Genomic DNA, 55,559 nt, shown 5'->3' with positions numbered 1-55,559 from the left:
CGAGATTGACCACGCCGTTCGGCGGCAGCTCGAAGGCGGCCCGGCGGGCGATGATCTTGCGCTCGTTGAGCGGCATCCGCTTGATGCCGGTGACGGGGACGCGGATCTCGCCGGCCAAAGCGGCATCGTGCATGACGCCGTAATTCATGCGGTGCATCTCGGGCTCGGCGACTACCACGCAGTCCACTAGGATGCCGGGGACCCGCACGTCCTTGGGCAGCAGGTAGCCGTCATCGACGATGCGCTCGACCTGGGCGATGACGATGCCGCCGTTGTTGCGGGCCGCCATGGCCTGGGCCAGGCAATCGAGGGTCAGCGCCTCCTTCTCGTAGGAGAGGTTGCCCGACGGGTCGGCCGAGGTGGCACGGATGAAGGCCACGTCGATCTTTGTGGCGGTGTAGAACAGCCACTCCTCGCCATCGACCTCGACCAGTTTGACGATGTCCTCCGTGGTCAGGGTGTTGACCTTGGCGCCCCCGTGGCGCGGATCGACATAGGTCTGCAGCCCGACCTTCGAGAACAGACCGGGTTGGCCGGCGGCGCAGGCCCGGTAGAGCTGCGAGATCACCCCCTGGGGCAGGTTGTAGCCGCGGATCAGGTTGTCCTGGGCGGCCTGCGCGACCTTCGGCATCCGGCCGAAATTGGCGGCGATGACCCGGGAGAGCAGGCCGGCATGGTGCAGGCGGCCGGTGCCGAGCCCTTTGCTGTCGCCCGCGCCCGCAGTCATGATCAGCGTGAGGCCGCGGGGCGAGCCGGTCTCGACGAAGCGCTTCTCCAGGGCGGCGTGCAGCGCCTCGGGAATGCAGCTCTGGACGAAGCCCGTGGTGGTCACGACGTCGTTCACGCGGATCAGCGCGATCGCCTCGTCCGCCGTGATGACCTTGTTCTTCCTCATGAAGCCCACGATCCTCCCTCCGGTCGGATATCCGGCCGGACTCGGTGCCGGCCGTCTCCGAACCTGTTATCGACCTGCTGCCCGGCGCTGGTATAATTTCGACCGCACGATCAGCGAAGTTTCGCCTGTCATCGCGGGTGCACTGCAGCAAAGATTTGCGGCATTGCAGTCAATGCAGGTCGGCTACATCATGCTAACGCATAATCCGCCGACAATGCTGCTGAAAAAGTCTTTGGCGTGGGGTCAGAAAAATTGCGCGGCCTCGCTGGAAGGGCCTCGGCGCAGCCGCCGCCGTCACGCGCTGTCGAAACTGTGACAGCTGGTCCCGCTGATCGGTGTGAACCTCGGCCAGGACCATCCGTTGATCGCCGGCCGCCGATCCCCGCATGCCCGCCGGGTGGCGGCCCGAGGAGATCGAAGACGATCCATGGGTTGGCCCCGCCGCATCCTCGTCACCGCCGGCCTCGCGACCGTCGCGGCCGGTGCCACGCTCGGCCTCGGCCGGTTCAGCTATGCGCCGATGCCGGACCGGGCGGACCTGCTCAACCCGGACCGTTACCCGATCCAGACCGCCTTCGACGTCCTCGGGCGCCGGGTCTCGCGCGCCGAGGCGGACCGGCTGAACGGCACCGAGGCGGGACGCAAGGAGCTTTCGGCGGCCAGCGGCGCCGTGGCGATCGATCCCGCCATGGTCGAGCGCGGGCGGCAGGCCTTCTATCAGGAGACGTTCGGCAACGAGGTCTTCCTCACCGACGTGATGGGCATGCTCGACGGTGGGCTGACTCCCACCCAGGTGGCGCTGGCGGTGGCCAAGCTCGGCGGGCAGGGCACCACCAACCTCCAGGTCGCCATGGCCCGCGACGTCCGGATCGGCGATCGGACCTACCGCAAGGGCGAGCTGGTCCCGACCGGTCTCGACGTGCCGAAGGGCGGCGCCTTCATCATCGGGATCAAGACCTTCTCCGACCGGGGGCACCTGCGCATGGGCATCACTTGCGCCCTGTGCCACGCCGCGGTCGATCCCGGCACCGGCAAGGTCGTGGAGGGGGCGCCCAACACCGATCTCAATGCCGGGCTGCTGATGGCGCTCGCCAAGAATTCCTCCGCCTATTTCATGCATGCCAGCGTGCCGGAGGCCGATGCCAAGCCCGCCGCCGAGCCCGAGCATACCGGCTCCACCGGGACCGGGCTGGCCCTGCCGGACGCTGAGGCGGTCGAGGCCGCCACCAAGGTTCAGGTGGCGAGCTGGCCGCCGGGCAGCTTCGATTCCTCCGCCGATCGGGTGACCAACCCGACCTCGATCCCGTCGAGTTTTTCGGCCCACGGCGAGCCCTATAGCTGGAGCGGGCGCGAGGCTGTCGGGCCGTTCGCGGGCCTGTCCTCGCTGAACAACAACGTCCACGCCGCCAATTCCGACACGACCCAGCTCGCCGCCGCCGCGCCCTGGCTGTTCGGCATGGAGCCGGAGCGGTATCTCGGCATCGTCCTGCGCGGCGCAGCCACCGACGCGTTCCGGTACAAGCCGGATGGGACTGTGGCGCCCTCCGAAGTGCTCCGCCGGGTCGACCCGACGCCGGCCTCCCCGGGGCTCAACAGCTACGCGGTGCTGCCGACCTATCCGGCGACCAACTACGTCACCGACAACGGCCTGTTCACCTCCGTCTCCGGAGAGCCGGTCAACCACGCCAACAACGCCATGTCGGCGTTCCAGAACTTGCTGCACCCGCCGGCCGCCAAACGGGATTCCGCCACGGTGCAGGCCGGGCGCGCGGTATTCGAGAAGGCCGGCTGCGGCGGCTGCCATGCCGGGCCGGCGCTCACCAACCACCGGATCATCCCGGCCGCCGAGATCGGCACCGAGCCGACCCGGGCGAAGGCCGGCGCCAAGATGGAGGCGCGGCTCTCGCCCCCCACCCTGTTCGCCACCGACACGCCATTCCCGCAGCCGGCCAACCCGGTGATCGTGCCGGTGCCGCTGGAGGGTGACAAGCTCGCCCAGGTCCAGCTCGCCTGGGGGCAGGGCGGGACCGAAGGCGGCTACAAGGTGCCGAACCTTGTGGGCCTCGCCTGGACGGCGCCCTACCTGCACGATTCGGGCATCGCGGTCGGTCCCGATTCGGCGAATCAGCTCGGCGTTCCGGGCACCCTCTATCGCGGCATCGCCCCCGATCCGTCGAATAGCCTTCGCAGTCTGGTCGACCGGGATCAGCGAGCGAAGGTGATCGCTTCGAATAAATCGTCGGATACGGCGCGCACCGCGCGCGTTACCGGCGAAGGGCACGCCTACTGGGCGGATGCCGGCACCGGCGTCTCGCGCCAGGACCAGGATGCGCTGATTGCCTACCTGCTGTCGATCGATACGCTGACCGAGCCGGCGGCGACGCCCTGATCACGACGGAACGACTCACCATGCCCAACACCCAACCGGTCTGGTTCATCACCGGCTGCTCCACCGGCTTCGGCCGGGAGCTTGCCAAGCTGGTCATTGCCCGCGGCTGGCGCGCGGTGGTGACCGCCCGCGACCGGGCCAAGGTCGCCGACTTGGCGGATGGCGCGGCCGATCGAGTCCTGGCGCTCTCGCTGGATGTCACCGAGGCGAGCCAGATCGCCCAGGCGGTCACCGAGACGACCCAAAAATTCGGGCGGATCGACGTGCTGGTGAACAATGCCGGCTACGGCTACCAATCCTCCATCGAGGAGGGCGAGGACGACAAGATCCGCGCCCAGTTCGACGCCAACGTGTTCGGCCTGTTCGCCCTGACCCGGGCGGTGCTGCCAACCATGCGGGCGCAGCGCGCCGGGCATATCCTCAACATCACCTCGGTGGCCGGCTTCGTCGGCTTCCCGGGCTCGGGCTACTACGCCGCCACCAAGCACGCCGTCGAGGGTTTCTCCGACGCGCTTGCTGCCGAAGCCGGGCCGCTCGGCATCAAGGTCACCTGCATCGAGCCGGGGCCGTTCCGCACCGACTGGGCCGGTCGCTCCCTGATCCAGACGCCCAGCACGATTCCCGACTACGCCGAGACCGCGGGCGCCCGCCTCAAGGCCACGGCGGAGAAGAGCGGTACCCAGGCCGGCGATCCGGTCCGCGCCGGCGAGGCGATGATCCGGGTGACCGAGATCGACGAACCGCCGCGCCACCTCGTGCTCGGCGCTTGGGGCTACGAGGCGGTTACGAGCCGGCTGAAGCAGCGCCTCGCCGAGATCGAGGCGTGGCGCGAGACGAGCCTGGGGGCGGACTACCCGGAGGGGTGAAGCCGAACGGACCGGCGACCGCCATCCGCGGTCGCATCAGGCCGACGGATGGCGGTCGCTGAGGGATAGAACCAGGGCGGCGGCACCGAAGAGAGCGCCGACCGCGCAAACACCGGCCCATCCGGCCTGGACCCAGGCGAGGCCCGAAAGGCCCGATCCCAAAGCCGCACCGAGGAAGAACAGGCCGGTGAACAGCCCATTGAGCCGGCCTCTGGCTTCCGGCTGGAGCATGTTGATCGCCCGCCGGCCGAGCGTCTGATCGCCGATGACGCCGAGATCGAGCAGAACGGCCGCGAGCACCATGGCTCCGAGGGCGAGCGGGGCGGGCATGATCGCTGTCGGTTCCGCGCCGCCGCAGGCCGCCAGAGCCATGGCGCCGAGAATCGCGAGATGCGCCAGGATCGTGGCGGGGCGCGTCAGACCTCTGTCACCGGCACGGCCGGCGACGGGTGCCACCACGGCGCCGGCTGCCCCCGCCAGGGCGAAGAGGGCGATACCGGTCTGGCTCAGGTTGAACGGCGGCTCGGCCAAGCGCAAGGCCACGGAGGTCCAGAACACGCCGAAGGCGCCCATGCACAAGCCCTGTGAGGCGGCGCGCCGCCGAAGCACCGGCTCCCGCCTGAGCAGGGCAAGCAGCGATGCGATGAGCCGAGGATAGGACGCTACCTGGGCCGGTCGCCGCTCGGGCACGACTTGACCGAGGACGATCGTCAGCAGAGCGACGAGCGCGGCCAGGATGCCGTAGAACCAGCGCCAGCCCGCATATTCGGCGACGAGGCTTGCGGCCGGGCGCGACAGCAGGATCCCGAGCATCAGGCCGCTCATCACAGTCCCGACGACACGTCCGCGCTCGGTAACCGGCGCCAGGGCGGCGGCAGTGGGCACCAGCATCTGGATTGCGCTCGCGGTCACGCCGACGAGGAATGAGGCCACGAGGAAGAGCGGTGCCGACGGCGCCGCGGCGGCACCGGCCAGTGCGATTACAGCGGCACCGAGCGTCCGCGTGATCAAGGCGCGGTTCTCGACCAGATCGGTCAGCGGCACGACGAGAAACAGCCCGCCCGCATAGCCCAGCAACGTGATCGTCGTGACGAGTCCGGTCTCGGTCGTCCCGAGGCCGAGCGATGGGCCGATGATCCCCGCGAGTGGCTGCGATGCGTAGAGGCTCAGGACGATCACGCCCGCGGCGACGGAGAACAGCAGAGTCAATCCCCGCGATAGTCGTGCAGGTTCAGGAGCGGCCATCGCGTCGGCGGGCACGGACGTCGTCATCGCGGAGGTCCATCGTCTGTTGTGGGGTAGGCTCAGAAGGCTAATTCTCTCGCCGAACAGCGACAATCATCGTGCCTGAGAAGAATTTGTTGCGCGAAGCGTGAGAATGATGGCGAGCCTGGAGCGCTACCGAGCCTTCATCGAGATCATCGATCGCGGCAGCCTGACCGCGGCCGCCCGGCACCTCGATGTCTCGCTGCAATCGATCAGCCGCGCGCTGTCCACGTTGGAGCAGGAATTCGGAGTCGAACTGATCCGCCGTACGACGCGTCGGCTCCAGCCGACGCCCGCCGGCCTCGCCTTCCACGCCCGGGTGAAGGCGGCGCTGGCCGAGATCGAACTCGCTCGCGCGGAGATCGGACGCGAGAGCGCCCGGGTCGCCGGGACGTTGCGGATCGGCGCCTCGGTCCTGTTCGCACCCAAGCACGTCGTCCCGGCCGCGTCGGCGTTCCTGGCCCGCCATCCCCAGGTCGAGATCGAACTCGTCCTGTCCGACGCGATCGCCGATCTCGTCGAGGACAGGCTCGATCTGGCGATCCGGATCGGCGAGCCCGGCCCGCCCCATCTGAAGATGCGTCCGCTGGCGCGGCTTCGGCGGGTCGTGGTCGCGTCGCCGGCCTATCTCGCCCGCCGCGGGCTGCCGCAGGCGCCCGAAGACCTAGCCGATCATGATTGTGTGGTGCGAACCTTCGGACCGGAAAGCGATGCCTGGCCTCTGACGATCGACGGCACGGCCGCGCGCGTTCCGGTGCGCGGTGCCTTCCGGTGCAACGACGCCGCCTCCGCCAACGCGGCGGTGGTCGCGGGGGTGGGTCTCGGCCTGGCTCCCCTCTGGCAGATCCAAGAGGATCTTGATCAGGCTCGCCTCAACGTCGTCCTATCGGCCTTCGAACCGCCGCCCATTCCGGTCCAGGCGGTCTGGCCTGCAACCGTCGGTACGCCGGTGCGGACGCGCCTTTTCGTGGAGACCCTCGCGCTTCGGCTTGCATCCGAAGGGGGGCGCCTTTGAGCCTGGACCGTCATTGCGAGCGCAGCGAAGCCACCCAGAGCAGTGCGCGATCCTCGAAGCTGGGGCGCCCCTCGGTTGCTTCGCTGCGCTCGCAATGACGGGGGCGGTCGAGGAAGCGACGGGTCTACCGCTCGCTTACCGCGTTCAGATCACCGCCTCGATCAGCCCCCGCGACCGCGCTTCCTCCGCCTCGAGATACCAATTCGCGGGCGCCTTCTCCAAAACCTCGGCGAGGGTCACGTCCGAGCCCTGGATGAGGTTCGCAAAACCCTCGTTCTGGATCACGATCGAGCATTCGATCTCGTGCAGCGTCGCCTTCACGGCGGCGATGCAGGTGGTCAGCGGGCCCTGGACCTGTAGCTGCTTGTTCATCTTGCGCTCGTGAATCATCAGCCGCGTGCCCCGTGTCAGGTAGCGGTTCGGCCGGGCGAAGAAGCTCATGAAGGTGGTGCCGGCCGAGTAGATCGCGGCCTTGCCGAGGAAAACGAAGCGGCGCTCCGGGCTCATCTCGCTGTGGTAGCGGATGTCCTCGCCCATCATCCGGGCGACCTCCGGGTCGCCGCCGAGCGTCGAGAGCTCGACCACGACGATGTCGCGCTCCGCGGCCTCGGCGAACTGGCGGCGGAACTCCTTGTACATGTCGTAATCGACTGGGCCCGACAGCAGCACGGCGGGGCTTCGGAAGGCGGTCGGGTCGAGGGGCGTCGTGTCCATGGGTGTCCTGGGCGTTGCGCCGGCCCGGCCCCGGGGGCGGGATCGGGCCGGGTAATCTCAGCGGACCGGGTCGGGCGCGCCCTGGCCCTTGCCGACGAACGGGATGCCCTCGATCGGGCATTCCTCGGTGCCGACGCTCTGGCGGGTAATGGCGCGAACGGCGTCGCGGGTTCCGTCGGGATCCTCGATCCAGCGGCGGTAGAACTCGTAGGGGCATTCCGATAGCCCGTGCCGGTTCTCCTTCGAGTTGATCATGCCCGTGTAGCCGCGGTGCAGCAGCTTGAAGAGGTGGTTTTCCGACTGGCCGTGGGCACGGAAATCCCGGATCAGGAACTTCGACAGGGCCGCGTACTGGATGCCCATCTCCTCCTCGCCACACTCGCCGAGCGTCCGGCCGTCGAAGCCGATGATCGCGGAATGGCCGAAATAGGTGTAGACGCCGTCGAATCCGGCGGCGTTCGACACCGCCACGTAGACATTGTTGGCGAACGCCATCGCCTTCGAGATGACGATCTGCTGTTCTTTGGCCGGGTACATGTAGCCCTGGCAGCGGATGATCAGCTCGGCGCCCCGCATGGCGCAGTCGCGCCAGATCTCCGGGTAATTGCCATCGTCGCAGATGATCAGGCTGATCTTCAGCCCCTTCGGCCCGTCCGACACGTAGGTGCGGTCGCCCGGATACCAGCCCTCGATCGGCGTCCAGGGCATGATCTTGCGGTACTTCTGCACGATCTCGCCCTGGTCGTTCATCAGGATCAGGGTGTTGTAGGGCGCCTTGTTGGGGTGCTCCTCGTGGCGCTCGCCGGTCAGCGAGAACACGCCCCAGACCTTGGCCTCCCGGCAGGCGGCGGCGAACACCTCGGTCTCGGCGCCCGGCACCGAGGAGGCGGTGTCGTACATCTCGGCGGCGTCGTACATGATGCCGTGGGTCGAGTATTCGGGAAAAATCACCAGGTCGAGACCGGGCAGGCCGGTCTTCATGCCGATGATCATCTTGCCGATCGCCTTGGCGTTCTCCAGCACCTCGGCGCGGGTATGGAGGCGCGGCATCTTGTAGTTGACGACGGCGACGCCGACGCTGTCCTGGCTGGACGAGATGTCTCCGTGCATCATGGCGTGGATTCCTCCTGTTTCGAGGGCGCACGAGGCGCCGTTTCCCTCCCCCCTCTGCGGGGGAGGGTGGCCCCCGGAGGGGGTCGGGAGAGGGGAGCGCCGCGTCCGGAAAGGGCGTGCCGGGCGTGACATCCTGAATCGTCGCGCTGCCCCTCTCCCGCCCCGCATGCGCGGGGCACCCTCCCCCGCAGAGGGGGGAGGGTGGTTGGCGGTTCAGTGGCTGATCATCCAGGGCCGTGCGCTCGGAAAACTCTTGGCCGCGGCGGGGGCCGCGGTCGTCTTCTTCGGCGAGCAGCAGCCGCAGCCGGCCCCGTGGCCCGAGGAGCGCCGCGGCGCGTGGCGGCTGCGCTCGTTGGTGGCGTGGGCGGCCTTGAGCTCGGCATCCATGCCGGAGATCCGCGGCGCGGTGAGGAAGGCCCGCTGGCAGGCCTCCCCGCAATCCGGGCAGGCCTGCGGATCCTTGAACTCCGCCATCGGCCGCATGGCGGTGAACGGCCCGCAGGCCGCGCAGGCGTAATCGTAGACGGGCATCACGATGCTCCCGGTGAAAATCAGAGCGAGGCGGACGCTATTGGAAGGGCGCGGGTCCCCTCTCCCGCACGGGAGAGGGGGCCTGTCGCGTCAGCCGCGACCGCTAGGGAAACGAACCCTCACAGGTCCGGCGAGAGCGGCATCTGGATCGAGCCGTCCAAAAACTTGGTCGGCCCATCGGCGCCGGGATTGATGTCGAACTCGAAGATCTTGGTGGGAATCCACAGGGTCGCGCAGGCGTTCGGGATGTCGACCACCCCCGAGATGTGCCCCTGGACCGGCGCTGTGCCGAGGATCGAGTAGGCCTGCGCGCCCGAATAGCCGAACTTCTTCAGGTATTCGATCGCGTTGAGGCAGGCCTGCCGGTAGGCGATGTGAACGTCGAGGTAATGCTGGCCGCCGTGCTCATCGACCGAGATACCCTCGAAGATCAGGTGGTCGTCGAATTTCGGTGTGATCGGCGACGGCTTGAAGATCGGATTCTTGATCCCGTACTTCGCCATGCCGTCCTTGATCAGCTCGACCTTGAGATGGACCCAGCCGGCCATCTCGATGGCGCCGCAGAAGGTGATCTCGCCATCGCCCTGGCTGAAATGCAGGTCGCCCATCGAGAGCCCGGCCCCGGGGACGTAGACCGGGAAGTAGATCTTCGAGCCGCGCGACAGATCCTTGATGTCGCAATTGCCGCCATGCTCCCGGGGCGGGACCGTACGGGCGCCCGTGGCGGCGGCCGCGTCCTTCGCCTCGCCCGTCAGCCGGCCCATATGGGCGGTCGGCCCGAAGGGCAGGGTGGCGAGCGCCGGCACGCGCTCGGGATTGGTGTCGTAGAGCGCCTTCTCGCGGGTGTTCCAAGTCTCCAGCATCTTCGGATCGGGCAGGCAGCCGATCAGGCCGGGATGGATCAGGCCGGGGAAGCGCACGCCCGGCACGTGGCGGGACTTGGTGAACATCCCCTCGAAGTCCCAGATCGACTTTTGGGCCTGCGGAAAATGCTCGTCGAGGAAGCCGCCGCCGTTCTTCTTGGAGAAGAAGCCGTTGAAGCCCCACTGGCTCTCGGGCTTGGCGCCGATGTCGAGCAGGTCCACCACCAGCAGGTCGCCCGGCTCGGCACCCTCGACGCCGATCGGACCGGACAGGAAGTGGACGATCGACAGGTCGATGTCGCGCACATCGTCGGCGGAATCGTTGTTCTTGATGAAGCCGCCGGTCCAGTCGTAGGTTTCGACGATGAAGTCGGCGCCTGGCTTCACAGTGGCGACCATCGGGATGTCCGGGTGCCAGCGGTTGTGCACCATGTCGTTGTCGTAGGCCGATTGCGTCAGATCGACCTTGATCAGCGTCTCGGGCATGTTCTGTCTCCAGCTCCCTAGAACCTTGGGGCGGACCCCATCCGCGCGCCGTTGCGCGAACCTCACCCGCTCGCGAGCAGCTCTTTCAGCGCGTCGTCGAGGATCTTGATGTCGTCCGGACTGGTGCCGGGGCCGCCGGCGAAATGGCCCCACCACGTGTCGATCACGCGCAGCTCCGCGTTCGGCATGGCGGCCGCCTCGATGGCGTTGTCCTCGGGCGGGAAGTACAGGTCGGTGGAGGCGGGCATCAGGATCGCCTTGGCGCGGATCGCGCCCAGCGCGGCCTTGAAATCGCCCTTGAACGTGTCGTTGGCGCTGATGTCGCCGTGCTGCCAGGTCCACAGCATGGCGAGAAGGTTGTTGGCGTCGCGCGCGTAGAACAGCCCCTCCCAGAACCCGATGAGGAAGTCCTCCAGGGAGGCGTAGCCCATGTGGGTGATGTCGGCCTCGAGCCGGTAGAAGGTCTGCGACAGGCCCCAGCCCGCATAGACCCGGCCGAAGGCGCGCAGGCCCCGGGTCGGCGGGCTCGTGTACCAGCCCTCCGCCCAGGCGGCGTCGGCCTGGAGCGCCGCCTTGGCGCCTTCCAGGAAGACGTAATTGTGCCGGGAGCACTTGGCCGAGCCCTGAAACGGCAGGATCCGCGGAACCATGTCGGGGTACATCGCCGCCCAGTGGTAGGTCTGGAGCGCGCCCATCGACCAGCCGGTGACGAGGACGAGTGTCTCGATCCCAAAATGCTCGGTGACGAGGCGGTGCTGGGCGCGGACGTTGTCGTAGGCCGTGACGTTGGGGAAGCGCGGGCCGTTCCACGGCGCCGGCGTGTTGCTCGGCGAGGACGAAAGCCCATTGCCGAACATATTCGGGATGATGATGAAGTATTTGTCCGGATCGAGGGCCTTGCCGGGGCCGATCAGCCATTCGTTCTCGGTGTGCTGGCCCGAATACCAGGTCGGGTAGACGATGGCGTTGTCCTTGGCGGGGCTCAGGGTCCCGAAGGTCTTGTAGGCGAGCTTGGCCGCACGCAGCGTCTTGCCGCATTGGAGCACGAAGTCGCCGAGTTCGAAGATCGCGTGATCGGCCATGTGGGCGCCCCTAGACCGACAGGAACCGAGCGACGGCCGCCTCGTCGATGCCGTCCCGCGGCGCCTCGTGGACGATGGCGCCGTTCTCCATCACGATCACCCGGTCGGCGACGTCGAGGGCGAAGCTCAAAACCTGCTCGGACACGACGATCGACAGGCCGCGATCGTCGCGGATCTTCTTCAGGGTCCGGCCCATCTCGCGGATGATCGAGGGCTGGATGCCCTCCGTGGGCTCGTCCAGAAGCAGTACCTTCGGGCGGCTGGCGAGCGCCCGGGCGATGGCGAGCTGCTGCTGCTGCCCGCCGGACAGGTTGCCGCCGCGCCGCCCCTTCATCTCCAGCAGGACCGGGAACATCTCGTAGAGGTCCTGCGGCACCTTGCGGGCGCCCGTGACCGTCAGGCCGGTCTCGATGTTCTCCTGGACCGTCATGGTCGAGAAGATCATGCGGCCCTGCGGCACGTAGGCGAGGCCCTTGGCGACCCGGGCATGACTCTTGAGCCCGGCCACCTCCTCGCCCTCGACGCGGATCGCCCCGGACTTGACGGGCACGAGGCCCATCAGGGTCTTCATCAGGGTGGTCTTGCCCATGCCGTTGCGGCCCATCACGGCGACGATCTCGCCGGGCGCCACCGAGAAGGTCAGCCCGTGCAGGACCTCGCTCTGGCCGTAGGCGGCGTGCAGGTCGTGGACGTCGAGAGCCGGGGTCACGTCCGGGATCGCGGCGCGTGGGGGCGCCTTGGCGAGGGGCGGGTGCGCGGTCTGGAGCGACGCCATCGTCAATGTCCCAGGTAAACTTCGATGACCTTCGGGTCGGTCTTGACCCGCTCCATCGACCCTTCGGAGAGGACCTTGCCCTGGTGGAGCACGGTCACCCGGTGGGCGATGTCCTCGACGAATTTCATGTCGTGCTCGATCACCAGCACCGAGCGGCCCTTGATGATCTGGTTGAGCAGCTCGGCGGTCTTGATCCGCTCACCGACGCTCATCCCGGCCACCGGCTCGTCGAGCATCAGCAGCTCCGGGTCCTGGATCAGCAGCATGCCGATCTCGAGCCACTGCTTCTGGCCGTGGCTCAGGAACTCGGCCCGCTCCTTGAGCTGGTCCTTCAAAAAAATCGTCTGGGCGATCTCGTGGATGCGGTCGCGGACCTCCGCGTCGCGCTTGAAGGTCAGGGCGCCGAACACCGATCGCCCACGGGGGAACGAGATCTCCAGGTTCTCGAACACCGTGAGGTCGTCGTAGATCGACGGCGTCTGGAACTTGCGGCCGACGCCGGCCTGCACGATCGCGCTCTCGGAGAGCTTGGTCAGCTCCTGGCCCTTGTACTTGATCGAGCCGGTGCTGGCCTTGGTGCGCCCGCAGATCAGGTCGAGCACCGTGGTCTTGCCGGCGCCGTTCGGGCCGATGATCACCCGGATCTCGTCCGGGTCGACGTAGAACGACACGTCGTTGACCGCCTTGAAGCCGTCGAACGAGACCGTCAGCGCCTCGACGGCGAGGAGGTAATCCGCCGGCATCGCTTCGGCGCCGACCACGGGGGAGGAGAGGAGCGCGGCGTTCATGGGTTCCTCACTCGGCCGGAGCGCCAACGGGCGCCTTTTGGGACGGGGCGATGGCGGGCGGGGGCGCGCGCAGGCCCTTCACCCGGCGGGTCAGGCGGGGCTCGATCTGCTCGCGCCAGATGCCGGCGAGACCGTTCGGGAAGGCGAGCACGACGGCGATGAACAGCGCGCCGAGGCCGAACAGCCAGAGGTCGGGAAAGCTCTCGGAGAAGCTGGTCTTGGCCCAGTTCACCAGCAGCGTGCCCCAGACCGCGCCGAACAGGGACAGGCGCCCACCGACCGCGGCGTAGATCACCATCTCGATGGAGGGCACGATGCCTACGAAGGACGGGGACATGAACCCGACCTGGAGGGTGAACATCGCCCCGCCGATCGCCGCGAAGCCGGCCGCCAGGCAGAAGGCGAAGACCTTGAAGCCCGCCACCGAGTAGCCCGAGAAACGGACCCGGTCCTCCTTGTCGCGCATGGCGACCAGGATGCGGCCGAGCTTCGACTTCTTCACGTATTGCGCCGCCAGGATGCAGGCGATGAGCAGGCCGCCGTTGACGAAGTACAGGATCACCTTGGCGTGGTCGGTGCGGATGTCCCAGCCGTGGAGGGTGCGCAGATCCGTGATGCCGTTGATGCCGCCGGTGTAGCCCTGCTGGCCGACGATCAGGATCGTCAGGATCGCGGCGATCGCCTGGGTGATGATCGCGAAATAGGTGCCGCCGACCCGGCGCTTGAACATCGCATAGGAGATGATCAGCGCGAACAGGACCGGGACCGCGACCACCAGGATCAGGGTCAGCGGCAGGCTTTTGAACGGCTGCCAGAACCACGGCAACGCGGTGATCTGGTTCCAGTCCATGAAGTCCGGGATGCCCGGGGTGGACTGGATTTTTGTATTTTCGACACTCGAAGCTTCGAGCTTCAAGTACATCGCCATGCAGTAGCCGCCGAGCCCGAAGAACACCCCCTGGCCTAAGGACAAAATACCGGCATAGCCCCAGCAGATCACCAGCCCGAGGGCCACGAAGGCGTAGGTGAGGTACTTGCCGACGAGGTTCAGGCGGAAGCCGTCGAGGGCCAGCGGCAGGACCACCAGGATCACCCCGGCGAGGAGAGCCAAGCTCAGCCACTCCACCGGCTTCATGAACGGGTTGTCGTTGACGGTGACCGACTTGGTCAGGGTCTGGACCGGATTGGTCATCGAAAAATCCTCAGCGCCGGACCTTGAGGGTGAAGAGGCCCTGCGGCCGCAACATCAGGATGCCGACCACCGCGAGCAGGGTGATCACCTTGGCCATCGAGCCGGAGAGGAAGAACTCCAGGGTCGATTGCGTCTGGGAGATCGAGAAGGCCGACGCGATGGTGCCGAGCAGGCTCGCGGCGCCGCCGAACACGACGATCAGGAAGGTGTCGACGATGTAGAGTTGGCCGGAGGTCGGCCCCGTCGAGCCGATCATCGTGAAGGCCGAGCCGGCGACGCCCGCGATGCCGCAGCCGAGGCCGAACGTGTAGCGGTCGACCTTCTCGGTATCGATGCCGACGGCGCCGGCCATGGCGCGGTTGGCCATCACGGCCCGGACCTGCTGGCCAAAGCGCGAGCGGAAGATCAGCAGCGCCACGCTCACGGTGATCAGGATGGTCACCGCCATCACGAACAGGCCGTTGACCGGGATCTCGATCGTGTCGGTGACCTGCACCGAGCCGATCAGCCAGGACGGCAATTCGACGCCGACCTCGCGGGCCCCGAAGATCGACCGGTAGGCCTGCTGCAGGATCAGCGACAGGCCCCAGGTGGCGAGCAGGGTGTCGAGCGGGCGCTTGTAGAGGAACCGGATCAGGCTCCACTCCACCAGCATACCGAGCGCCCCGGACGCGAGGAACGCCAGCCCCATCGCGACGAAGAAGTATACCGGGAACAGGGCCGGCAGGTAGCTCTGGCAGAGCGACGAGCAGAGATAGGTCACGTAGGCCCCGAGGATCATGAATTCCCCGTGGGCCATGTTGATCACGCCCATCTGCCCGAAGATGATCGCCAGCCCCAGCGCCATCAGCAGGTAGACCGAGAACAGGATCAGGCCGGCAAAGCCCTGCATGGCGAAGATCGCGCCGAGGTCGCCGAGGGAATACTCGCCCAACATTTTCTCGTGTCTCCGATCCGACATGCGTCTCGCCGCTGGCGAGCGCCCGTGATCTCATCCAACCACCTCATCCTGAGGCGCCGCAGCGCAGCGGAGGCCTCGAAGGAGGGCTCCAGAAGTCTCAGTGGGTGCTGGAGGGCTCCTTCGAGGCAGGGCGATCGATGATCGCCCTGCACCTCAGGATGAGGTTGCGTCTTGGAGGCGCCTGACCGGCGGCGACTACTGGTAACCCTTCGGGAAGGGATCGGGCTTGATCAGCTCCGGGCTGGTGTAGACGATCTCGAACTGGCCGTCGGGCTTGGCCTTGCCGACCCGGGTCTTCGACCAGAGGTGATGGTTCTCGTCGATCTTGACGTAGCCTTCCGGCGCGCCCTTGAACTCCAGGCCGGGCGAGGCCGCGACCACCTTGTCCACGTCGAAGGAGCCGGCCTTCTCGCAGGCCATCTTCCACAGGAACGGGCCGAGATAGGCCGCCTGGGTGACGTCGCCGATGACCGTCTTCTCACCCCACATCTTCTTGAAGGCGGCGACGAAGGCCTTGTTGTTCTCGTTGTCGATCGACTGGAAGTATTTCATGCAGGCATAGGCGCCAGCGATGTTCTCGCCGCCGATGCCGTCGATCTCGTCCTCGGTGACCGAGATCGTCATCAGCACCTGCTTCGACAGGTCGATACCGGCTGCCTTGAGCTGCTTGTAGAACGCCACGTTCGAGCCGCCGACCACGTCGGTGAAGATCACCTTTGGCTTGGTCAGCTTGATCTTGTTGATCACCGAGTTGAATTGGGTGTGGCCGAGCGGGAAGTATTCCTCGCCGACCACCTTGCCCTTAAGCACGTTCTCGACGTGCTTGCGGGCGATCTTGTTCGAGGTGCGCGGCCAGATGTAGTCCGAGCCGATGAAGTAGAAGCTGTCGCCGCCCTTTTCCTTATGGACCCAGTCGAGCCCGGCGAGGATCTGCTGCGTCGCCTCCTGGCCGGTGTAGAACACGTTCTTGGACTGCTCCAGGCCCTCGTAGAAGGTCGGGTAGTACAGGAGGCCGTTATACTGCTCGAATACCGGCAGCACTGCCTTGCGCGAGGCCGAGGTCCAGCAGCCCATCACGGCGGCGCAATGGTCGTTGACCAGGAGCTTCTTGGCCTTCTCGGCAAAGGTCGGCCAGTCGGAGGCGCCGTCCTCTTGGATGATCTTGATCTTGCGGCCGAGCACGCCGCCGGCCTCGTTGATCTGCGCGATGGCGAGCTTCTCGGCCTCCTGGGCGCCGGTCTCGGAGATCGCCATCGTGCCGGTGACCGAGTGCAGGATGCCGACCGTCACCTCGGTATCGGTCACAGCGAGGCCCGTGGTGTTCACCGCCGAGGTCGGGGCCGCGGCCCAGGCCCCGCGGGGCATCAGCGCGAGGGCCGGCGCGCCGGCCAGACCCATGAGCAGCCTGCGCCGCAACGGGGAACGCAAGCCGTACTTCGCGCCAGTCTCGGTGTCGTCAGCCATCATGCCTGCCTTAATTCGCGTCCGGGCCTTGAGAAGCGGCTCGGATCGACCAGTCCAGGCTAGGTCTTCGGTTGCACTGCGGCCTATACGATGTTTTGCGTATGGCCGTCCTCTTGCATTGCCTGCACCATCGCGGCGCAAAAGTCTGAGGGTTCGTTGGGAGCAAGGGCGGAGAGCGTGGGCAGCGCCCGGGCCCTACATCGTTCGCGCGCGCGCGGGAACGGGCCCTTCCGCATGCGCCGGACCGGGCTGCGATGAGCGGCCCCCAGCGCATCATCCCGATCCGCCGGGACTACAACCGCTTCGTCGCCGACGAGACGCTGGAGGATTACGCCCTCCGCTTCACCGCCAAGAAGGCGCGGCGCTGGTCCGGCTTCCAAGTGGCGCAGACGGCTTTGGGCTCGGTCTCGTTCCTGGCGTTGGAGGCGATCGGCGGGACGCTGGCGCTGACGGCCGGGTTCCCCAACACGCTGGCCGCCGTGCTGGTGGTCGGCCTGATCATCTTCGCCACCGCGGCGCCGATCACCGTCTATGCCGCCCGCTACGGGCTCGACATGGACCTGCTGACCCGCGGCGCCGGGTTCGGTTATCTCGGCTCCACGGTCACGTCGCTGATCTACGCGAGCTTCACGTTCCTGTTTTTCGCCATCGAGGCGGCGATCATGGCGCTGGCCCTGCAGCTCTGCTTCGGGCTGCCGCTCGGCATCGGCTACCTCGTCTGCGCCGGCGCGGTGATCCCGCTGGTGGTCTACGGCATCCGGCTGATCAGCCGCTTCCAGATCTGGACGCAGCCGCTTTGGGTGGCCCTGAGCCTGCTGCCGCTCGCCTTCATAGCTGCGCAAGGCCCGGAGCCCCTGCACGCATTGGCCGATTTCCCAGGCCTCGATGGCGGCGGAGCGGCGTTCGATGTCAGCCGGTTCGGGCTCGCCACCGGGGTGCTGCTGGCTCTGCTGGCGCAGGTCGGCGAGCAGGTCGATTTCCTGCGCTTCGTGCCCGAGCCTGTCGGCCAGCGCGACTGGCGCTGGTGGCTGGCGGTGCTGTCGGGCGGCGCCGGCTGGATCGTGCCCGGCATGCTCAAGATTCTGCTCGGTGCCGGTCTCGCGGTCTTGGCGCTCGGCCACGGCGTCCCGCCCGAGCACGCCGCCGAGCCGACCCGGATGTACGCGGTGGCGTTCGGCTACGTGACCGGGGAGGGCGGCCGGGCGGCGCTGCTGCTCACCGGGCTGTTCGTCCTGGTCTCGCAGCTCAAGATCAACCTGACCAACGCCTATGCCGGCTCGATCGCGTGGTCGAATTTTTTCTCCCGGCTGACCCACAGCCATCCGGGGCGGGTGGTCTGGCTGGTGTTCAACGTGGCGATCGCGGTGCTCCTGATGGAGCTCGGCATCGACAAGACCATCGAGAGCACGCTGCCGCTCTACGCCTCCGTGGTCTCGGCCTGGGTCGGGGCGCTGGCCGCGGACCTCGCGGTGAACAAGCCGCTCGGCCTCTCGCCCAAGGGCATCGAGTTCAAGCGCGCCCACCTCTACGCCATCAACCCGGTGGGGACCGGCGCCATGGTGGTGGCGCTCGCCGTCGGCGGCCTCGCCTATGCCGGCCTGCTCGGGCACGCGCTCCAGCCCTTCGCGCCGCTCCTGACCCTGGTCACCGCCTTCAGCGCGGCGCCGGTGATCGCCTGGGCCACCGACGGCCGGTGGTACCTCGCCCGGAATCCGAAGCGCGACTGGGGCGCGTCCGAGATCACCTGCCGGGTCTGCGAATTGCCCTTCGAGGGCGAGGACATGGCCCATTGCCCGGCCTACGACGCCCCGATCTGCTCCCTGTGCTGCTCGCTCGACGCCCGCTGCGGCGACCTGTGCAAGCCGCACGGCCGGCTGGAGGCCCAGGCGCAGCAGGCGCTGGGCCGGATCCTGCCGGGCCGCACCGCCGCCTGGATCGGCGCGCCGCTCGGGCGCTACCTCGCGGTCATGCTCACCCTCTGCGCGGTGATCGGCCTGATCCTGGGGATCGTGCATGCGGGGGCGACCATCGCGCATCCCGAGCACCGCGATGTCCTGCGCATGGCGCTCACCAGCGTGTTCTTTATCCTGGTGGTAATCCTCGGCGTGGTCGCGTGGCTGTTCGTGCTTGCCCAGGAGAGCCGGCGGGTCGCCCAGGCCGAGACCATGCGCCAGACCGCCCTCTACGAGGCTGAGATCGCGGCCCACAAGCTTACCGACGCCAAGCTGCAGGAGGCCAAGGAGCGGGCCGAGGCCGCCAATCAGGCCAAGAGCCGCTACGTCGTCGGCATCAGCCATGAGCTGCGGACGCCGCTCTCCACCGTGCTCGGCTACGCCCAACTCCTCGAATCCGACCCCGCGATCCCGGCCCCGCGTCTCAACGGCATCCGAGTGATCCGCCGCAGCGCCCAGCACCTGTCCGGGCTGATCGATGGGCTGCTCGACATCTCGCGAATGGAGGCCGGGCGGCTCGAGATCCACCGGGACGAGGTCCGGCTCACCGAATTCCTCGACCAGCTGGTCGACATGGTCCGGCTCCAGGCTCGGGAGGCGGGACTGGAATTCCGGTTCTCGCGGCCGGAGATCCTCCCCGCGGTGGTCGCCACCGACGAGAAGCGCCTGCGCCAGGTGCTGCTCAACCTCCTGTCCAACGCGATCAAGTTCACCGAGGCCGGCACCGTCTCGCTGGACCTGAGCTATCGCAGCCAGATCGCAATGTTCACGATCCGCGACACCGGCCCGGGCATCCCTGAAGCCGATCTGGCGCGGATCTTCCAGCCGTTCGAGCGGGGCTCGACCCCGGCCGCCCGCAGTACCCCGGGGACAGGGCTCGGGCTCACCATCGCCGACCTGCTGGCGCAGCTTCTGGGCGGCGAGATCACCGTGGCGGCGGCCCCCGGCGGCGGCACCCAGGCGCGGCTGCGGCTGATGCTGGCCTCCGTCGTGCAGCCCGCCCCGATCGTGCTGCCCGCCCCGGCCTCCGCGCCGGAGCGCGCCTATGCCGGCGCCCGCCGCACGATCCTGGTCGCCGACGACGATACCGCCCACCGCGCCCTGATGCGGGCGATCCTGGAGCCGCACGGGATTTCTGTGATCGAAGCCGGCTCGGGGCCGGAATGCCTGGCGGCTGTGGCCAGGGGCGGGATCGACCTGATCCTCCTCGACATCGCGATGCCGGGCATGAGCGGCTGGGCCGCTGCGGCGACCCTGCGGGCGGAGGGGCATACGGGGCCGATCGCCATGATGTCGGCCAACGTCCACGAGATCAGCCCCGTGCGCGGCGACGACGCCCCCCACGACGCGATCTTCGCCAAGCCCTTCGACCTGCGCGACGTGCTGGAGCGGATCGGCAAGCTGCTCCATCTCGAATGGACCGACGCCGCGACGCCCGCCTTGCGCGAGCCGGCCTCGGCCCTCGGGCAGGCCGGCCATCCGGGCCCCGAACATGTCGGCGAATTGCTGCGCCTGGGCCGGATCGGCCATATCCGCGCCATCGAGGCCAAGCTCGCTCAGATGGATGGCGATTCAACGGTTCCGCCCGCCTTCGTGGCGCAGATGCGTGGCCTCGTGGAGGGCTACGACCTGCGCCGCTACATCTCGGTCCTTCAGGGGCTCGCCCGCCATGGCTGAGGCGCCGACGAACCAGCCGAGCCGCGACGTCGTCCTCGTCGTGGACGATTCGCCCGACACGCTGAGCTTCCTCACCGAGGCGATCGAGCGCTCCGGCGCCACCGTGCTGGTGGCGGTGGGCGGCGACCTCGCCCTCACACTGGTCGACGAGATTACCCCGGACGTGATCCTGCTCGACGCGATGATGCCCGGCATGGACGGGTTCGAGACCTGCCGGCGGCTCAAGGCCAAGCCCCAGCTCGCCGGGGTGCCGGTGATCTTCATGACCGGGCTCAGTGAGACCGAGCATATCGTGAAGGGCCTGAGCGCCGGGGGGATCGACTACGTCACCAAGCCGATCGCCCCGGACGAGATCCTGGCCCGGATCCGCGTGCATCTGGCGAGCGCCCGGGCTGCGCAGAGCGCCCGGGCCGCCCTCGACACGGCGGGCCGCACCCTGTTCGCGGTCTCGGAGGCCGGGGCGGTGCTGTGGTCGACCCCGCAGGCCGGGAGGCTGCTGGCCGGGCTCGGCCCCGATCCGTCGGGCGTCCTCGAACTGCCCGCCCGTGCCCGGGACTGGCTGCGCGGCTGCCTCACCGGCGTCTCGGCCAACGCCCTGACGCTCACCGGCCGCGACGGCACGGCCTACGCGTTGAGCTTCATCGGCCGCACCCCGGAGGAGATTCTGCTGCGCCTGTCGCGCGAGGAGGCGTCCGGCGGCGTCGAGCGGCTGCGGGCGCGGCTCCCCGTCACCGGCCGCGAGGCCGAGGTGCTGCTCTGGCTGTCCCGGGGGAAATCTAGCCGCGACATCGGCGAGATCTTAGGCCTCAGCCACCGCACCGTGACCAAGCACCTTGAGGGCATCTACGCCAAGCTCGGCGTCGAGAATCGCACCGCCGCCTCGATCATCGCGGCTCGCCACCTGCAGGACTGAATGCCTGCCAGGCTTGTCCACAGGCTTCGCCGCGCCGCGAAACCCGTTGGTAAGCGGCGTCCCACCACGGTCCCGGCTCAGACGCACCAATTCGGGAACGGACGCGATGATGAGCAGCCACCAGCTCGCCGACGAACTGAGGCGGGTCGCCACCACGCAGGTCAGCGACATCACCCGGGCGGTGAAGGAAGGCCAGAAGTCGATCGCGCTCAACGAGGTGCGGGACATGGCCCGCCGGCTCAGCCTCTTGGCGGACGCCTTCGATCCGAAATCGGCGGTCGAGAAGGCCGAGCCCCAGGACGGCGCCCAGGCTGCCTGACGATTGCTGCCTGACGATCGTCGCCCGATCCGGAGAGCGCCCCCATGGTCCGCGCCTATTTCTACATCCGCCTCGACGGCGCCTACCTCGCCGCGCCGACGGCCCAGGACATCACCGACATGGATGCCGCCCGGACGGCGGCGCGGACCATCGTCCGCGGCCTGATGCGCCAGCACGGCGGTGACCCGCGGCTGCTCGACGCTGCCCTGGTGATCGCCGACGAAGCCGGCACGACGCTCCTGGAAATGTCGTTCCTCGAAGCCCTGTACCTGCCGGTCGAACCGGTGAACGATCCGAATCGCCGCCGGCCGATCCCGCGGGAATTCGGCGCCGTGCGCACGTCCCGGATGCTGCTCAGCGCGGCCATGGCGCCGATCCGGCGGTTTGCCGCCGCGCGGGCGACGCGCTGATCGAGATAAGAACCGGCTCTGCCGAGTGGTGCCGGTTTCGCACTGGCCCTTTCCCGGGCGCGTGGAGCGAGAGCGGAATGCGGCCCGCGATCCAGCACAGGACGACGCGAAACGCCGGCCAGCGACCGTGCTTCAAGATCGTGCCGCGGCGCGGCGCTTTCTCTACTGGGTCCTGGATCACCTTCCACTGACGGTCCAGGCGTCCGGGAAAGGGGCGCGCATTTCATTCATGCGCGACGGCCAAAGCGGGTGGCGATTCAACCGAACAGGTCGGTGACGGAAAACCCCCGGTCCGCCAGCCGCTCGGCCAGCACGCGGCGATGGCAGCGGGCCGGGTCCCGCTCGAAGCATAGCAGGCAGGTCGGGGCGGCCTTTGCCATGGCGGCGAGTTCGTCCAGGGCGACGCCGCCCGCGGCCGTGTCGAGCACCTCTTCGCAGTAGATCTTGCGCATCAGCACCGCATCGTCGGCGCGGGCGGCCTCGCGGCCGGATTTCGGCGTGCCGAGGCTGCGCAGATGTGCGTAGCCGAGTCCCGCCTCCACGAGCCCGGTGCCGAGCGCGCCCTTCGAGAAGCCGCGCTTGCGCGAGTTCGCCACCGCCCGCACGTCAGCGAGCACCGCGACGCCCGCCGACTTCAGGGCGTCGGTCAGCCGCTCCGGGTCGAGCCCTTCGTAGCCTATGGTGAATAAAAGGTTGCTCACGGGACCGGGTCGGGACTCGCGTTGCGGGACCGGCACTTAGCCGGATCCGGGGCTGTGCACCAACCGGGGATTGAAGCGGTATGTCGCGGCGGCGCAACGCATCCCGGAATTCCGCCGCAATGATCGCAAAGCTCCGTTAACTGCGCCAGGGCCATCGATTACGCCTGACTTTGGCGCTTCTTCGGTGGCGGGCTGAACACTGATGGTGCGGGATTACAAGCTTTCGCTGGCGCCGTCCGCCGAATCGGGCCGGAATGCCGGCCGTCTGAAAGGCGTTCGGCGATTCGCCACCCGGGTGCTGGCCGTTGCCGTGATGGCCGGCCTCGCGGCCTGTGCGTCGAACAACGATTTCTACCCGACCAAGGGTGACGCCAAGCCCCATCCGGGCGTGGCCAAGGCTAAGCAGCACCCGATCCAGGGCATCGACATCTCGAAGTGGCAGGGCAACGTCGACTGGGCCTCGGTCCGGGCCGCCGGGACCCAGTTCGCCTTCATCAAGGCGACCGAGGGCGGCGACCACGTCGACGAGCGCTTCCGGACCAACTGGGACAACGCGGCCCGGGCCGGCGTGCCGCGGGGCGCCTACCACTTCGTGTTCTGGTGCCGCTCCGCCCGGGAGCAGATGGAGTGGTTCAAGCGTAACGTCCCGAACGACCCCACGGCCCTGCCGCCGGTGCTCGATGTCGAGTGGAACGGCCACTCGCAGACCTGCCCGAAGAAGCTGCCGAAGGCGCAGGCCCTGGCGATGGTCACCGAGATGCTCGAGGAGATGGAGCGCTACACCGGCAAGCGGCCGATCATCTACACCGACATCACCTTCCACAAGGATGTGCTCGAAGGCGAGCTGCCGGACTACCCGCACTGGTTGCGGTCCACCGCGGCCGAGCCGGAGCAGCGCTTCGTCAACCGGAAGTGGATGCTGTGGCAGTTCACCTCGACCGGGCGCGTCCCCGGGGTGCAGGGCGACGTCGACCGCAACGCCTTTTACGGCACGCCGTCCGACTGGGCCTCGTTCCTGTCGACCGATTGCGATCCTCGCGAGCACCGGCGGCTCTCGGAACAGGGTCTGTGCACCGACAAATAATTGATCGGGGCCGATAGACTTAAGTTGGTTCAACAACACAGGCTGGGATATAAGCGTGTCGGGTTCGCCCGCACGCTGGCGGGCAACCGGTGAGGATCCTTTCGGGGGCCTCTTGTCCCGTGATCCTCATCCTGCAATGCCCGCTGACAGCGCCGCCCCGACCGGCAACCTGCTCCTCGACGCGCTTCGGGAGCCCGACCGTGCGCTGATCGCGCCCCATCTCGAACCGGTCTCCTACGACAAGGGAGCGATCGTGTTCGAGGCCGGCTCGGACGTGAACCACATCACCTTCCCCTGCCAGCAGACCGTCGTGGCCCTGATCATCGGCACCCGGGATGGGCGCTGCGCCGAGACCGCCACGATCGGGCGCGAGGGCGCGGTCGGCGGCATCGTCAGCGCCGGCCGGGTGCCGGCCTCCACCGAGGCCATCGTGCAGATCGGCGGCCCGATGCTGCGGCTCGATGCCGGCCGACTCCAGGAGGCCAAGCGCGGGTCCGTCGAGGTCCGCAACCTGTTCGCGCGCTACTCCGATTGCCTCCTGGCCCAGGTGCTCCAGGCCGCGGCCTGCAACGCCCTGCACCCGATCGAACAGCGCTGCCTGCGCTGGCTCCTGACGCTCCAGGACCGGATCGGCGGCGACACGCTGCCGATCACCCACGAATTGCTGGCCTCGATGCTCGGTGTCCAGCGCACCTACCTGACGCGGATCCTGAGCACCCTTCAGGACCAGGGTCTGATCCGGGTCGGGCGGGGACGGATCACCGTGCTCGACCGGCGGGCGATGTCGGTTGCCGCCTGCGAGTGCCATGCCCGGGTGCAGCGGCATTTCAAGACCGTGCTCGGCGCGGTCTACACCGCGGAGGGCATCGACCGGATCGAGCCGCCGGCCCCCGTCGACGGCGATCGGGAGCCGGCCATGGCCCTGCGCGGCGCCGGCGGCTGAGTTTTTCGGCAGGGCCTCAGTCGAGGATTGGCGCGCAGACGGGTGCCGCAACGCCGGGAACGGCCGTCACCACCACGTCGATCCCGTAGAGCCGGCGCAGCAGCGCCGGAGTGATGGTCTCGGCCGGTGGCCCGCAGGCGGCCAGCCCGCCGTCATGCAGGGCCACGACCCGGTCGGCGCAGAGCAGCGCGTGGTCGGGATCGTGGGTCGAGAGCATCACGGCGATGCCGGCCCGGGCGAGGCGGCGCACCTGGGTCAGGACCCGGGCCTGGTTGCCGAAATCAAGGCTCGCGGTCGGCTCGTCCATCATCAAGAGCCGCGGCTCGCCGCTGAGCGCCCTGGCGATCAGCACCAGCTGCCGCTCGCCGCCGCTGATCTCCGTATAGATTTTTTCTGACAGGTGTCCGATGCCGAGGGTGGCGAGCGCCCGCTCGGCCGCGGCCTCGTCGGCGGGACCGGGGGCGGAGAACGGCCCGAGCCGGCTCGCCCGGCCCATCACCACCACCTCGCGCACCGTGAACGGGAAGAACGCCGCATGGGCCTGCGGCACGTAGGCGACCGCCCGGGCGATCTCGGTGCGCGACAGCCGGGACAGGTCGGCGCCGTCGAGGAGGACGCGCCCGGCGCGCGCCGGCATCAGGCCGAGCAGGGTCTTGAACAGGGTGGTCTTGCCGCCGCCGTTCGGCCCGAGCAGACACAGCACCGCGCCGGCCTCCAGGCCGAAGGAGACGCCGGCGCCGACGGTGCGGGCGCCGTACCCGAAGGCGAGATCCTCGACCCGCAGCAGCATCAGCCGAGCCCCCGCCGCCCAGCCGCCAGCAGCCACAGGAAGAACGGCGCGCCGACCAGGGCCGTGAGGATGCCGAGCGGCACCTCGATGGTCCCGGCGCTGCGGGCGATCAGATCGACGGTGAGCAGGTAGGCGGCCCCGAGCACCAGCGAGGCCGGGAGCAACCGGCGATAGTCAGGCCCGACCAGCAGGCGGGCGATGTGCGGGACGATCAGGCCGATCCAGCCGATCACGCCGGTCATCGAGACGGCGGCGGCCGTGACCAGCGTCGCCCCGGCGACCAGCACCGGCCGCAGCACCCGGGTCTCGACCCCGAGCGCCCGCGCCTCCTCGTCGCCGAGGCTCATCAGGTTCATGCGCCAGCGCAGCAGCACGAGGGGGGCGAGACCGAGAAGCATCATCGGCAGGATCGCCACGATATCGCCGAGGGTCACCGAGGACAGGCTGCCCAGCAGCCAGAACGTGATGGCCGGCAATTGGTTGTAGGGATCGGCCAGCACCTTCAGCAGGGAGATCCCCGCGCCGAGGACCGCGCCCACCGCGACGCCCGCGAGAACCAGGGTCAGGACCGGATCGTGGCGCCGCACCGCGAGCCCGACGCCGTAGACCAGGGCCACCGCCCCGAGGCCGCCCGCGAAGGCGAGCCCCTGGATCGCCGCCACCGGCAGGCCGAGATAGATCCCGAGCACCGCTCCGAGCCCGGCCCCGGCTGAGACGCCGAGAATGTCGGGCGAGACCAGGGGATTGCGGAACAGGCCCTGATAGGTCGCTCCCGCAGCTGACAGGGCCGCCCCGACCACCAGGGCGGCCACCACCCGGGGCAGGCGGACCTGCATCACCACGGTCTCGACCGCGGCCGGCGTCCGCGACGGCAGGCCGAGCAGTCGATGCCCCAGCACGCCGACGAGATCCGCCAGGGAGACCGGGTACTTGCCGATCGCGAGGGCGGCCAGGATCAGCGCCAGCAGCCCGAACCCGGAGAGGATCGCTGTCGGGATCCCGACTTTTCTCCAAGCCGAAGCCTGACTTGCGACGGCGGCCGGGGTTCGACTCACCGGGCCGAGCCTGGCGACAGGATCGCCTCGGCCTGCGCCGCGTCGAGCTCGACATGGTAGAAGCGGCGGTAGAAGGCACGCACCACGTCGGCAATCGGCTCCGGGAACAGATCCGGATGGAGCAGGCCGGCGAGCCAGCGCAGACCTATCAGCCGGTTGATTCCGGGCGGGGCGTCGAACCAGGGGAACGGCTGCAGCGGCGCCAAATAAATCCGGCCGGTCTGCACGGCTTTGACGTCCTTCCAGATCGGGGCGGTGCGGGCGGTCGCCGCGAAGGTCGGATCGAGGGTGACCATCACCTCCGGGTTCCAGGCCAGAACCTGCTCCGGGGAGACGGTCCCGAGCCGGCCGTCGCCGCCCTGCGCGACGTTGCGGGCGCCGGCCTCCTCAAGCAGCTCGGTGTTGATCGATCCGGCAAAGCCCGTCTCGAGACCGCGGGGACCGCGCGCGTAATAGACCCGGGGACGCTGCGCCTCGGGCAGGGGCCCGACCGCCTTTGCGACCGCGCCGGTCAACTCCTGGGCATAGGCGGCCAGGGCATCCGCGTCGGCCTGCCGGCCCAGCGCCGCCCCGAGCTGCCGGTAGGTCTCGGGCATTTTGGAGAAAGCGCCATCGAGCAGGATGTAGGGGATCCCGGTCTGGGCCTGCACCCGGTCGGCAAGCGAGGCGTAAATCGGCCCGAGGCTGCCCGAATCGACGATCAGGTCCGGCTTGGCGGCCAGCACCGCCTCTACATTGGCGGTGCCGCCGCGCCCGGTCAGCCGCCCGAAGGCCGGCAGCGTTCGGGTGCGGGCTTCGAGATAGGGCAGGGCCGCCGGCGCCGGCGCGCTCACCCAGCCGGCCAGCAGGTCGGGGGCGAGGCTGTAGAGCAGCACCGCGGCCGGCGGTCCCGCGGCAAGGACCCGGGTGATCCTCTCGGGCAGCTCGACAGTGCGGCCGGACGCGTCGGTGAACGGGCGCGCGGCGGCGCCGCTCGCCAGGAAAAGGAACACCAGCAGCGCCCCGGCAAGGCCGCGTCGGGAGAAAAGAGCCATCAGGTGGACTGGCGCTCCAGGATCTCGATCAGCGCCCCGTCCGGACCTTCCACGAAGGCGATCCGCAGGCCGGGGCCGCGCTCGGTGATGCCGGTCCGCACGGTGACGCCGCGGGCTGCGAGATCGGCCATGGCGGCGTCGATATCGGCGACGCGCAGGCCGATATGCTCGATGCCGAGGCAGGGCGTCTGCGTGGCGGGCGCGGTCTCGGCCGGGGCCTGTTCGATGAAGACTGTGAGGCCGCCGAGGTCGAGCACCATGCGCTGCACCGGATCGGCGCCGACGCGCTTAACCTCCCTGGCCCCGAAGGTCTCGACGTAGAAGGCGGCGGCCTTCACGGCGTCGCGGCTGCGCAGGTGAACGTGGTCGCAGGCGTATTCCATCGCGTGTCGGTCTCCCGCGGCCCGGTCCCGGCAGGACCCTGATGGCGTCTCGAACAAACGTTATGTGGTCGCGGGCTCCGGGGCGAGATCCGCCGCTTGACGCAAGCCACGAACCCGCAGACTTTCGCCGCCGCGATCGTTGCAGGGATGCAACATCCTTCCCACATCCGGGTGGAAATTCCACACCGCATAGCCCAAGAGACCGATGCGCAATCCCTACGACGTGCTGGGCGTCCCCAAGGGAGCGAGCGAAGCCGACATCAAGAAGGCTTATCGCAAGCTCGCCAAGGACTTCCACCCCGACCGCAACAAGGACGACGTGAAGGCCAAGGACCGTTTCGCCGAGGCGAACTCGGCCTACGAGATCCTGGGCGATTCCGAGAAGCGCAAGCAGTTCGACCGCGGCGAGATCGACGCCGACGGCCGTCCGCGCGCCTCCGGGTTCGAAGGGTTCTCCGGCGGCTTCGGCGGCGGCCGGTCGAGCGGCTTCGATTTCGAGAACATGGCCCGCAGCCGGCAGGGCGGCATGGGCGGTGGCGGGGGGATGGGCGAGGATATCTTCTCGCACATCTTCGGCGAGGCGTTCCGTGCCGGCGGCGCCGGGCCGGGCGCTCAGCGTCAGGCGGCCAAGGGAGAGGATGTCGCGGCCGAGCTGTCGGTGAGCCTGGAGCAGGTCGCCAGCGAAGAGAAGCTGCGTCTGGCCCTGCCCACCGGCCGGGAGGTCGACGTGGTGATCCCCCGGGGCGTGGTCGACGGCCAGACCATCCGGCTCCGCGGCCTCGGCCAGAGCGCCGGCCCCCGCGGCGAGCCCGGCGACGCGCTGCTCACCATCCGGATCCGCCCGCATCCCCGCTTCACCGTCGACGGCGCCGACCTGCGCACCACCGTCGAGGTGCCGCTTGAGGACGCCGTGCTCGGCGGCATGATCCGGGTGCCGACCCTGACCGGCGCCGTCGAGATGAAGATGCCGCCGATGACCAGTTCGGGCCGGACCTTCCGCCTGCGCGGCAAGGGCCTGCCCAAGAAGGACGGCACCCGCGGCGACCTGTTCGCCACCACGGCGATCACACTTCCGGAGACCGAGGACCCGATCCTCACCGACTTCGCCCGGGGCAGGCGCGCAAAAGCCGCCTGACACCTGTGTGCCTGACACGCGCGCCGCACCCGACTGCTCCATAGTCGGGTGCGGACTTCCGTCTCCGGTCCGCCTCCGCTAAGGAGACCCCCGGTGCCGCAAGGGGCCGAGAGGTTTCCAGGATCGATCATGGCGGAACACGGGCAGGGCATTCTGGCGGGCAAGCGGGGCCTCGTGCTCGGTGTCGCCAACAACCGCTCGATCGCCTGGGGCATCGCCCGCAGCGCCCGCGCGCACGGGGCCGAACTCGCCTTCACCTACCAGGGCGACGCCCTGCGCAAGCGGGTCGAGCCCCTGGCCAAGGAGCTCGACGCCCACGTCATCGGGCATTGCGACGTCACCGAGGCGGCCACGATCGACGCCGTGTTCGAGGAGGCCGCGCGCATCTTCCCCGAGGGCATCGATTTCGTGGTCCACTGCATCGCCTTCTCGGACAAGGACGAGCTGACCGGCCGCTACCTTGAGACCTCGGAGGAGAACTTCACCAAGTCGCTTCTGGTCTCGTGCTACTCGTTCACGGCCGTAGCCCAGCGCGCCGAGAAGATCATGCGCCCGGGCGGCTCCCTGCTGACCCTGACCTATTACGGCGCCGAGAAGTGGATGCCGCATTACAACGTCATGGGCGTGGCCAAGGCGGCGCTCGAAGCCTCGGTGCGCTACCTCGCGGCCGATCTTGGGCCGAAGAACATCCGCGTCAACGCGATCTCGGCCGGCCCGATCAAGACCCTGGCGGCCTCGGGCATCGGCGACTTCCGCTACATCCTGAAGTGGAACGAGTACAACGCGCCGCTGCGCCGGACGGTGACCATCGGCGAGGTCGGCGAGACCGCCGCCTATCTGGTCTCCGACATGTCGGCCGGCATGACCGGCGAGATCCTGCATGTGGATGCCGGCTACCACGTCGTCGGCATGAAGAACCCCGAGGCGCCGGACCTGACCCTCGACAAGGATTAGAGCATCGTCCCGAGAGGCGGCGGCCGGCTTTCGGGACTGGACGATGCTTTAGGAATCCTCGTCCTCCGCGTCGGCGAATTCGCCCGAGAGCTTTAGTCCGTCGATCCAGGTCTCGCCGTCGCGCTTGATCACGGTGCGCGGGCGCGCGCCGCCATGGGCCGCGATCCCGTCCGCCAGCCGTTCGGAATGCGTCACCAGCCAGATCTGGGTGCGCTCGGCGGCCCGGGCGATCATGCGGGCGAGCGGCTCCATCAGATCCGGGTGCAGGCTCGATTCCGGCTCGTTCAGGGCGATGAAGGGGGGCAATCTGTAAGCCAGCAGCGCCCCGGTGAGGGCGAGGTAGCGCAGCGTCCCGTCCGACAGCTCCGGGGCCGCGAAGGTGCGGCCCGGGAAGTCCGGAAAGGTGACCCCGAAGCTCGCCTCGCGCCCCGGCTCCGGCACCACGAGCTGGGCGCCCGGGAAGGCGCCGTCCAGCGCCGCGTCGAGATCGCCCATGTCTTGCCGGATATGGGCCAGGGTGGCGAAGACGGTGGCGAGATCGGACCCGTCCGAGGCGAGGGTTGGCGTCGTCACCGCCAGGCACGGACGGCGGAGCGGCGACTCGGCATCGGTGCGGAAATCGTGGTGGAAGCGCCAACCCGTCATGGCGAGCCGGGCCAGGGCTATCTCTGGGTGGCGCGTGGCATCCAGGAAGGTGCCGAGCGCCGTCTCGGTGGGCAGCAGGTCGAGGCCCAACGGCCGCTTGCGCCCGTCCTCGTCGCGGGCGAAGCCGCTCCGTCCGTCGCGATCGAGGATCACCGCCGTGCGGCCTCCGGTCCGGACGCTCAGTCGCTCGGCCTTCACCTGCGGTTCCTTGCGGAAGGCGGCTCCGTAGGTGTCGCCGCCGGCCTGTTGCACCAGCCCGACCTCGACCGCGTAGGTGAAGGCCTGCCCGGTCCCGTCATCATGCAGGGTGGCGGACAGGCGGATCCGGGCCGCCTCGCCGTGCCGCCGGCGCCCGGCCCAGAGCGCCGAATCCATGCCGCCCTCAGCGGCGAGATCGCGGGTGAGCGTGCCCAGGGCCGCGGCCTGCAGCAATTCGAGTCCGCGATAGAGGTTGGTCTTACCGGTGCCGTTGCCGCCCACGAACACCGAGAGGTCGTCCACCGGGACGCTGATCCGCCGGAGCGAGCGGTAGCCCGAGACCGCGATCTCCCGTACCACCAGCATGCGGCACCCCCCTGGATCAGGCCGGGACCTTCAAATCAGCGATGCCCTTGGCGGCCTTCGGGAATCGCGGGTCCATCGCCTCCAGCGTATCGGCGATCGTGCGCGCAATCACGTAGTTGCGGAACCACTTGTGATTGGCCGGCACCACCAGCCACGGGGCGTGCGGCGTCGAGCATTGCGAGAGCGCGTCCGCGAAGGCCCGCTGGTAGGCATCCCAGGATTTCCGCTCGACGAGGTCGGCCGGGTCGAACTTCCAGTGCTTCTCCGGGTCGGCGATCCGGGCCTCCAGCCGCGTCTTCTGCTCGTCCTTGGAGATGTGCAGGAAGAACTTGATCACCACCGTGCCGGATTGCGTGAGCAGCCGCTCGAAATCATTGATCAGCCGGTATCGGCCCTGCCAGACCGCGTCCGGCACGAGACCCTTCACCCGCACCACGAGGACGTCCTCGTAATGGCTGCGGTTGAACACCCCGATCATGCCGCGTCCCGGCGTTCGGGCGTGGTAGCGCCACAGGAAATCGTGGTCGAGCTCGTCGCTCGACGGCACCTTGAACGAGGTCACCGTGCACCCCTGCGGGTTCACGCCCTTGAGCACGGCACGAATCGTCCCGTCCTTGCCGCCGGTATCGATCGCCTGGAAGACCAGCAGCAGGCTGCGGGCGCGCTCGGCGTAGAGCCGTTCCTGCAACGTGCTGATGCGGTCGCGCTCCTGGGCCAGGGCCTCCTTCGCCCAGGCCTTGTCGAGGCCGCCATCGGCGTCGGCATCGACGTCCGCGAGGTCGATCCGCGTTTCCGGCTCCACCGCGACGATCCCCGGAGCGGCGAGGATCGGCACCTGCCGGTGGGCGCCCAGGGCCGCCGGGACCGTGCCGGCGATCGCGTCGGCCGCACCGGCCCAACGGGCGGTCGAGGGCAGTCCGGCCCGGGCGGCCGCGTGCCGATCGGGGCCGTCTGTCACGCCGTCATCGTTCGACTGGCCGGGAAGATGCTTGCCGTGCTTCTTGGACATGGGCAGGACCTGCTCAGGGGCATCGCCGACAAACGCCCAGAACGGTTGGCAAGCCCGGCTGTTCCGGGCGCCTGCACAGTGACGGGACTTGATACGGTTGGCCACGATCTACTTCATCCGCCACGGCCAGACCGCCTGGAATGCCGAGGGCCGCCTGCAGGGCAGCCGCGACATCGATCTCAACCCCAATGGGGAGGCGCAGGCTGCCGCCGTGGCCGAGCGCCTGGCTGCGCTGGCGGGGCCGGGTATCGCGGAAGCCGCGTTTCTAGCGAGCCCCCTCAAGCGCACCCGGCGCACCATGGAGATCCTGCGGGCGACGCTCGGCCTGCCGCCGGGGGCGTACCGCACCGATCCGCGGCTCCGGGAGATCGGCTTCGGCACCTGGGAGGGCTCGACCTGGGCCGAGATCCGCCGCCGCGACCCGGGGGGCGCCGCGGCCCGGGACCGCGAGCGCTGGAACCACCGCCCGCCCGGCCTCGGCGGCGAGAGCTACGCCACCTTAGTCGAGCGGGTCGGCCCGGTGCTGGCCGATTTGAAGGGGGATGCGGTCGTCGTCGCCCATGGTGGCGTCGCCCGGGCGGCCCTGGTGGCGCTCGGCCATCTCGACATCTACGCGGCGCCCCGCCTCGGAATCCGCCAGGGCGAGGTGCTGGTCCTGGAGCCCGGCGGCTGGCGCTGGGCTTGATCTGGCCTCCCCTGCGGCGGCACGTGCGCCGGCACAGTGCAAAGCCGCCTCGATAACGGCACGATCGGCTGGCTATAGGGCGGTCGCCACGGTATGCGCCGCCCTGTTCGGTCGGTTAGCGGAGCAGCGGATGAGCGACCTCGCCGAGAAGACCCGGTCCGGACCGGCTGCCGAGGCGCGCGAGCGCCCGGCGGATGGGGCGGCCGTGCTGCGCGGCGCGCACCGCCCCGACCTGATCCGCGACGAGGTGCTGGCCGAGATCTTTCTCGCCTCGGCGCGTAGCCGGCTCGACCATCCCTGCCTGATCGACGGCGCCCGCGTGATCGCGGCGGGCGCCCATCCGCACCTGACTTACGACGAGGTCGCCGCCCGGGCCGGGCGGATCGCCGCCGGGTTGGCGCATCGCGGCATCGGCCCCGGGGACGTCGTCGGGCTTTGGATGGCCCGCGGTCCGGACCTCTTGGTGGCCCAGATCGGCATCACCCTGTCGGGCGCCGCCTGGTTGCCCTTCGACGCCGAGGCGCCAGCCGACCGGGTCGGGGTCTGCCTGACCGATGCCGCGGCCAAGGCGCTGCTGGTCTCGCCGGCGCTCGCCGCCGCCGCGCCCGATGGGGCGCCGGCTTTGACCCTGGCGGATCTCGACGCCGCGACGCCCCAGGATGCGCCGGTGCCGGATCCCCGCGCCGCCGGCCTGACACCGGACCATCCCGCCTACCTGATCTACACCTCCGGCTCGACCGGCGTGCCCAAGGGCATCGTCATCAGTCACGCCAATATCTGCCACTTCCTCCGCTCGGGGAACGCACTCTACGGCATGCGCGCCGACGACATCGTGTTCCAGGGCGCCTCGGTCGCCTTCGACCTGTCGATGGAGGAGATCTGGGTCCCGTATCTCGTTGGCGCGACGCTGTTCGTGGCGAGCCCGGCCATGATGGGCGACGTCGAGTCCCTGCCGGGCATCCTTGAGGCGGAGCGGATCACGGTGCTCGACACCGTGCCGACCCTGCTGGCGATGATCTCCGGCGACCTGCCGACCGTGCGCCTGGTCCTGCTCGGCGGCGAGGCCCTGCCCGAGCCGCTGGTCGGGAGGTGGGCGACCCCATCGCGACAGCTGTTCAACACGTATGGGCCGACAGAGGCGACGGTGGTTGCCACCGCAGCCGAGATGCGGCCCGGCGAGCCCGTCACCATCGGCGGCCCGATCCCGAACTACTCCGTCTACGTGGCCGGGGAGGATCTGAGCCTGCTCGGCCGCGACCAGCAGGGCGAATTGCTGATCGGCGGTCCCGGCGTGGCCCGGGGCTACCTGGCGCGGCCCGAGCTGACCGCCGAAAAGTTCATCGCCAACCCGTTCGCCTCGGACGGGACCGACCCGATCCTCTACCGCTCGGGCGATGCGGTCTCGCTGGATGCTGCCGGGCGGATCGTGTTCCACGGCCGCATCGACGATCAGGTGAAGATCCGCGGTTTTCGCGTCGAGCTCGGCGAGATCGAGTCGCGGATCCGCAGCGTGCCGGACATCAACCAGGCCGCCGTGGTGCTGCGCCAGGACGACGGCGTCGACCGGCTGGTTGCCTTCCTGATCCCCGAGCGCGGCCGGTCGGTGGACACCGCCGCCTTACGTCGGACGCTCGCAGGCCAGATGCCGCCCTATATGGTCCCCGGCCATTTCGAGCTGGCCGAGACCCTGCCGCGCCTGACCTCCGGCAAGGTCGACCGCAAGGCCCTGAAAGTGGCCCCGCTCACGGTCGTCTCCGCCGACGGCGAGCAGGAGATTCCGGCCAACGAGACCGAGGCGGCCCTGGTCGCCGCGGCGAAGCAGGTCTTCGGCAACCAGCCGATCCCCCTGAAGGGCGATTTCTTCGCCGATCTCGGCGGCCACTCGCTGCTCGCTGCCCGGTTCGTCTCGGCGGTGCGCGAGGCCCCGGCGCTCGCCGGCATCACCCTGCCGGACGTCTACGCCCTGCGCACGATGCGGTCGATGGCCGACGCGCTGATCGCCCGCACCGGCGGCATGGGCGCCGAGGCCTCGGTCCGCGATCTGAGCTTCGAACCGCCGCCCTTGCTGCGCCGGGCCTTGTGCGGGCTGGCCCAGGCCGTCGCGCTGCCCTTCGTCATCACCCTCTCCACCGCACAGTGGCTCGGCATCTTCGTCACCTACCTGCTGTTGACCGGCGGCGGCCTGAGCTTCTTCGCAGAACTCGGCGTGCTGCTGCTCGTCTACGTCGCGATCAACGGCGTCACGGCGGTGATCGCGGTGGCGGGCAAGTGGTTGATCCTCGGCAGGACCAAGCCCGGCCGCTACCCGCTCTGGGGCGTCTACTACTACCGCTGGTGGTTGGCGCAGCGCCTCGCGCCCCTGGTCCACGTGAAGTGGCTTCAGGGCTCGCCCGCGATCTCGGTCTATCTACGGCTGATGGGCGCCAAGGTCGGCCGCGACGCGCTGATCTCCGATATCGAGATCGGGGCCCCCGACCTGCTGACCATCGGCGACGGCGCGTCGCTCGGCGGCCGGCTGGTCATCGCCAATGCCGAGATCGTCGGCAACGAGCTGGTAATCGGCGCGGTCGAGATCGGCGCGGATGCGGCCGTCGGCACCTCCTGCGTGCTCAGCCACGACACGGTGATCGGCGCCCAGGCCGAGATCGCCGACCTGACCACGATCCCGTCCGGTACCCGGGTCGGGCCGGCCGAGATCTGGGACGGCTCGCCCGGCCGCAAGGTCGGGATGGCCGATCCGTCCGAGCTGCCGGAGGCCGCCGACGCGCCGTGGTCGCGCCGCGCCGCCTTCGCGGCCGCCTATATCGCGCTGCTCGGCGCGATCCCGGCGGTGGGCCTGCTGCCGATCTTCCCGGCCTTCTTCATCTTCGACCAGATCTCGGATTCGCTCTCCGACATCACCGATGTCGATTACCACTGGTACCTGCCGATCCTCACCTGGCCCACCGCCATGCTGATGACCGCCGGCACGGTGCTGCTGATCGCCGGCATCCGCTGGATCGTGCTGCCGCGGACCCGCTCGGGTACCTACTCGGTCCACTCGCTGTTCTACCTGCGCAAGTGGTCGCTGGCGCTGGCCGTCGAGGTGACGCTGGAGACGCTCTCGTCGCTGTTCGCCACCGTCTACATGCGGGCCTGGTACCGGCTGATGGGCGCCCATATGGGCCACGGCGCCGAGATCTCGACCAATCTCGGCAGCCGCTACGACCTGGCCGAGGTCGGCGCGAAGAACTTCGTCGCCGACGAGGTCGTGTTCGGCGAGGAGGAGATCCGGCGTGGCTGGATGCATCTCGAAGTGGCGCGGACTGGTTCGCGGGTCTTCGTCGGCAACGATGCGGTCGTGCCGCCGGGGGCCGACATCCCGGACGATGTGCTGATCGGCATCAAGTCGAAGCCGCCCGCCAACGACGCGATGAGCCCCGGCGAGACCTGGTTCGGCTCGCCGCCGATCCGGCTGCCCGCCCGCCAGAAGGTCGATCTCGGCTCCAACGCCCAGACCTACGAGCCTGGGCTGTGGCCAAAAATCCGGCGCGGCGTGTTCGAGGCCTTCGCGACCTCGTTCTCGCCGATGCTCTACATCACCCTGGCGATCACCGTGATCGACTGGTATTTCTACCCGGCGATCCTGGATAAGGATTGGACGGGGCTCGCCGTCAGCTTCGTGACCGCCAGCGTCTGCATCGCGCTGATCCAGTCCGCCGCAGTCATCACGATGAAGTGGCTGCTGATGGGCGTCTACAAGCCCGGCATGCAGCCGATGTGGTCGTGGTGGGCGATGCGCACCGAGGCCATCGCGGTGGCCTATTGGGGCCTGGCCGGCAAGGTGCTGCTGGAGCACCTGCAGGGGACGCCGTTCCTGCCCTGGGCCCTGCGCCTGTTCGGCGTGAAGATCGGCCAGGGCGTGTGCATGCTCACCACCGACATCACCGAGTTCGACTGCGTGTCGATCGGCGATTATGCCACGATCAACCGCGTCTCGGCGTTGCAGACCCACCTGTACGAGGACCGGATCATGAAGATCGGCCGCGTCGTGGTCGGCCGCGGCGTGTCGGTCGGGTCGTTCGCGACGGTCCTGTACGACACTAAGGTCGGCGACTACGCCCGGCTGCGCCCGCTGACCATCGTGATGAAGGGCGAGTCGATCCCCGCCAACACCGAGTGGGAAGGCGCGCCGGCGGTGCCGGTGATCCACGCCGCCAAAGCAGGTGGGGCCGCATGAAGGGGCCGTGCGGACGCACCTGACACCGTCATAAACTGACGTTATCAATGTGAGCGCGCCATTTTGGTCGCTATGCTTCTAAAACCGCGCTCACATGCCTCCCGCTATGGAGAATATCGGATCACCTCATGCTATCGTCTCGCTCGGAGACTGATAGAAGGCCGTGCATCTCGATCCCGCCACCCTGCTGATCGTCAGTTCCGTGACGACCCTGCTGGTCGGCACGCTGTTCCTGCTGTCGTGGCGGCAGGCGCCGTCCTCGCGGGCCCTGGCGATCTGGGGCGCCGCGCATATCGTGGGCGCGTTCGGCTCTACCGGCCTCGCCCTGCGCGGCCAGATCCCCGACCTGCTGTCGATCGGCGTAGCCAACGCGGTGGTGCTCGCTGCCTATGGGCTGATCTGGAGCGGCGTCCGCTCGTTCGAGGGGCGGCCGGCCCGGGCCGGCTTGGCTCTGGCGGGTGCGCTGATCTGGTGCGCTCTCTGCTTCGTGCCGGCCTTCTATGACTCGATCGAGGCGCGGATCATCTACGCGTCGGCCGCCGCGACCCTCTATTGCGGCGATGCGGCTGCCGAATTCTGGCGCGGTCGCCGGGAACGCCTCGCTTCGCGGGGTGCGGCCGCCACCATGCTGGGGCTGCACGCCTTCTTCTACCTCGTGCGGATCCCCTCGACGCTGCTGGCGCCGCCGCAGCCCGGTCTGAACCCGCTGACATCCCCCTGGGTGGCGATCCTGTGCTTCGTCACCCTGATGTTCTCGATCGCCTCGGCCTTCACCTTCATGGCCTTGGTCAAGGAGCGGGCCGAGCGCGAGCAGCGCGCCGCGGCCTCGACCGACCCGCTCACCGGAATTCCCAATCGGCGTGCCTTCGCGAGCGCCGCGGAGGCGGCCCTCGCCACAAATCAGGACGCCGCCCTGCTGCTGTTCGACCTCGACCGATTCAAGGCCGTCAACGATGTCCACGGCCACGCCGTCGGCGACGCGGTGCTGATGGGTTTCTGCGCCATGGCCGGCTCCCTGCTGCCGCGTGAGGCGATGCTCGGCCGGCTCGGCGGCGAGGAATTCGCCTGCCTCCTGCCCGACGTCTCCCCCGCCGAGGCTCTGGCGCGGGCCGAGGACTTGCGCCGGACTTTTTCCGGCCTGTCGGTGCCGGAGCTGCCGACCCTGCGGGTCAGCGTCAGCATCGGGATTGCGCAGGCCCGGGACGGGGCCGATTTCGAGACGCTGATGCGCCGGGCCGACGCGGCGCTCTACGTCGCCAAGCACGGGGGCCGGGATCGCGTCGCGGTGGCCGAGCTCGGACACGCCGCCTAGGGCGGCCCTGTCGGAAATCCGGCGCGGATGCGCTATCGCGGGCCGGATTGGAGACCGGCCATGGACGAGCCCACCCGCATCGACCGCCTGGAGATGCGCCTCACCGAGCAGGACTCGGTCATCGAGGACTTGAACCGCACCGTGACGGAGCAGTGGCGGGTGATCGACCGGCTGGTCCGCCAAGTCGAGGCTCTGCGGGATCAGGTCGAGGAGGCGGCGGCGCGGTCCGCCCCCCGAGGGCCCGAACCGCCGCCGCCGCATTATTGAGGGACCCGGCGCGCCGCTTCAGGCGACGCGCCGGGTCGATGTCAAAAATTCGCCTGGGTGACGAACTTGGTCACGAGGTAGGCGTCGAGCGCTTCCGAGCCGCCCTCGCTGCCGTAGCCGGATTCCTTGACACCGCCGAAGGGTGTCTCCGGCACGGCGAGGCCGTGGTGGTTGATCGAGATCATCCCGCTCTCCACCGTGTTCGACACGCGCGCGGCCCGCTCGGCCGAGCGGGTATAGGCATAGGCGGCGAGCCCGTAGGGCAGGCGGTTGGCCTCGGTGAGCGCCTCCTCGTCCTCCGAGAAGCGGTTGATCATCGCCACCGGGCCGAACGGCTCCTCGTTCATCATCCGGGCGGTCAGCGGCACCTCGGTGAAGACCGTCGGCTCGAAGAAGTTGCCGCGGTTGCCGATGCGTTTTCCGCCCGCCCGCAGGGAGGCGCCGGCCGATTCGGCGTCGGCGGTCAGCGCTTCGATGGCCTCCAGGCGGCGCCCGTGGATCAGCGGGCCCATCTTAGTGTCGGGGTCGAGGCCGTCGCCGACCTTCGCGCTCTTGGCGTAGCTGGTGAAGCCCTCGACGAACCGGTCGAAAACCGAATCGTGCACCAGGAACCGGGTCGGCGACACGCAGACCTGGCCGGCATTGCGGAACTTCGACGGGGCGAGGACCGACACGGCCTTCTCCACGTCGGCATCGCCGAACACGATCACCGGGGCGTGGCCGCCGAGTTCCATGGTGGCGCGCTTCATGTGCTCGCCGGCCAGCGCCGCGAGCTTCTTGCCGACCACCGTCGAGCCGGTGAACGAGATCTTGCGGATCACCGGGTGCGGGATCAGGTAGGCCGAGATCGTCGCCGGGTCGCCGTAGACCAGCGACAGGGCGTCGCCCGGAATGCCGGCATCCAGGAAGGCGCGGACCAGGGCGGCGCAGCTCGCCGGCGTGTCCTCGGGACCCTTGAGGATCACCGTACAGCCGGTGCAGAGCGCCGCCGAGATCTTGCGCACCGCCTGGTTGATCGGGAAGTTCCAGGGCGTGAAGCAGGCCACGGGGCCGACCGGCTCGCGGATCACCGCCTGTAGCACGCCGTCGGCGCGGGCCGGGATGACGCGGCCATAGGCGCGCTTACCCTCCTCGGCGAACCAATCGATGATGTCGGCGGCGGCCAGGGTCTCCACGCGCGACTCGGCCAGGGGCTTGCCCTGCTCCTGGGTCATGATACGGGCGATCTCGTCGACGCGGGCACGCAGCAGGTCGGCGGCCTTGCGCATCAGCTTGCCGCGCTCGAACGGCGACACTTTCCGCCAGACCGGGAAGGCGCGGGCTGCCGCAGCCAGGGCCTCGTCGAGATCCGCCGTGGTGGCGACGGCGCACTGGCCGATCGTCTCGCCGGTGGCCGGATTCAGGACGCCCAGGGTCTCCCGGTCGGCGCCCGCGCGCCAGCGTCCGGCAATGTGAAGCTCGGTATCCGGATACATCGGTCAATTCCCGCCCGGCCGCATGCTCGGCCGTGGCCCGACATGTGGCAACGTGGCGCGGATCGACAATCCCGTTCCGGGCATGGCTGAGGTGGGATCGGAACGTTCGTCGCCGAAGCCGATTCAGGCGGCACGGGAGCGGACGGCCTCGGGGCCGGTCACGACGGTGGCGTGGCCGTGCCGAGCCCGGAGCGTGCCGCCCTTCGGGACGACCCGCCAGCCCTCACGGCAGCCGTCGATCGGCTCGGACACGACCACGATGCCCCCCGGCCCATCGCGAAAGTACAGGCTTGGCGGCCGGCCGTCGCAGGCCCAGCGATAGGCGGTCAGGGTCTCGCCGTCGGTGAGCAAGGCGGTGAAGCGCAACGGCTCGGAGACGCCCGCCTCCTTCATCAGGCCGCGGATCGTCTCCAGGGTGCGGGCCATGGCGCCGACCGGATCCTGCTCGAGCCCATTGGCCAGGGCCAGCAGGAAGATCACCTCGGAATCGGTGCTGCCGCGCCGGTGATCGTAGAACGTGTCCGGGATCAGGGCTTCGAGCCGCCGCTTGATCCGGTGGTAGCCGCCGATCTGGCCGTTATGCATGAACAGGTGCCGCCCGTAGACGAACGGGTGGCAGTTCGCCCGGGCGGTGGCAGTGCCGGTAGAGGCGCGGACATGGGCGAAGAAGGTTCGCGCCCGGACCTGGCCGCACAGGTTGACCAGGTTCTCGTCCGACCAGGCCGGGGAGATGTCGCGATAGATCCCGGGTTCCGGGCGCTCGCCGTACCAGCCGATGCCGAAGCCGTCGCCGTTGGTCTCGGTCTTCCCCTCGTCGGCATGCAGCGACTGGTGCACCAGCGAATGCGTCGGCGCGCAGACCAGGTCCGAGAGAAAGACCGGCTCACCGCTATAGGCGAGGAAACGGCACATATCGGACGACGATCCTTCTCTAGGCCCGCGCGCGATCCGCTGACGGCCAGCCCGGAACGGAACGGGAGGCCACGAATGAGATTAACAGTCGGTCCACATGGGTGAACAGGTTCTTAACCGGGACCCAACTGCGCCATTTTCGGGCGTTCCGGGCAAAAATGGCGCCGCTTGATTGCCAAGCGGGCAGGGAGGTCAACCACAAGGACCCTTGCACAAGAACCCTTGTGAGCCGGCTCCTGGCAGGCCAGCATGGCCGAATCGGGGAATCACCGGTCCATCAATGAGGCCGCGACCCGAAAAGGGGTTTCAAGCAACCGAAAGCAGGAGATTTTTTCATGGATCGCGCACAGCCCGAGTGTTTCGCCCCCGTGGCGCTTGTCGTGGAGGACGACGCGGCGGTGCGCCACCTCGCGACCGCGGTGCTGGAGGAAAGCGATCTCGGCGTCATCGCCTGCGAGAGCGCGGAAGCCGCGCTCTCAGTGCTGGAGCGGTCCGACGTCACCGTGGCCCTGCTGTTCGCCGATATCCGCCTGCCGGGCGCCATGGACGGCGTGTCGCTCGCCCAGGCGGTCGAGCGCCGCTGGCCGGATGTGCGCGTGGTCGTCACCTCCGGGGCGAGCCGCGACGAACGCCTGCCCGACCAGACGGTCTACATGCAGAAGCCCTGGCGGGCGCTCGACGTGCTGGTCCAGGCCGAGCACGCCACGATGGCCGCCAAGGCGGCCTGAGGCGGGGCGACGCGCGCCCCTTTCCGGTTAGCGGGGAGGGGGGCGCGTATTCGGGCTACTCGCAGTCCCTATCGCGTCGCAGACCCTCCGATGGTCGAGCCGTTATCCCGCTCAGCCGCACCAGTCGGTTTCTTGCGCGGGGTTGCAGCTTCCTCCCCCGTCAGTGCGAGCGCAGCGAAGCAACCCCGGGGAAACGCCATGTTCGGGAAGCGCGCGCTGCACTGGGTTGCTTCGCTGCGCTCGCAATGACGGGGCGCTGAACGACCGAACCGGAACTTGGGCGGATGGACCAACGGCCGCTGCGGCCGCGCCCATGATCGTCACGATCAAAGCGATGATCAAACGCAAGAAGCCCGGCCGCTCGCGCGGTCCGGGCTTCTGCCGTTCGAGACGAACGCCTTAGGCGACGGGCGCCGGGTTCACCGGGACCTGGCCGGCCGGGTTGCCACCCTGCGGGCCGGCGGCGGACGGCGACGGGAAGCCGGGGCGACGGCTGCCGGCCGGGAAACGGGGCTTCGGCTTCGGAGCGGCGATCAGGCCCTCGCGGATCGCGGTCTTGCGCGCCTGCTTGCGGGCGCGGCGGACGGCTTCCGCCTTCTCGCGAGCCTTGCGCACGGACGGCTTCTCATAAGCCTTGCGCTGCTTCATCTCACGGAAGATGCCCTCACGCTGCATCTTCTTCTTGAGGACGCGGAGCGCCTGATCGACGTTGTTATCGCGAACGAGTACCTGCAACGGACTTGATCCTCTGGACCTGGATTTGGGGCTCGCGCAGTTCGCCGCCGATCTGGAAACCGGCAACGTCCCTCGCCCGGGAGAACCCGGGAGGGACGGGAACGTCGGTTTCCGAATCGGCGTGGAACCCACGCCTTGGCGCGCCTTCTACACCAAGCGCGAACCAGTTCCAACATCTTCGCCGCATCGATCTTCGCAGTGGGCGTATCGAATTCCGCGGCGGCGGGGCGGATGCCGGTTCGTGCACATCAGCCCTGCTTGAGCGCGATTTGGTGTGGAGGCCGATTGCAACGCGCTCGGACGCGGCTCTACGCTGCGGGGATGACGACCGACGACTCGCAGCAATTCGCCAGCGACAACTACTCCGGTATCTGCCCGGAGGCCTGGGCGGCCATGGAGGCGGCCAATCGCGGCCACGCGCCGGCCTATGGCGAGGATGCCTGGACGGCCCGGGCCGCGGACGCATTCCGCCGCCTGTTCGAAACCCGGTGCGAGGTGTTCTTTGCGTTCAACGGCACCGCCGCCAACGCACTCGCCCTGGCCTCTTTGTGCCAGTCCTACCACAGCGTGATCTGCGCCGACTCGGCCCACGTCGAGACCGACGAGTGCGGCGCGCCGGAATTCTTCTCCAACGGTTCGAAGCTGCTTACGGTCCGCACCGAGGGCGGCAAGCTTTCCCCGGACGCGATCCGCGGCCTCGCCACAAACCGCAGCGACATCCATTTCCCGCGACCGCGGGTGGTCACGATCACGCAGCCGACCGAGACCGGGCAGGTCTACACGCTGGCCGAGCTGCGAGCGCTCTCGGCGACCTGCCGCGAGCTCGGTCTCGCGCTGCACATGGACGGCTCGCGCTTCGCCAATGCCTGCGCCAGCCTCGGATGCAGCCCCGCCGACATGACTTGGCGGGCGGGGGTCGACGTGCTGTGCTTCGGCGGCACCAAGAACGGTATGCATGCCGGTGAGGCGGTGGTGTTCTTCGACCCGAAACTCGCCGAGGATTTCGGCTTCCGCTGTAAGCAGGCGGGCCAGCTCGCCTCGAAGATGCGCTTCCTGGCGGCCCCGTGGGTCGGCATGATCGAGAGCGGCGCTTGGCTCCGCAACGGTGCCCACGGCAATGCCTGCGCCCGGCGCTTCGCCGATGCCGTCGCCGGCCTGCCGGGGATCCGCGCGCTGTTTCCCGTGGAGGCCAACGCGGTCTTCCTGGCGATGCCGGCCGCGACCATGGAGCGGCTGCGGTCCCGAGGCTGGCGGTTCTACACCTTCATCGGCGGTGGCGCGCGGTTCATGTTCGCCTGGGATGCCGAGCCCCAGCGCGTCGATGCCCTGGTCGCCGACCTGCGCGCCCTAGCGGCCGAGGCCGCCTGAGGCCGGGTTTCAAAGAGCTCCGCCCTTTGGCGAGGTTCAGGGGCGGAGCCCGGAGGCTTGCAGGGCTCCGCCCTGCACCCGCAAAAGGTCGATGACCTTTTGAAACCGGGACTTGGATCAGCCGACGCCCCGGCGTCTTTGCCAATACCGGGGCTTGCCGCTACACGATCCCGAGACCTTCGCCCGAGACCGCACGCGCCGGGCGACGCCCCTCACGTTTTGCCGACCCAGAGCGTTCGCTCCATGCTGATGCAGACCAAGACCGAAGCGAAGCCGGCCGACCCGGTTGCGCGGCGGCGCACCTTCGCGATCATCTCGCACCCGGACGCGGGCAAGACCACGCTGACCGAGAAGCTGCTGCTGTTCGGCGGCGCGATCCAGCTCGCCGGCGAGGTCAAGGCCAAGCGCAACCGGGTCTCGACCCGGTCCGACTGGATGGGCATCGAGAAGGAGCGCGGCATCTCGGTGGTCACCTCGGTGATGACCTTCGAGTATGGCGACTGCGTCTTCAACCTGCTCGACACGCCGGGCCACGAGGACTTCTCCGAGGACACCTACCGGACGCTCACCGCGGTCGATTCGGCCGTGATGGTGATCGACGCCGCCAAGGGCATCGAGGCGCGCACGCGAAAGCTGTTCGAGGTCTGCCGCCTGCGCGACATCCCCATCGTCACCTTCGTCAACAAGCTCGACCGCGAGGCCCGCGACCCGTTCGAGCTGCTCGACGAGATCGAGAAGACGCTGGCCCTCGACGTCGCCCCGGTGACCTGGCCGATCGGTACCGGCCGCAACTTCTCCGGGACCTACGAGCTCGGTGGCAACCGCGTGCGCCGACTCGACGCCGCCGAGGATGCCGGCATGGTCACGGTGTCCGGGCCCCAGGACCCGCTGTTCGACGAGCTGCTCACCGAGAACGGCGCGGCCGATGCGTGGCGCGAGGAGGTGGAGCTGGCCGAGGGCGGCCTGAAACCCTTCGATCTCGACGCGTTCCGCGAGGGCCACCTGACGCCGGTGTTCTTCGGCTCGGCGCTGCGCAATTTCGGCGTGCGCGACCTCATCGACGGCCTCGCCAAGGTGGCGCCGCCGCCCCGGGGCCAGGATGCCGACAAGCGCCTGGTCGAGCCGACCGAGCCGCGCATGACCGGCTTCGTGTTCAAGATCCAGGCGAACATGGACCCGAACCACCGGGACCGGATCGCGTTCATGCGGGTCTGCTCGGGCAAGCTCAGCCGCGGCATGAAGGCCCGGCTGGTGCGTACCGGCAAGCCGATCTCGCTCTCGGCGCCACAATTCTTCTTCGCCCAGGACCGCGCCATCGCGGACGAGGCGTTCGCCGGCGACGTGGTCGGTATCCCGAACCACGGCACCCTGCGGATCGGCGACACGCTGACGGAAGGCGAGGACATCGTGTTCCGCGGCGTGCCGAGCTTCGCCCCGGAAATCCTCCGGCGGATCAAGCTCACCGACGCCATGAAGGCCAAGAAGCTGCGCGAGGCGCTCCAGCAGATGGGCGAGGAGGGGGTCGTCCAGGTGTTCGTGCCCCAGGACGGCAGCCAAGCGATCGTCGGCGTGGTCGGCGCGCTCCAGCTCGACGTGCTCAAGGAACGCCTCCAGGCCGAGTACGGCCTGCCGGTGGATTACGAGACCTCGCGGTTCTCGGTCTGCCGCTGGATCGAGTCGGATTCGGAGGTCGAGCTCGACAAGTTCATCGATACGCATGGCTCGGCCATGGCCAAGGACCTCGACGGCGCCCCGGTCTTCATGGCGACCACGGCGTTCTCGCTCCGCTACGAGGAGGAGCGCTATCCGGCGGTGCGCTTCACCGACGTGAAGGACTATCAGAAGCGGGCGGCGTGATTCTTTTGGGGGGCGGACGCGCGTCAGTGCCCCTCAGAACTTCCCGAGCATCGGGAAATCCGCCGTCAGCGTCGACTCGGCCGCGATCGGGGCGTCGCGCTTGCGCGGCTTGCGATTGAGCACCTGCTTCAGCTTGCTTTTCAGCACCGCCATGTCGAACGGCTTGAGGATGAAGGCGTCGGCCCCGGCCTGGTGAGCGAGGTTGATGTCTTCGAAGTCGAAGGACGATTCAGTCAGCATGAAGGGCGTGTTCATCAGCGCGTCGTCGGCGCGGATCTCGCGCAGCAGGCTGAGCCCGTCCATCGGCTCCATGGTCAGGTCGGAGATCACCAGGGCGTAGCGGCGCGTGCGCAGCCGCTCCAGCGCCTCGGCGGCGGTGGTGACTCCTTCGACATCGGGGAAGCCGATCCGGGTCATCAGCATCACCACCAGACGCAGGAGCTTCTCCTGGTCGTCGACGATGAGGATCGGGGGCGTATCGCTCTCGGGCATCGCTGCGCTCAGATGAAGAGGTGGTCGATGCCCTGACGGGACATCGCGTCGTTCTGGAGCGCCACGCAGAGCCCGTGGATCGCGGTCGCCTTCGGGGTGCCGCGCTGGAGCATCGGCAGCAGGTTGGCCTTGGCGAACAGGCCGTCATTCGCCGCGGTGCGCTGGGCGCTCTTGAAGGAGTGGACGAACTCGCGCTTGGCGATCTCCCGCCACTCGTTGATCTGCACGTCCCGGTGGCGCTGGTCGGCGCTGACCCGGTCGAACGTCTCGTGCACCGACGTGCGCTCGCCCTCGATCACTTGGCAAGCGAAGTTGCCTTCGATGATCAGGAAGCTAGTGATTACCGAGAACTCGTTCTTCTTCTGTGCGACTCGCCCGATCTCGTTGATCTGCTCCGACCGCTTCGCGGGATCCGGGGACAGATTGAGGCGCGAGAAGTAGATGATGTGGACGAGGCTCGTCCGTTTCGCCCGCATGACCTCGAGATCCGCAATCCGTTCCGCTTCAGCGCGTTTGTGCAGGACGCTTCCCGCCTAGCCTAACCCGCCTGCGATCCTCGCGCGAGCCGGATAACACCCCGTAAACGTGCCGCGCCAAACTGTTCGGATCGGCGCGGCCTCCGCTGCGGCAGAATCTGCCGAGTCGGCACCTCCGGCCGGTCAGGGCTGCCGAGCCGGCCGCGACCCATGTCTTATCCGGCAATGACTTAGCTCTGGCATGGCGGTTGCGGTCGCTTGATCCAGCCGGCCAGTGCGGCGCGTATCGGGATCGCATGCCATGGATCTTTTCACCGCCCTGCAGACCTCGGTCTCCGGACTGCAGGCGCAGTCCTACGCCATCAGCAACATCTCCGGGAACATCGCGAACTCGCAGACGACCGGGTTCAAGCGGATCGACACCAGCTTCGTCGACATGATGTCCGAGACCACGCCGAAGCGCGAGGTCTCCGGCTCGGTGCTGGCCCAGTCGCAGCTCACCAACACGATCGGCGGAAACGTCGTGGCGTCGAGCGTCCCGACCAACATGGCGATCAACGGCAACGGCTTCTTCACGGTGGTGCGCAAGACCGGCGATTCGAACGGCGCAGCGACCTTCAGCGGCACGAACGTCTACACGCGCCGGGGCGACTTCTCGCAGGACAAGGACGGCTACCTGGTCAACGGCGCCGGCGGCTACCTGACCGGCACGAATCTCGACCCGGTCACCGGCCAGGCGACCAGCACGGGGCTGCTCAAGATCGGCAACACGTCGCTTCCGGCCCAGCCGACCACGTCGCTGACCTACGCGGCCAACCTGCCGGCGACGCCGGCCACCACCGCGTCCGCCACGTCGGGCTCCGACGTGTACAATCAGCTGCCATCAGCGGTCGTCCTAACGGGAGCCACGGTGCCCGGCCCCACGGTGCCCTCGGCGAGCGCCGGAACCTTCGTGAACAACAGCATCGCGGGCCCGTCCATCACCGCCTACACGCAGACCGGCGCGCCGGTGACCTTGAGCACGCGCTGGGCCAAGGTTCAGGATGCGTCCACGACGCCGTCGCAGCCCTCGGTCTGGAACCTCTACTACGCCTCCAATCCCTCGGCCTCGGCGAATTCCACGGCTTGGCAGAATGTCGGCACGGCCTTCACCTTCGACTCCACCGGAAAGCTGACCGCGCCGACGACCAGTCCGGTCTCGCTCGGCAACGTGACCGTGGGCGACTACACCTTCGCGAACATGACCATGAATGTCGGCACGGCCGGCCTGACGCAGTATGCCGACACGTCGGGGGCCGTGACCACCAACACGCTGAGCCAGAACGGCAACAGCGCCGGCACGCTGACCAGCGTCGCGATCGGCGAGGACGGCAAGATCAACGGCACGTTCTCGAACGGGTCGGTGCTCGGGCTCGCCACCGTGGGGATCGCGCAGTTCGCCAATGCCGATGGGCTGAAGGCCGATTCGAACGGAAACTATCTTCAGACGGCGGAGTCCGGGCCGGCCCTCGTCGGGCTGAACGGGAGTACGATCACGGGCGCCAGCAATGAGCAGTCGAACACCGACATTGCCACCGAATTCTCTAAGATGATCGTAACCCAGCAGGCCTACTCTGCCAACACGCGAGTCATGTCGACGGCTCAGACGATGATGTCTGACCTGCTCAACGTGATCCGCTGAGTGAGGACTCGATCCGAACCGCGGAGGCCGTGAGATGTCGCTGAACGCGCTTTCCACCGCGACCGCCGGACTTGCGGCGACGCAGGCGGCGATCAACCTCGTCTCGCAGAACGTCGCCAATTCCGGCACGGCCGGCTACGTCAAGCGGACGCTCTCGACGGTCGCCACCGGGACCAACAATTCCGGTGTCGCCACCGGGACGATCACGCGCAGCTTCGATGCCGCCGCGCTCAAGCAGCTGCGGCTCGAGACCTCGGGGGCGGCCTATACGAGCACGAAGGCCGGCATCGCGTCCCAGCTCGATACGCTCTACGGGACCCCCGGCAGCGCGGCGTCGCTCGACGGCACGCTGAACACCTTCACGGAATCGCTCCAGGAGCTTGCCGCCAACCCGACCTCGGCGGCCGCTCGGACCACCGTGCTGAGCAACGCCTCGGCGCTGGCCAGCCAGATCAACGGCGCCGCCGCCTCGGTGCAGAACCTGCGCACCGGGGTCGAGGCGCAACTCGGAACCGACACGCAATCGGCCAGCACCTTGCTGTCCAACGTCGCGAAGCTCAACGCCAAGATCCAGAACACCACCGACGCCTCGTCCCTGGCCGATCTCCAGGACCAGCGCGACCAGGTGATCAACACGCTCTCGAACTACATGGACGTCCAGACCGTCGCGCAGCGCGACGGCACCATCTCGGTGCTGACCCAGTCCGGCGTGACCCTGGTCGATCGCGGCAACGCGGCGACGCTGAGCTTCGACGGCCACGGGACGCTGAGCGCCAATTCGAGCTACTCGGCGGACCCGGCGAAACGGACGGTCGGCACGATCACGGCGACGCTGCCGGGCGGCGGCAAGATCGATCTCGGAGCGCAAGGCGCCATCCGGTCGGGGAGCCTCGCCGCCGGGATCGAGCTGCGCGACCAGATCCTGCCGCAGGCCCAGCGCCAGCTCGATGACCTCGCCGGGGGGCTCGCCAGCGCGCTCACCAACACCAGCGTCGGCGGCACGCTCAACACCACGACGACCAATGGCATCACGGCCAGCGACACGACGATCACCCTGCCGAAGATGCAACCCGGCAATTCGGTGACCTTCCAGATGACCGACAGCACGAACACGGTGCGGAACGTGACGCTGGTCGCGTCGACGACCCAGAGTAACGGCACGATCATTCCCGCCGGACAGACGACGGATGCCAGCGGCCTGACGCTGACGTTCAACGCCAGCGGCGGTCCGACCACCTACTTCACGCAGATCCAGGCCGCGCTAAACACGTTCAACAGCGATCCCGCGTCGGCCCCCTACAAGCTCCCTGCGCTCGGCGTCACGAACGGCCCTGCGACGGCGGCGAATGCGACGCTCACGCTCACGGCGGGCGGCAAGGTGGCGAGCGCCGCGACCGCGAGCATCACCCAGCCGACATCGCCGACCGATCTGACCACGGGCTACCCGCAGCTCGCCCTGTTCACCGATGTATCCGCAGCGCCGCCGCCAACCCCGCAGCTGTTCACCGGCTCGTTCGACAGCGGCTCGCAGCTCACCGGCTTCGCGCAGCGGATCGCGGTCAATCCGGCGGTCTCCGGCAACACCTCGGCGCTGACCGCATCGAGCGCCACGGATACGAGCGCCTCGGGCGGGCGGGCGCAGGCGATCTTCACCGCCCTGACCTCGACCCAGCAGACGTTCTCGTCGTCGAGCGGCATCGGCGGCGTCTCCGCGCCCTACCGGGCGAGCGTCGTCGGCTTCGCCCAGGACGTGATCGCCTCGCAGGGCTCCGCCGCCTCGAACGCCGCCTCACTCAACGATACCCAGCAGACCGCGCTCTCGACCGCGCAGAGCCGGTTCTCCGCGGGCGCGGGCGTCAATATTGACCAGGAAATGTCGAACCTGATCGCCCTGCAGACGGCCTACGGCGCCAATGCCCGGGTGCTCACGGCCGCGCGCGACATGCTCAACCAGCTGCTGCAGATCTGACCATGACGACGATCTCACCCTTCGCGGCCGGTTCCTACGTCACCAACCGGAACACGTCGCAGCTCCTGACGCTGAAGAATCAGCTGAACGACCTGTCGAACCAGCTCTCCAGCGGCAAGGTCTCCCAGACCTATGGTGGGCTCGGCACCGGGCGTTCCACGGCGCTCGCCGCCCAGGCAACCCTAAGCGCGCTCGACGGCTACGGCGCCGGCATCACCGCGGCCCAGACCCGGACCGACCTCGCGGTCACCAGCCTGACCCAGGTCGCGAAGCTGGGCACCGACGCCCGCACGGCCCTGAATAACGGCCTGCAGAGCGTGGCCGCCAACACCACCGCGGGGCGCTCGATCGCGCTCGCCAACCTGCAGACGGCGCTCGACACGCTCAACCAATCGGCGGCGGGCAGCTACTTGTTCGGCGGCCGCGATACCACGACCCAGCCGGTGCTCGACGCCGACACGATCCTCAACGGCACCACCGACAGCCAGGGCAACAAGCTCGCCGGCCTCACCTCATTGATCAACGATCGGGTTACCGCGGAGTTGGGCTCGGGCGGCAACGGTCGGCTGACGCAGAGCTCGCCGAGCGCCACTTCCGTCCAGGTGACCGAGGAGACGAACGCCGCCACCCGCGGCAAGTTCGGCTTCACCCTGACCGGCACCCCGACTACCACCGGAACAGCGCTCAGCGCCTCGATCACCGGCACCGGCCCGGCCTCGCTCAACGTGGGCCTGTCGGCCCAGCCCGCCGCGGGCGACAGCGTCAGCTTCGCGCTGAAGATGCCGGACGGCACCTCGACCACCGTGACGCTGACCGCGGCCAGCAGCGCGGATGCCAGCTCGACCACCAGCTTCGCCATCGGGGCGAGCATGACCGACACGATGAAGAACCTGTCCGCCACGCTGACCAACGCCCTCAAGGGCGCGGCCACCAGCACCTTGGCGGTGAACGCCACCGCGGCGGTGACCCAGGACTTCTTCACGGGCTCGGCGAAGGGCGGCCCGTCCGGGACCGGGATCATGCCCCAGCAGCGCATCGTGTACGACACGACGCCAAGCAAGAACCCGATCGGCTACACGGCCGCCAAGGCGACCGATACGGTCCTCTGGTACCAGGGCGAGAACAGCTACGACACCGCGACGAACCCGCCGCAGCCCACCTCGGCCCTCGACACCCAGTCGGTTCAGGTGAGCGCCACCGGCAAGGTCGGCACCGGCGCGCGCGCCAACGACCCGACCATCCGGAACGTGCTCGCAGGCCTCGCAACCATGGCCTTCGCCCTGCCCACCGCGAGCGACGCCAACACCAGCGCCACCTACCAGACGGTGGTCAACAAGGCCGGGACGCTGCTGTCGGCCGCCGATCAGACCAATCCCAGCGTCCAGGACACCGTCACGCAGCTCAGCGTCGCCTCGACCCGACTGTCGAACGCCAAGACCACCAATACCGCCACCCAGACCACGGTCCAGAACACCCTCGACGGGATCGAGCAGGCGCCGACCGAAGAAGTCGTCGCCAAGCTGCTCGATGTCCAGAACCGGCTCCAGGCCAGCTACTCGGTCACGGCCTCGCTCTCGAAGCTCTCGCTGGTCAATTACATCAGCTGACGCCGGTATTCGGTCTCGCGACCATAGCCTCGCCGCTTTCCCGCAGTGAAGCGCGGATTGCGGTCGCTGCGGCCGCCCGATCGAGGAGAGGTCCGCATGGCGCTGTCCGAACCCGTCCACGTGACCCGCCGTCTCGGCACCACGGCGCAGGTCGGCGCCATCGTGATGGCCGAGCAGGCGATCGACACCTATCTCGACGGCTATGGCCGGCCCGACGACCGGGCCATCGCGCTCGACATCCTGCTGCGCGACCTCGCACGGCTGCGCTTCCTGGAGCCCGACCTCGACGGTTTCGTCGGCGAGGTCGAGCGCTACATCGATCTGCTGTACCGGGACCTCTCGCGCCGGGCCGCCTGAGATGGGCCGGCTGCGTTCGATCGCCCTGGTTCTCGCGGCATCGCTCAGTCTCCTCGGCCCCGCCGAGGCCCGGGATCTCGAGAAGGCCCCGACCGCAGCGGCGGCAATGCCGTGCCCGTCGAAGGGACCGGGCTTCGTGCGGATGCCCGGCAGCGCAAGCTGCATCCGCGTCTCCGGCCGGGTGATCGCGGGCGCCGACCTGCGAGCCGGTCACGGTGCCGGCGCGTCGAGCCCGCCCGTCATTGCCGGCCGCTTGGCGATCGACAATCGCGCCGACACGGATCTCGGCGAGGTGCGGACCTTCGTGCGGATCGGCAACGGCCGGCGCTGAGCTCGGCCCTACAGGTTCCGCGACAGCACCAGCGGCCCGCTGCGCACACCGCGGCCATACGGGGACGGCGCCGCCGCCTGCCGGCCGTAGCCCGACGGAAGCTGCGCCCGGCCGATCTCCTCGGCCAGCGACTTAATCAGCCCCTCGGAGACGGATTTCGCGCTGTCGAGGACCGACTGGTTCGCCTCCACGGCCGCGGTGAAGCGGCGATGGGCGGCCCGCAGGGTCTCGACCCCGTCCGGGTTGAAGCGCTTTAGGGCCACGGCGTTTGCCTTGGCGACTTCGAGCCCCTGCATGTAGGCGGCCGCCAAGGCGGCCTTGGGCTCGGCCGCCGCCAGACCCTCGCGCAGGCGTCCGGCCCGGACATGGGCTGCCTCCTCGGCCAGAACGGATTCCAGCGCCGCCATGTTGGCCAGCACGCCTCCGACCAGCGCCTCGGCGGTGACCCGGTCGGCGACGCGCAGCGGTTCAGCCCTTTGCATTGCCGGCTCCATCAACGGTCGCGCCCTGCATCTTCATGATCTCACGGAACACCGAATCGGCGATGCCGACGCCGCCGCTCTTCACGATCTGTCCCGCATATTCCTTGGTCAGCATCGAGCGGTAGACCCCGCCGCCGGTGCCGTTCTCGCCGAGCGGGCCTTCGGTCCCATCCGATTGCATCATCCGGTCGAGGCTGTTCTCCAGGAACATCGACTCGAACTCGGTGGCGGTCTTGTGCGCCTTGGCGGTGTTGGCGGTCTTGAGGATGCCGTCGGACACGCTGCCCGCGATGGCGTTCCCGACGCTGGCGGCGGCAGTGGCCGCGATGGTGGCGAGTGGCAGCATGATTTGGCCCTCCAGTCCCAAAAAATCACATCAGCTCGATATCGGCCTGGAGTGCTCCGGCGGTCTTGATCGCCTGGAGGATCGAGATCAGGTCGCGGGGGCCGACCCCGAGGGCGTTGAGCCCGTCGACCAACTCGCGCAGGCTCACACCTTCCTTCACCAGCGCCAATTTGTTGCCGTCACCGGTATCGACCTTCACGCTCGTGCGCGGCACCACGGTGGTGCGGCCGTTGGACAGAGGCGCCGGCTGGCTGACTTGCGGTTGCTCGCTGATGGTGACCGTCAGGTTGCCCTGGGCGATCGCCACCGTCGAGACGCGCACGTCGCGGCCCATCACGATGATGCCGGAGCGCTCGTCGACCACGACCCGGGCGGTCTGGTCCGGCTCGACCTTCAACTGCTCCACCTCGGTGATGAGACGGATCATGTTGCCGTTGTACTTGGCCGGGATCTGAATCGTGACGGTGGCCGGGTCGGTTGGCTCGGCCGTGTCGGCGCCCATGAAGTCGTTGATCGCCGCCGCGATCCGCTTCGAGGTAGTGAAATCGGGATTGCGCAAAGAGAGGCGCAGGCCGCGGGCGTCGTTCAGCTTGAACGCGATCTCGCGCTCGATATTGGCGCCGTTGGAGATGCGGCCGTTGGTCGGCACGCCCCGGGTGATCTTGGCGGCGTCGCCCTCGGCGGAGAAGCCGGCGATTGCCACCGAGCCCTGCGCCAGGGCGTAGACTTCGCCATCGGCGCCGAGCAGGGGCGTCACCAGCAGCGTACCGCCTTGGAGGGACTTGGCGTCGCCCAGCGACGAGACCGTGACATCGATGCGGGTACCCTGCGCGGCAAACGGCGGGAGGCTCGCCGTCACCATCACGGCGGCGAGGTTCTGGGTACGCATCGTGGCGCCCCGCGTGTTGACGCCGAGCCGCTCCAGCATCGCCTGCAGCGACTGCTTGGTAAACGGGATGTTGTTGAGCGTGTCGCCGGTGCCGTTGAGGCCGACCACGATGCCGTAGCCCACCAGCTGGTTCTGGCGGACCCCCTCGATCGAGGCGAGGTCCTTCACCCGCGACAGGGCGAGCGCTGGGCCGGGCGCCATCACCAGCAGCAGCACGCCGACGACGAGCGCGGCGAGGGCTGATGCGAGGAAACGGATGGGGTGGCTCGGGCGCATGCCGGGATTTTCGAGGGTGAACGGACCTGCCCACCTCCTGCCAGCCCCGTGCCAGCCGGACATTTCGCTTAAGTATCTGGCAAACCGTATCATTATTTGACCGGCCAGCCGCGGGATCGTTTGATCGACCGGCACCGAACCTGCCGACCCGGCAGGTTCTGCCGGCCTGTTTACCGGCGCTTAACCGTGCCGGCCGAGTGTCCGGAGAGCGCAGGGGCGCCCGGAGCGACACGAACACGATCATGCGCGTCGAGACTCGCCAGCCGATCCAGAATGCCGGCGGCGTCGCGGCCAAGGGCCGGGCCGAGGGCGGTCGCGGCTTCAGCCTCGACGCGGCGCCGGCTTCCGCCTCGGGCACCGGCGCACCGGCCGCGGCCGCGACCCTGGCCGGCCTTGACGCGGTGCTGCTGCTTCAGGGCGAGTCCGAGACTCCGCAGGAGCGCCGCCGCCGTACGGCCAAGCGCGGCCACGACCTGCTCGACGGCCTCGATCGCCTCAAGGCCGCAATGCTCGGCGGCCGCGTCGCCCCGCAGGATTTGCGCGCCATCGCCGGCCGCCTGGCCGAGCGCACAGCGTCATCGGGGGATCCGCGGCTCGACGGGCTGATGGCCGAGATCGAGCTGCGCGCCGCAGTGGAACTGGCCAAGCTGGAAGGCCGGCGCAGCGCATAAATCCACCGCCGTCATTGCGAGCGTAGCGGTAACTGCCCAGGATTGGGTCGTTGTCTTGACGAGTCATCGGGGTGTGTGAGTCAAGGTGAGGATGACGCTCGCCGTGACAGCGGAGACGGTTGAGAGGCTGCTGGGGCTGGCCGGCGAGCTTGAGCGACGCAATGCGCTGTTGGAGCGGGAGAATGCGCTTCTGCGGATCCGGGTGACGGAGCTGGAGCGTCGGCTGGGACTGGACAGTTCGACCAGCAGCAAGCCGCCGTCGGGTGACGGACCTGGCGGACCGGTGCGGCGGACCCGAAGCCTGCGCGAGACCGGGCTCAAGAAGCCGGGCGGCCAGCCCGGGCATCCCGGCCGCACGCTGAAGCAGATGGCGCAGGCCGATCACGTCATCGCGCACCGCCCGGCCGTCTGCGCCGGCTGCCGGACCCCGTTGCAGGATCTGCCCGGAGCGCTGGC

53 protein-coding genes (1 of these 53 running past the window's edge) are annotated in these 55,559 nt (G+C 68.7%); 26 read left to right on the top strand and 27 right to left on the bottom strand.

Annotation, left to right across the window (positions count from 1 at the left end; translation table 11 throughout):
* A protein-coding gene (locus BM228_RS15055; protein WP_092041943.1) for an acyl CoA:acetate/3-ketoacid CoA transferase crosses the window boundary here: on the bottom strand, positions 1–895 show its beginning. Its footprint begins 1,085 nt before the window's first position; the window shows 895 of its 1,980 coding nt (coding positions 1–895); the start codon lies at positions 893–895; the stop codon falls past the left edge of the window.
* Between BM228_RS15055 and BM228_RS33785 the strand changes: the two genes are divergently transcribed.
* The 3 genes from BM228_RS33785 (at position 876) to BM228_RS15045 (ending at position 4,150) form a co-directional block, all read left to right on the top strand.
* The gene (locus BM228_RS33785; RefSeq protein WP_139234095.1) at positions 876–1,211 is read left to right on the top strand and encodes a hypothetical protein; all 336 of its coding nucleotides are present in this window, start codon (positions 876–878) and stop codon (positions 1,209–1,211) included. The two genes, BM228_RS15055 and BM228_RS33785, sit on opposite strands and share 20 nt — an antisense overlap.
* A 111-nt stretch (positions 1,212–1,322) precedes the next feature.
* Positions 1,323–3,284, top strand: a complete 1,962-nt coding sequence (locus BM228_RS15050) for a cytochrome C oxidase Cbb3 (RefSeq protein WP_092041941.1) — start codon at positions 1,323–1,325, stop codon at positions 3,282–3,284.
* A 20-nt stretch (positions 3,285–3,304) separates the two neighbouring features.
* Positions 3,305–4,150, top strand: coding sequence for an oxidoreductase (locus BM228_RS15045; protein WP_092041939.1), 846 nt, complete (start codon positions 3,305–3,307; stop codon positions 4,148–4,150).
* Between the two features lie 36 nt (positions 4,151–4,186).
* On the opposite strand, the gene BM228_RS15040 is transcribed toward BM228_RS15045, so the two are convergent.
* Positions 4,187–5,422 (bottom strand): MFS transporter, encoded by a 1,236-nt coding sequence (locus tag BM228_RS15040; protein WP_092041937.1) that lies wholly within the window; start codon positions 5,420–5,422, stop codon positions 4,187–4,189.
* 106 nt (positions 5,423–5,528) lie between these two features.
* Between BM228_RS15040 and BM228_RS15035 the strand changes: the two genes are divergently transcribed.
* Complete coding sequence (locus BM228_RS15035) at positions 5,529–6,431, top strand: LysR family transcriptional regulator (protein ID WP_208612039.1); 903 nt, start codon at positions 5,529–5,531, stop codon at positions 6,429–6,431.
* A gap of 144 nt (positions 6,432–6,575) precedes the next feature.
* Here BM228_RS15035 and BM228_RS15030 read toward each other — a convergent pair whose 3' ends face one another.
* From BM228_RS15030 to urtA, 10 genes are all read right to left on the bottom strand, one after another.
* The gene (locus tag BM228_RS15030) at positions 6,576–7,145 is read right to left on the bottom strand and encodes a ClpP family protease (RefSeq protein WP_092041935.1); all 570 of its coding nucleotides are present in this window, start codon (positions 7,143–7,145) and stop codon (positions 6,576–6,578) included.
* Positions 7,146–7,202: 57 nt separating this feature from the next.
* The gene (locus tag BM228_RS15025; RefSeq protein WP_092041933.1) at positions 7,203–8,258 is read right to left on the bottom strand and encodes an aliphatic amidase; all 1,056 of its coding nucleotides are present in this window, start codon (positions 8,256–8,258) and stop codon (positions 7,203–7,205) included.
* A 213-nt stretch (positions 8,259–8,471) separates the two neighbouring features.
* The gene (locus BM228_RS15020; protein WP_092041931.1) at positions 8,472–8,789 is read right to left on the bottom strand and encodes an FmdB family zinc ribbon protein; all 318 of its coding nucleotides are present in this window, start codon (positions 8,787–8,789) and stop codon (positions 8,472–8,474) included.
* Positions 8,790–8,908: 119 nt separating this feature from the next.
* Positions 8,909–10,138, bottom strand: coding sequence for a formamidase (gene fmdA / locus BM228_RS15015; protein WP_092041928.1), 1,230 nt, complete (start codon positions 10,136–10,138; stop codon positions 8,909–8,911).
* A 62-nt stretch (positions 10,139–10,200) separates the two neighbouring features.
* Complete coding sequence (locus tag BM228_RS15010; protein ID WP_092041926.1) at positions 10,201–11,220, bottom strand: alpha/beta fold hydrolase; 1,020 nt, start codon at positions 11,218–11,220, stop codon at positions 10,201–10,203.
* 10 nt (positions 11,221–11,230) lie between these two features.
* On the bottom strand, positions 11,231–11,995 hold the full coding sequence (gene urtE, locus BM228_RS15005; protein ID WP_244537150.1) for an urea ABC transporter ATP-binding subunit UrtE: 765 nt from the start codon (positions 11,993–11,995) through the stop codon (positions 11,231–11,233).
* Positions 11,996–11,997: 2 nt separating this feature from the next.
* Positions 11,998–12,783, bottom strand: a complete 786-nt coding sequence (urtD, locus tag BM228_RS15000; protein ID WP_092041924.1) for an urea ABC transporter ATP-binding protein UrtD — start codon at positions 12,781–12,783, stop codon at positions 11,998–12,000.
* 7 nt (positions 12,784–12,790) lie between these two features.
* Positions 12,791–13,975, bottom strand: a complete 1,185-nt coding sequence (gene urtC, locus BM228_RS14995; RefSeq protein WP_092041922.1) for an urea ABC transporter permease subunit UrtC — start codon at positions 13,973–13,975, stop codon at positions 12,791–12,793.
* Positions 13,976–13,985: 10 nt separating this feature from the next.
* A complete protein-coding gene (urtB, locus tag BM228_RS14990; RefSeq protein ID WP_092041919.1) occupies positions 13,986–14,912 on the bottom strand; it encodes an urea ABC transporter permease subunit UrtB in 927 nt (308 codons plus the stop codon).
* Positions 14,913–15,131: 219 nt separating this feature from the next.
* Positions 15,132–16,400, bottom strand: a complete 1,269-nt coding sequence (gene urtA, locus BM228_RS14985; protein ID WP_092042079.1) for an urea ABC transporter substrate-binding protein — start codon at positions 16,398–16,400, stop codon at positions 15,132–15,134.
* 254 nt (positions 16,401–16,654) lie between these two features.
* Between urtA and BM228_RS14980 the strand changes: the two genes are divergently transcribed.
* The 4 genes from BM228_RS14980 to BM228_RS14965 all read left to right on the top strand — a co-directional run bounded on the left by BM228_RS14980 (position 16,655) and on the right by BM228_RS14965 (position 21,671).
* Complete coding sequence (locus BM228_RS14980; protein WP_092041916.1) at positions 16,655–20,029, top strand: hybrid sensor histidine kinase/response regulator; 3,375 nt, start codon at positions 16,655–16,657, stop codon at positions 20,027–20,029.
* Positions 20,022–20,942 carry a response regulator transcription factor gene (locus tag BM228_RS14975; RefSeq protein WP_092041913.1) on the top strand — a complete coding sequence of 307 codons (921 nt, stop codon included), beginning with the start codon at positions 20,022–20,024 and terminating at the stop codon, positions 20,940–20,942. The genes BM228_RS14980 and BM228_RS14975 overlap by 8 nt, the downstream gene beginning before the upstream one ends.
* Positions 20,943–21,048: 106 nt before the next feature.
* The gene (locus tag BM228_RS14970) at positions 21,049–21,261 is read left to right on the top strand and encodes a hypothetical protein (RefSeq protein ID WP_092041911.1); all 213 of its coding nucleotides are present in this window, start codon (positions 21,049–21,051) and stop codon (positions 21,259–21,261) included.
* Between the two features lie 44 nt (positions 21,262–21,305).
* The gene (locus BM228_RS14965; protein ID WP_092041910.1) at positions 21,306–21,671 is read left to right on the top strand and encodes a DUF6894 family protein; all 366 of its coding nucleotides are present in this window, start codon (positions 21,306–21,308) and stop codon (positions 21,669–21,671) included.
* Between the two features lie 257 nt (positions 21,672–21,928).
* Here the strand turns inward: BM228_RS14965 and BM228_RS14960 are convergent, their stop codons facing one another.
* On the bottom strand, positions 21,929–22,372 hold the full coding sequence (locus BM228_RS14960; RefSeq protein WP_092041909.1) for a DUF488 domain-containing protein: 444 nt from the start codon (positions 22,370–22,372) through the stop codon (positions 21,929–21,931).
* A gap of 313 nt (positions 22,373–22,685) precedes the next feature.
* Between BM228_RS14960 and BM228_RS14955 the strand changes: the two genes are divergently transcribed.
* Entirely contained in the window at positions 22,686–23,456 is a 771-nt protein-coding gene (locus tag BM228_RS14955; RefSeq protein ID WP_244537159.1) for a glycoside hydrolase family 25 protein, read from the top strand.
* 136 nt (positions 23,457–23,592) lie between these two features.
* Entirely contained in the window at positions 23,593–24,399 is an 807-nt protein-coding gene (locus BM228_RS14950) for a Crp/Fnr family transcriptional regulator (RefSeq protein WP_092041904.1), read from the top strand.
* Between the two features lie 16 nt (positions 24,400–24,415).
* On the opposite strand, the gene BM228_RS14945 is transcribed toward BM228_RS14950, so the two are convergent.
* The 4 genes from BM228_RS14945 to BM228_RS14930 are packed head-to-tail and all read right to left on the bottom strand — an operon-like array spanning position 24,416 to position 27,661.
* A complete protein-coding gene (locus BM228_RS14945) occupies positions 24,416–25,189 on the bottom strand; it encodes an ABC transporter ATP-binding protein (RefSeq protein WP_092042078.1) in 774 nt (257 codons plus the stop codon).
* Positions 25,189–26,244 (bottom strand): FecCD family ABC transporter permease, encoded by a 1,056-nt coding sequence (locus BM228_RS14940; RefSeq protein WP_092041901.1) that lies wholly within the window; start codon positions 26,242–26,244, stop codon positions 25,189–25,191. The genes BM228_RS14945 and BM228_RS14940 overlap by 1 nt, the downstream gene beginning before the upstream one ends.
* A complete protein-coding gene (locus BM228_RS14935) occupies positions 26,241–27,278 on the bottom strand; it encodes an ABC transporter substrate-binding protein (protein ID WP_092041899.1) in 1,038 nt (345 codons plus the stop codon). The genes BM228_RS14940 and BM228_RS14935 overlap by 4 nt, the downstream gene beginning before the upstream one ends.
* The gene (locus BM228_RS14930; protein ID WP_092041896.1) at positions 27,278–27,661 is read right to left on the bottom strand and encodes a VOC family protein; all 384 of its coding nucleotides are present in this window, start codon (positions 27,659–27,661) and stop codon (positions 27,278–27,280) included. Before BM228_RS14930 ends, BM228_RS14935 begins: the two co-directional genes overlap by 1 nt.
* A gap of 205 nt (positions 27,662–27,866) precedes the next feature.
* On the opposite strand from BM228_RS14930, the gene BM228_RS14925 reads away from it, so the two are divergent.
* Both BM228_RS14925 and fabI read left to right on the top strand, forming a co-directional pair.
* Positions 27,867–28,796, top strand: coding sequence for a DnaJ C-terminal domain-containing protein (locus tag BM228_RS14925; RefSeq protein WP_092041894.1), 930 nt, complete (start codon positions 27,867–27,869; stop codon positions 28,794–28,796).
* A gap of 129 nt (positions 28,797–28,925) precedes the next feature.
* Positions 28,926–29,750 (top strand): enoyl-ACP reductase FabI, encoded by an 825-nt coding sequence (fabI, locus tag BM228_RS14920; protein ID WP_092041891.1) that lies wholly within the window; start codon positions 28,926–28,928, stop codon positions 29,748–29,750.
* Positions 29,751–29,798: 48 nt separating this feature from the next.
* Here the strand turns inward: fabI and BM228_RS14915 are convergent, their stop codons facing one another.
* Positions 29,799–30,959, bottom strand: coding sequence for an AAA family ATPase (locus tag BM228_RS14915; protein WP_092041889.1), 1,161 nt, complete (start codon positions 30,957–30,959; stop codon positions 29,799–29,801).
* A 16-nt stretch (positions 30,960–30,975) separates the two neighbouring features.
* A complete protein-coding gene (locus BM228_RS14910) occupies positions 30,976–31,968 on the bottom strand; it encodes a polyphosphate kinase 2 family protein (RefSeq protein WP_092041886.1) in 993 nt (330 codons plus the stop codon).
* Positions 31,969–32,065: 97 nt separating this feature from the next.
* On the opposite strand from BM228_RS14910, the gene BM228_RS14905 reads away from it, so the two are divergent.
* From BM228_RS14905 to BM228_RS14890, 4 genes are all read left to right on the top strand, one after another.
* Positions 32,066–32,653, top strand: a complete 588-nt coding sequence (locus BM228_RS14905) for a histidine phosphatase family protein (protein ID WP_092041883.1) — start codon at positions 32,066–32,068, stop codon at positions 32,651–32,653.
* Between the two features lie 130 nt (positions 32,654–32,783).
* Entirely contained in the window at positions 32,784–36,872 is a 4,089-nt protein-coding gene (locus BM228_RS14900) for a Pls/PosA family non-ribosomal peptide synthetase (protein WP_092041880.1), read from the top strand.
* Positions 36,873–37,035: 163 nt separating this feature from the next.
* Positions 37,036–38,184: a GGDEF domain-containing protein gene (locus BM228_RS14895; protein WP_092041878.1), complete on the top strand. Its 1,149-nt coding sequence runs from the start codon at positions 37,036–37,038 to the stop codon at positions 38,182–38,184.
* A gap of 60 nt (positions 38,185–38,244) precedes the next feature.
* On the top strand, positions 38,245–38,451 hold the full coding sequence (locus BM228_RS14890) for a SlyX family protein (protein WP_092041875.1): 207 nt from the start codon (positions 38,245–38,247) through the stop codon (positions 38,449–38,451).
* A gap of 41 nt (positions 38,452–38,492) precedes the next feature.
* Here BM228_RS14890 and BM228_RS14885 read toward each other — a convergent pair whose 3' ends face one another.
* Together BM228_RS14885 and BM228_RS14880 are read right to left on the bottom strand one after the other, a co-directional pair.
* The gene (locus tag BM228_RS14885; RefSeq protein WP_092041872.1) at positions 38,493–39,926 is read right to left on the bottom strand and encodes an NAD-dependent succinate-semialdehyde dehydrogenase; all 1,434 of its coding nucleotides are present in this window, start codon (positions 39,924–39,926) and stop codon (positions 38,493–38,495) included.
* Positions 39,927–40,049: 123 nt separating this feature from the next.
* A complete protein-coding gene (locus BM228_RS14880; RefSeq protein WP_092041869.1) occupies positions 40,050–40,838 on the bottom strand; it encodes a class II glutamine amidotransferase in 789 nt (262 codons plus the stop codon).
* 335 nt (positions 40,839–41,173) lie between these two features.
* On the opposite strand from BM228_RS14880, the gene BM228_RS14875 reads away from it, so the two are divergent.
* Positions 41,174–41,566: a response regulator gene (locus tag BM228_RS14875; RefSeq protein ID WP_092041868.1), complete on the top strand. Its 393-nt coding sequence runs from the start codon at positions 41,174–41,176 to the stop codon at positions 41,564–41,566.
* A gap of 399 nt (positions 41,567–41,965) precedes the next feature.
* Here the strand turns inward: BM228_RS14875 and rpsU are convergent, their stop codons facing one another.
* Positions 41,966–42,301, bottom strand: coding sequence for a 30S ribosomal protein S21 (gene rpsU, locus BM228_RS14870; RefSeq protein WP_092041866.1), 336 nt, complete (start codon positions 42,299–42,301; stop codon positions 41,966–41,968).
* 321 nt (positions 42,302–42,622) lie between these two features.
* On the opposite strand from rpsU, the gene BM228_RS14865 reads away from it, so the two are divergent.
* Together BM228_RS14865 and BM228_RS14860 are read left to right on the top strand one after the other, a co-directional pair.
* On the top strand, positions 42,623–43,669 hold the full coding sequence (locus BM228_RS14865; protein WP_092041864.1) for a threonine aldolase family protein: 1,047 nt from the start codon (positions 42,623–42,625) through the stop codon (positions 43,667–43,669).
* Between the two features lie 243 nt (positions 43,670–43,912).
* Complete coding sequence (locus BM228_RS14860; RefSeq protein ID WP_092041861.1) at positions 43,913–45,526, top strand: peptide chain release factor 3; 1,614 nt, start codon at positions 43,913–43,915, stop codon at positions 45,524–45,526.
* Positions 45,527–45,559: 33 nt separating this feature from the next.
* Here BM228_RS14860 and BM228_RS14855 read toward each other — a convergent pair whose 3' ends face one another.
* Together BM228_RS14855 and BM228_RS14850 are read right to left on the bottom strand one after the other, a co-directional pair.
* On the bottom strand, positions 45,560–46,018 hold the full coding sequence (locus BM228_RS14855; protein WP_092041858.1) for a response regulator: 459 nt from the start codon (positions 46,016–46,018) through the stop codon (positions 45,560–45,562).
* An 8-nt stretch (positions 46,019–46,026) separates the two neighbouring features.
* Complete coding sequence (locus BM228_RS14850; protein ID WP_092041856.1) at positions 46,027–46,494, bottom strand: BLUF domain-containing protein; 468 nt, start codon at positions 46,492–46,494, stop codon at positions 46,027–46,029.
* Between the two features lie 301 nt (positions 46,495–46,795).
* Between BM228_RS14850 and BM228_RS14845 the strand changes: the two genes are divergently transcribed.
* From BM228_RS14845 to BM228_RS14825, 5 genes are all read left to right on the top strand, one after another.
* Positions 46,796–48,175, top strand: a complete 1,380-nt coding sequence (locus tag BM228_RS14845) for a flagellar hook protein FlgE (RefSeq protein WP_092041853.1) — start codon at positions 46,796–46,798, stop codon at positions 48,173–48,175.
* A 34-nt stretch (positions 48,176–48,209) separates the two neighbouring features.
* A complete protein-coding gene (gene flgK, locus BM228_RS14840; RefSeq protein WP_092041851.1) occupies positions 48,210–50,144 on the top strand; it encodes a flagellar hook-associated protein FlgK in 1,935 nt (644 codons plus the stop codon).
* A gap of 2 nt (positions 50,145–50,146) precedes the next feature.
* Positions 50,147–51,751 carry a flagellin gene (locus tag BM228_RS14835; RefSeq protein WP_092041849.1) on the top strand — a complete coding sequence of 535 codons (1,605 nt, stop codon included), beginning with the start codon at positions 50,147–50,149 and terminating at the stop codon, positions 51,749–51,751.
* 96 nt (positions 51,752–51,847) lie between these two features.
* Positions 51,848–52,108, top strand: coding sequence for a hypothetical protein (locus BM228_RS14830; protein WP_092041846.1), 261 nt, complete (start codon positions 51,848–51,850; stop codon positions 52,106–52,108).
* 1 nt (position 52,109) lies between these two features.
* Positions 52,110–52,439 (top strand): porin family protein, encoded by a 330-nt coding sequence (locus BM228_RS14825; protein ID WP_092041844.1) that lies wholly within the window; start codon positions 52,110–52,112, stop codon positions 52,437–52,439.
* Positions 52,440–52,447: 8 nt separating this feature from the next.
* Here BM228_RS14825 and BM228_RS14820 read toward each other — a convergent pair whose 3' ends face one another.
* Genes BM228_RS14820 through BM228_RS14810 form a run of 3 tightly spaced genes read right to left on the bottom strand, consistent with a single transcriptional unit; the run spans position 52,448 to position 54,432 of the window.
* Positions 52,448–52,921: a hypothetical protein gene (locus BM228_RS14820; protein ID WP_092041842.1), complete on the bottom strand. Its 474-nt coding sequence runs from the start codon at positions 52,919–52,921 to the stop codon at positions 52,448–52,450.
* A complete protein-coding gene (locus BM228_RS14815) occupies positions 52,908–53,267 on the bottom strand; it encodes a rod-binding protein (protein ID WP_092041840.1) in 360 nt (119 codons plus the stop codon). Before BM228_RS14815 ends, BM228_RS14820 begins: the two co-directional genes overlap by 14 nt.
* Positions 53,268–53,292: 25 nt before the next feature.
* Entirely contained in the window at positions 53,293–54,432 is a 1,140-nt protein-coding gene (locus tag BM228_RS14810) for a flagellar basal body P-ring protein FlgI (protein ID WP_092041837.1), read from the bottom strand.
* 242 nt (positions 54,433–54,674) lie between these two features.
* On the opposite strand from BM228_RS14810, the gene BM228_RS14805 reads away from it, so the two are divergent.
* Positions 54,675–55,103 carry a flagellar assembly protein FliX gene (locus BM228_RS14805; protein WP_092041835.1) on the top strand — a complete coding sequence of 143 codons (429 nt, stop codon included), beginning with the start codon at positions 54,675–54,677 and terminating at the stop codon, positions 55,101–55,103.
* A 91-nt stretch (positions 55,104–55,194) separates the two neighbouring features.
* Positions 55,195–55,559: zinc finger domain-containing protein (locus BM228_RS14800; RefSeq protein WP_244537149.1), on the top strand; the 365-nt coding region annotated here is incomplete at its 3' end.

The organism is Methylobacterium pseudosasicola, from assembly GCF_900114535.1.
In the GTDB taxonomy this organism is placed as follows: domain Bacteria; phylum Pseudomonadota; class Alphaproteobacteria; order Rhizobiales; family Beijerinckiaceae; genus Methylobacterium; species Methylobacterium pseudosasicola.
This window is presented reverse-complemented; position numbering and strand designations above follow the sequence as displayed.

What these genes read in the sequence shown, in the direction of transcription:
- BM228_RS33785 (WP_139234095.1), top strand. Translation starts at nt 876, where the DNA reads ATGACCTTGTTCTTCCTCATGAAGCCCACGATCCTCCCTCCGGTCGGA.
- BM228_RS15050 (WP_092041941.1), top strand. Translation starts at nt 1,323, where the DNA reads ATGGGTTGGCCCCGCCGCATCCTCGTCACCGCCGGCCTCGCGACCGTC.
- BM228_RS15045 (WP_092041939.1), top strand. Translation starts at nt 3,305, where the DNA reads ATGCCCAACACCCAACCGGTCTGGTTCATCACCGGCTGCTCCACCGGC.
- BM228_RS15040 (WP_092041937.1), bottom strand. Translation starts at nt 5,422, where the DNA reads ATGACGACGTCCGTGCCCGCCGACGCGATGGCCGCTCCTGAACCTGCA.
- BM228_RS15035 (WP_208612039.1), top strand. Translation starts at nt 5,529, where the DNA reads ATGATGGCGAGCCTGGAGCGCTACCGAGCCTTCATCGAGATCATCGAT.
- BM228_RS15030 (WP_092041935.1), bottom strand. Translation starts at nt 7,145, where the DNA reads ATGGACACGACGCCCCTCGACCCGACCGCCTTCCGAAGCCCCGCCGTG.
- BM228_RS15025 (WP_092041933.1), bottom strand. Translation starts at nt 8,258, where the DNA reads ATGATGCACGGAGACATCTCGTCCAGCCAGGACAGCGTCGGCGTCGCC.
- BM228_RS15020 (WP_092041931.1), bottom strand. Translation starts at nt 8,789, where the DNA reads ATGCCCGTCTACGATTACGCCTGCGCGGCCTGCGGGCCGTTCACCGCC.
- fmdA (WP_092041928.1), bottom strand. Translation starts at nt 10,138, where the DNA reads ATGCCCGAGACGCTGATCAAGGTCGATCTGACGCAATCGGCCTACGAC.
- BM228_RS15010 (WP_092041926.1), bottom strand. Translation starts at nt 11,220, where the DNA reads ATGGCCGATCACGCGATCTTCGAACTCGGCGACTTCGTGCTCCAATGC.
- urtE (WP_244537150.1), bottom strand. Translation starts at nt 11,995, where the DNA reads ATGGCGTCGCTCCAGACCGCGCACCCGCCCCTCGCCAAGGCGCCCCCA.
- urtD (WP_092041924.1), bottom strand. Translation starts at nt 12,783, where the DNA reads ATGAACGCCGCGCTCCTCTCCTCCCCCGTGGTCGGCGCCGAAGCGATG.
- urtC (WP_092041922.1), bottom strand. Translation starts at nt 13,975, where the DNA reads ATGACCAATCCGGTCCAGACCCTGACCAAGTCGGTCACCGTCAACGAC.
- urtB (WP_092041919.1), bottom strand. Translation starts at nt 14,912, where the DNA reads ATGTTGGGCGAGTATTCCCTCGGCGACCTCGGCGCGATCTTCGCCATG.
- urtA (WP_092042079.1), bottom strand. Translation starts at nt 16,400, where the DNA reads ATGGCTGACGACACCGAGACTGGCGCGAAGTACGGCTTGCGTTCCCCG.
- BM228_RS14980 (WP_092041916.1), top strand. Translation starts at nt 16,655, where the DNA reads ATGAGCGGCCCCCAGCGCATCATCCCGATCCGCCGGGACTACAACCGC.
- BM228_RS14975 (WP_092041913.1), top strand. Translation starts at nt 20,022, where the DNA reads ATGGCTGAGGCGCCGACGAACCAGCCGAGCCGCGACGTCGTCCTCGTC.
- BM228_RS14970 (WP_092041911.1), top strand. Translation starts at nt 21,049, where the DNA reads ATGATGAGCAGCCACCAGCTCGCCGACGAACTGAGGCGGGTCGCCACC.
- BM228_RS14965 (WP_092041910.1), top strand. Translation starts at nt 21,306, where the DNA reads ATGGTCCGCGCCTATTTCTACATCCGCCTCGACGGCGCCTACCTCGCC.
- BM228_RS14955 (WP_244537159.1), top strand. Translation starts at nt 22,686, where the DNA reads ATGGCCGGCCTCGCGGCCTGTGCGTCGAACAACGATTTCTACCCGACC.
- BM228_RS14950 (WP_092041904.1), top strand. Translation starts at nt 23,593, where the DNA reads ATGCCCGCTGACAGCGCCGCCCCGACCGGCAACCTGCTCCTCGACGCG.
- BM228_RS14945 (WP_092042078.1), bottom strand. Translation starts at nt 25,189, where the DNA reads ATGCTGCTGCGGGTCGAGGATCTCGCCTTCGGGTACGGCGCCCGCACC.
- BM228_RS14935 (WP_092041899.1), bottom strand. Translation starts at nt 27,278, where the DNA reads ATGGCTCTTTTCTCCCGACGCGGCCTTGCCGGGGCGCTGCTGGTGTTC.
- BM228_RS14930 (WP_092041896.1), bottom strand. Translation starts at nt 27,661, where the DNA reads ATGGAATACGCCTGCGACCACGTTCACCTGCGCAGCCGCGACGCCGTG.
- BM228_RS14925 (WP_092041894.1), top strand. Translation starts at nt 27,867, where the DNA reads ATGCGCAATCCCTACGACGTGCTGGGCGTCCCCAAGGGAGCGAGCGAA.
- fabI (WP_092041891.1), top strand. Translation starts at nt 28,926, where the DNA reads ATGGCGGAACACGGGCAGGGCATTCTGGCGGGCAAGCGGGGCCTCGTG.
- BM228_RS14915 (WP_092041889.1), bottom strand. Translation starts at nt 30,959, where the DNA reads ATGCTGGTGGTACGGGAGATCGCGGTCTCGGGCTACCGCTCGCTCCGG.
- BM228_RS14910 (WP_092041886.1), bottom strand. Translation starts at nt 31,968, where the DNA reads ATGTCCAAGAAGCACGGCAAGCATCTTCCCGGCCAGTCGAACGATGAC.
- BM228_RS14900 (WP_092041880.1), top strand. Translation starts at nt 32,784, where the DNA reads ATGAGCGACCTCGCCGAGAAGACCCGGTCCGGACCGGCTGCCGAGGCG.
- BM228_RS14890 (WP_092041875.1), top strand. Translation starts at nt 38,245, where the DNA reads ATGGACGAGCCCACCCGCATCGACCGCCTGGAGATGCGCCTCACCGAG.
- BM228_RS14885 (WP_092041872.1), bottom strand. Translation starts at nt 39,926, where the DNA reads ATGTATCCGGATACCGAGCTTCACATTGCCGGACGCTGGCGCGCGGGC.
- BM228_RS14880 (WP_092041869.1), bottom strand. Translation starts at nt 40,838, where the DNA reads ATGTGCCGTTTCCTCGCCTATAGCGGTGAGCCGGTCTTTCTCTCGGAC.
- BM228_RS14875 (WP_092041868.1), top strand. Translation starts at nt 41,174, where the DNA reads ATGGATCGCGCACAGCCCGAGTGTTTCGCCCCCGTGGCGCTTGTCGTG.
- BM228_RS14865 (WP_092041864.1), top strand. Translation starts at nt 42,623, where the DNA reads ATGACGACCGACGACTCGCAGCAATTCGCCAGCGACAACTACTCCGGT.
- BM228_RS14860 (WP_092041861.1), top strand. Translation starts at nt 43,913, where the DNA reads ATGCTGATGCAGACCAAGACCGAAGCGAAGCCGGCCGACCCGGTTGCG.
- BM228_RS14855 (WP_092041858.1), bottom strand. Translation starts at nt 46,018, where the DNA reads ATGCCCGAGAGCGATACGCCCCCGATCCTCATCGTCGACGACCAGGAG.
- BM228_RS14850 (WP_092041856.1), bottom strand. Translation starts at nt 46,494, where the DNA reads ATGCGGGCGAAACGGACGAGCCTCGTCCACATCATCTACTTCTCGCGC.
- BM228_RS14845 (WP_092041853.1), top strand. Translation starts at nt 46,796, where the DNA reads ATGGATCTTTTCACCGCCCTGCAGACCTCGGTCTCCGGACTGCAGGCG.
- flgK (WP_092041851.1), top strand. Translation starts at nt 48,210, where the DNA reads ATGTCGCTGAACGCGCTTTCCACCGCGACCGCCGGACTTGCGGCGACG.
- BM228_RS14835 (WP_092041849.1), top strand. Translation starts at nt 50,147, where the DNA reads ATGACGACGATCTCACCCTTCGCGGCCGGTTCCTACGTCACCAACCGG.
- BM228_RS14830 (WP_092041846.1), top strand. Translation starts at nt 51,848, where the DNA reads ATGGCGCTGTCCGAACCCGTCCACGTGACCCGCCGTCTCGGCACCACG.
- BM228_RS14825 (WP_092041844.1), top strand. Translation starts at nt 52,110, where the DNA reads ATGGGCCGGCTGCGTTCGATCGCCCTGGTTCTCGCGGCATCGCTCAGT.
- BM228_RS14820 (WP_092041842.1), bottom strand. Translation starts at nt 52,921, where the DNA reads ATGCAAAGGGCTGAACCGCTGCGCGTCGCCGACCGGGTCACCGCCGAG.
- BM228_RS14815 (WP_092041840.1), bottom strand. Translation starts at nt 53,267, where the DNA reads ATGCTGCCACTCGCCACCATCGCGGCCACTGCCGCCGCCAGCGTCGGG.
- BM228_RS14810 (WP_092041837.1), bottom strand. Translation starts at nt 54,432, where the DNA reads ATGCGCCCGAGCCACCCCATCCGTTTCCTCGCATCAGCCCTCGCCGCG.
- BM228_RS14805 (WP_092041835.1), top strand. Translation starts at nt 54,675, where the DNA reads ATGCGCGTCGAGACTCGCCAGCCGATCCAGAATGCCGGCGGCGTCGCG.